Origin of the sequence: Klebsiella sp. 2-CIP_Kleb. (assembly GCF_050378715.1) — a bacterium.
Classification (GTDB): domain Bacteria; phylum Pseudomonadota; class Gammaproteobacteria; order Enterobacterales; family Enterobacteriaceae; genus Klebsiella; species Klebsiella quasipneumoniae.
In genome coordinates, this window is the sequence record NZ_JBNRLG010000006.1 from 171,058 (window position 1) to 226,298 (window position 55,241).

Consider the following 55,241-nt stretch of genomic DNA (forward strand, 5'->3'; position numbering starts at 1 on the left):
TGCGCCTCTTTCATATCGACCTTGTAGTATTTCACGAACAGATCGATGACCAGCTTCGTCAGCCAACCTGCGCGTTTGCTCGCACCCCAGCCTGCGAGGCGGGTGAGCCACAGTTTAGGCAGAATGTATTGCAGTGAAAGTTTAAGATCGTTTAACAAAGTAGCCTCCAGGCCATGATATGTCGTTCCTGACCCCGCCTGCGGGCGGGGACCTGAAAAAAGGGGACGATTCTATACGTAAAACTCGCCAAATGGCATCCGCGTAAGCCGCGCCATCACCGCTGCCCGGCAGCGCCTGACGTGACGCTCAGCTTAATGGTCAGTCATCGGTCGAGGAAAAGTTTTTACGCGTTTTTACCTGTACCTGCGCCATGCTTTCCAGGATGCGGTGGTAGTTCTCGAAACGGCTTTCGGCGATCTTGCCGCTCTCTACCGCTTCGCGAAGCGCACAGCCAGGATCGGTATCGTGTTTACAGTCGCGATATTTGCAACGGCCTAAATAATCATGGAATTCGACAAAGCCGTTGGTGATTTGTTCCGCTTCCAGATGCCACAGGCCGAACTCACGTACCCCCGGTGAATCAATCACATCGCCGCCGTGCGGGAAGTGGTAGAGGCGCGCCGCGGTGGTGGTGTGCTGGCCTAAGCCGGAAACGTCCGAGACATCATTGGTGAGGATCTGATCCTCATTCAGCCCCAGCAGGGCGTTCAGCAGGCTTGATTTACCCACCCCGGACTGCCCGGCGAAGATGCTGATGCGGTCGGTCAGGGCCGCTTCCAGCGGCTTGAGGCCGTCCTGAGTACGGCTGGAGACCAGCAGTACGCGGTAACCGATGTTGCGGTAGATGTCCATTTGCTCATTGACGAAGCGCAGGCCATCGTCATCCAGCAGATCGATTTTGTTCAGGACGATTAACGGCTCGATATCCTGCGCCTCGCAGGCCACCAGATAGCGATCGATAATATTCAGCGATAGCTCAGGCAGGATCGCGGAAACCACCACGATCTGGTCGATATTGGCGGCGATAGGCTTCACGCCGTCGTAAAAATCCGGGCGCGTCAGGACGGAGGCGCGATCGTGAACCGCTTCGACGATCCCTTTGACGCTTACGCCGTCGGCGGCGTCTTTACCCGGCCGCCAGACCACGCGGTCGCCGGTGACCAGCGAACGGATCGTCCGGCGGATATTGCAGCGATGCACGCTGCCGTCAGCGGATTCGACGTCGGCATGCATGCCAAAGCGACTGATGACAATGCCTTCCGACGGGTCGCCAAACAGGTTGTCATCGTAGTCGGCCTTCTCCGCAGTGGTTTTCAGACGGCGCTGGTGGTTGGCTTTGACGCGGCGCTGCTGGCCTTTGGAGAGTTTATTTTTACTCAATCGAACTGGCTCCTGGTCGCCCTGATGGGGCAAAACCTCTATGATACACGCTATTTTAGATGAATATAGTCACGCAAGAAGGGTGGAAAATAGCATGAGTGCAAATGAAAACAACCTCATTTGGATCGATCTTGAGATGACAGGGCTGGATCCGGAGCGCGATCGCATTATTGAAATCGCCACCCTGGTGACCGATGCCAACCTGAACATTCTGGCCGAGGGGCCGACCATCGCGGTGCATCAATCGGATGCCCAACTGGCGCTGATGGACGAGTGGAATGTGCGGACGCATACCGGCAGTGGGCTGGTGGATCGCGTGAAGGCCAGCGCCGTCAGCGAGCACGACGCCGAACTGGCGACCATTGAGTTTCTTAAGCAGTGGGTGCCGGCGGGCAAGTCGCCGATCTGCGGCAACAGCATCGGCCAGGATCGTCGCTTCCTGTTTAAGTACATGCCGCAACTGGAAGCCTATTTCCACTATCGCTATCTGGACGTTAGCACGCTGAAAGAGCTGGCGCGTCGCTGGAAGCCGGAAATTCTCGACGGCTTTAAAAAGCAGGGTACCCATCAGGCAATGGACGATATCCGCGAGTCAGTCGCCGAGCTGGCTTACTACCGCGAGCATTTCATTAAGCTGTAAACCGCGACCGGGCCCTGTGCGCGGCCCGGTACACCTTTCTGCGTTATTTAAACCACTTCTGCTGCATCTGCTGGAAGTCAGGCGTCGCCATGACCGCGGTCAGGGCATCGTTGATCGCATTCAGCAGCTCCGGATCGTCTTTGCGCACCGCAATCGCATACTGCTTACCGTAATAAGCCGGGTCGGTGGCACGTTCATCCATGATGGCGTAGTCAGGGTTCTCCTGCTGCCAGGCGTCGAGGGTGGCGAAGTCGCCCATGACGCCGGTTATTTGCCCGGCCTTCAGCGCGGCCAGGGCGCTGGCGACGTCGTCGTAAGGAACAGCCTGTACGGCTTTCTGTTTATCACGCAGATAGTGTTGATGCAGTGTGCCTTTCACCACGCCGACTTTTTTGGCTTTCAGGTCGGCAAAGGTATGGGCGACATCTTTGTTGACGATCACCACCCCGGAGAGCGCCTGGCGATAGGGACGGCTGAAGGCGACCTGCTTCTCACGCATCGGGATCACTTCCATGCCGGCAATCACCGCGTCAAATTTCTTGAAGCGTAAAGCCGGGATCAGCGTATCGAAACGCTGCGCCGTGAACTGGCACTGCGCCTGCATCTGCTGGCACAGGGCCTGGGCAAGATCGATATCGAAGCCGACAGGCTGATTTTTGCCGTTGGCGGTGACAAACGGCGGATTGGCCGTGCTGGTGCCAAAATGGAGCGTCTCGGCTGACGCGGTTCCGATGGCCAGCGTGCTCAGCAGCAGGACGGTGAGGACTTTTCTCATGCTAATTCCCTGTTTGGCGGCGTGGTGGCCTCGTTTTACGTCGCGCCACCGCGGTATGATGCGAGCGATTTTGCGTCATTCAGGCGGGCGGAAAAAGCGATTTTGCCCGAAATGACGCTTATTTATACAATTCAGCGGCGTAGGTGGCGAGAAAATATCCATTTAAACAAAAAACGCAAAAAAGTGATGAACAGGGGGTTGCAGGGGCATCGAATTCTCGTATAATGCGCCTCCCGTAACGACGCAGAAATGCAAATTACGACGCCATCGAAATATGGCAAAAAATGCAGTAACGCGGGAATAGCTCAGTTGGTAGAGCACGACCTTGCCAAGGTCGGGGTCGCGAGTTCGAGTCTCGTTTCCCGCTCCAAAATTTGAAAGCACCATCCTGATCAAAGGATTTCATCTCGCAGATGCGGGGCGAAAGCCGAAGATTAAGCGGGAATAGCTCAGTTGGTAGAGCACGACCTTGCCAAGGTCGGGGTCGCGAGTTCGAGTCTCGTTTCCCGCTCCAAAATTTGAATGACACACCACACCAGTCGCAGTTTTCAGGTTGCTACACGGTAGCTTGAATGACGATGATTAAGCGGGAATAGCTCAGTTGGTAGAGCACGACCTTGCCAAGGTCGGGGTCGCGAGTTCGAGTCTCGTTTCCCGCTCCAAATTTTCTTCTATCTCTTATTTATCCACAGTGCAATCCAGCGCCGGGGATGATTTTCGTTTGGTCTGCAGAAATACTGTAAACAGAGTTATCCACAGGTTGTCGTTTCGCTTCTGACGGCGTAAATGCTTCGCTTTGTAAATAATATCTTTATATCTAATTGAAATTTAACAATTAAATTTCATTTCGAAATGTTAATCCGATCACTTGACCTCGGTCTGCGCCTTGAAACTCAATGTGTTTTAGATTTTATTCACAGCCTGTGAATGAATCAGGCGTCGCGCGGCAGGCCTTTCTCTACCACCCTGACCAGACGTAATTTTTTCGGCAGCTGTACTTCGACGGCGTCGACGCTGCGCTTTTTCAGTTGCTGGGCAATCGCCCACTCAATGTGCTCGTCGAGAAGCGGGTGCTCGCCCAGGCGACTCTCCAGTGCGCGAAGATGGGCTTCATCCCAGGGCGCATTGCCCAGCGCGACGGCGATATTACGCAGCCAGCGCAGATGACCAATGCGACGAATCGCCGACCCTTCGGTCACCTTCAGAAACCACGCTTCGCTCCAGGCGAACAGCTCCACCAGCGGCGGGGCATGCAGCGCCTGGCGCGGGCTGAAATCCTCTTCATCGGTGAGCTGTGAGAAACGGTTCCACGGGCAGATAAGCTGGCAGTCGTCGCAGCCATAGATCCGGTTGCCGATGAGCGGACGGAACTCCTCCGGAATAGCGCCTTCCAGTTCGATGGTGAGATAGGAGATGCAGCGGCGGGCGTCGACGGTATAGGGCTCAACGATGGCCCCGGTGGGGCAGATAGTCATGCAGGCGACACAGCGTCCACACTCCTCCGCGACCGGGCTGTCGACCGGCAGGGGCAGGTCAATCAGCAGTTCGCCGAGAAAAAAGAATGATCCGGCGTCGCGGCTTAAGATAAGTGAGTGCTTACCTGTCCAGCCAAGGCCCGCTTTTTCTGCAATGGGCCGTTCCAGGATAGGCGCGGAATCGACAAAAGGTCTAAAATTGAGCGAAGCACACTGTTCCTGAATCTTCTCACCCAGTTTTTTCAGGCGATTACGTAGCAGCTTATGATAATCACGCCCGAGGGCATAACGGCTGACGTAACCCAGCGCGGGATCTTTCAGGGTGCGGGCAAAGGCGGCGTTGGCGGGCAGATAATTCATCCGCACGCTGATGACGCGTAACGTACCGGGCAGCAGTTCGTGGGGGCGGGCGCGCATCATACCGTGACGGGCCATCCACTCCATTTCGCCGTGGTATTGTTTATCCAGCCATGCCTGCAGTTTGGGTTCACTGGCGCTGAGGTCGGTATCGGCGATACCGACCTGCTGGAACCCGAGCTCTGTGCCCCATTGTTTGATTTGTTGCGCTAACTGAACGAGATCGAGGGGCTGTGACATGATGGACCATACAATGACGAAAAACCCTGACAGTATACCATACAACATTTGGCCTGCGGAGGCGCTGCGCCTGGCCGAACGAGAGGCGGCGGACAGCCTGGGACTGACGCTGTTTGAACTGATGCAGCGCGCGGGCGAGGCGGCGTTCCAGCTGGCCAGCCGCGCTTTTCCTGACAGCGCGCACTGGCTGATCCTCTGCGGGCATGGCAACAACGGCGGTGACGGATATGTCGTCGCGCGTCTGGCCCAGGCCGCCGGGCGGAGGGTGACGCTGCTGGCGGTAGAGAGTGACAGCCCGCTGCCGGAAGAGGCGCAGGCGGCGCGGGAGGCATGGCTTAACGCCGGCGGCGTGATCCATGCGGCCACTGTCCCCTGGCCAGACGATATCTCACTGATTATTGATGGCCTGCTCGGCACCGGGTTGCGCAGTGCGCCGCGTGAATCCGTCGCGGTGCTCATTCACCAGGCGAACCACCATCCTGCGCCGGTGCTGGCTCTGGATATCCCTTCCGGCCTGAACGCGCAGACCGGCGCGACGCCGGGGGCTGTCATTCAGGCCGACCATACGCTGACGTTTATCGCGCTCAAACCGGGGCTGCTGACCGGCAAGGCGCGGGATGTCGTCGGGCAGCTCCACCATCATGCGCTGGGGCTTGAGCGCTGGCTCGCCGGGCAAAGTACCCCCCTGACGCGGTTTTGCGCCGCCCACCTTGCCGACTGGCTGCCGCCGCGCCGGGCCACCTCCCATAAGGGCGATCACGGCAAGCTGGCGATCGTCGGCGGCGATCGCGGCACGGCAGGCGCGATTCGCATGTGCGGTGAAGCGGCTTTACGCGCCGGCGCAGGGCTGGTGCGAGTACTTACTCACCCGGAGAACGTGGCGCCTATTATCACCGCCCGGCCGGAATTAATGGTGGATGAGCTGACGCCGCAGACCCTGAAAGCCGCGCTGGAATGGGCGGAGGTGGTGGCGATTGGCCCAGGTCTGGGGCAGAACGAGTGGGGACGCAGCGCCCTGCGCATGGTGGAAAGGGTTAACAAACCGATGGTCTGGGACGCCGATGCGCTGAACCTGCTGGCATTCAATCCCGATAAACGTCACAATCGCGTGCTGACGCCGCACCCCGGCGAAGCGGCCCGTCTGCTGAATATCAGCGTGGCAGAAATTGAAAGCGATCGCTTACTTTCTGCGCAGCGTCTGGTAAAACGGTATGGCGGCGTGGTCGTGCTGAAAGGCGCGGGCACGGTGGTGGCCAGTGAAAGCGGGGCGATGGGCATTATCGACGCCGGCAATGCCGGGATGGCCAGCGGCGGCATGGGCGATGTGCTCACTGGCATCATCGCCGCATTGTTAGGACAGCACCTGACGCCGTATGATGCTGCCTGTGCCGGGTGCGTCGCTCATGGCGATGCCGCCGACCGACTGGCCGCCCGCGAGGGCACCCGCGGCATGCTGGCGACCGATCTCTTTTCCACGCTCAGGCGTGTTGTTAACCCGGATGTGATTGACGTAGACCATGATTAACCGAGTGATTCCTTTACCCGATGAGCAGGCCACGCTGGCCCTGGGCGACCGTATTGCGCAGGCCTGTACCGGCGCCACCGTGATTTACCTTTATGGTGACTTAGGCGCGGGAAAAACCACCTTTAGCCGCGGCTTTTTACAGGCGCTCGGTCACCGCGGCAATGTCAAAAGCCCAACTTATACCCTGGTGGAACCGTATACCCTCGACAAGCTGATGGTGTATCACTTCGATCTCTACCGCCTGGCGGATCCTGAGGAGCTGGAATTTATGGGGATCCGCGATTATTTTGCCGACGATGCCATCTGCCTGGTGGAATGGCCGCAGCAAGGCGCAGGTGTCCTGCCTGACCCGGACGTTGAAATTCACCTTGATTACCAGGCACAAGGGCGTGAGGCGCGCATTACCGCGATCTCCTCACGGGGTGAGTCTTTACTGGCACGTTTAGCCATTTAGCCTGAAGGATGACGGGATGAAGTATCGCATAACCACCTGGCTTGCCGCTGCGCTGATGCTGTCGAGTCTTCACGCCACTGCGGCGAGTTTATCCGATATCCAGGTCTCCAACGGAGACCAGCAGGCCCGTATTACTCTTAGCTTTGTCGGTGAACCGGAGTACTCTTTTACCCCCCAGGGCAAACGACTGGTGGCGCTGGATATCAAACAGACCGGCGTATTGCAGGGACTGCCGCTGAAATTTAGCGGCAGCAACCTGGTGAAGAGCATTCGTGCCGGTACGCCGCAGGATTCGCAGACGCTGCGTCTGTTGGTGGATCTGACGGAAGATGGCAAAACCCGGGCGGTGAAGCAACAGAACGGGGCGAATTACACGGTGGTCTTTACCATCAACGCCGACGCGCCGCCGCCGCCGCCGCCACCTCCTGTGGTGGTGAAACGGGCCGACCCGTCGCCGGTGATGCCTTCCCGGACGGTGACGGCGGGACGCAATCCGTTCAGCTCGTCGGGTCATGAACGGCAGACGGTGATGACCTCCTCTCAGCCGGCGATGACCAACAATCAGACCGTGACCCGTCCGGCGGCCCGCACGGTGTCGGCGGATGACAAAGTCATTATCGCCATTGATGCCGGGCACGGCGGCCAGGATCCTGGCGCGATTGGCCCGAATGGCACCAAAGAGAAGAACGTGACTATCGCCATCGCGCGCAAGCTGCGGGCGCTGCTGAACGCCGATCCGCAGTTTAAACCGGTGCTGACCCGTGACGGGGATTACTTTATTTCGGTAATGGGACGCTCGGATGTGGCGCGTAAGCAAAATGCCAACTTCCTCGTCTCAATCCATGCTGACGCCGCGCCAAACCGCGACGCCACCGGCGCCTCGGTATGGGTGCTTTCTAACCGTCGCGCCAACAGTGAAATGGCCGGCTGGCTGGAACAGCATGAGAAACAGTCTGAACTGCTCGGCGGCGCGGGCGATGTGCTGGCGAACAGCCAGGCCGATCCCTACCTGAGCCAGGCGGTGTTGGATCTGCAGTTCGGTCACTCCCAACGCGTCGGCTACGATGTCGCGACCAACGTGCTCAGCCAGCTGCAGCGGATTGGCAATCTGCATAAACGCCGTCCGGAGCATGCCAGCCTCGGCGTACTGCGCTCGCCGGACATTCCGTCGATCCTCGTGGAAACGGGCTTCATCAGTAACAACGGGGAAGAACGGCTGCTGGGCAGCGATGATTACCAGGAGCAGATTGCGGAGGCGATTTATAACGGTCTGCGCAACTACTTTATGCAGCATCCGCTGCAGTCGGCGCCTCGCGGCGAGGCGGCGCAGACCGCCAGCGCCGCCTCGCCGGGCGGGATGTTGATTAACTAAGGAGCAGGGGATGCCGATTCAGGTTCTGCCGCCGCAGCTCGCCAACCAGATTGCCGCCGGCGAGGTGGTGGAACGGCCCGCGTCGGTGGTGAAAGAGCTGGTTGAAAACAGCCTTGATGCGGGCGCCACGCGGATTGATATTGATATCGAACGCGGCGGCGCGAAGCTTATTCGCATTCGCGATAACGGCTGCGGCATCAAAAAAGACGAGCTGGCGCTGGCCCTGGCTCGCCACGCGACCAGCAAGATCGCCTCGCTCGACGATCTCGAAGCCATTATCAGCCTCGGTTTTCGCGGCGAAGCGCTGGCCAGTATCAGTTCGGTGGCGCGCCTGACGCTCACTTCGCGGACGGCGGAACAGCAGGAAGCCTGGCAGGCGTATGCCGAAGGCCGCGAGCAGGCGGTGACGGTGAAGCCGGCGGCGCACCCGGTCGGTACGACCCTTGAAGTCCTCGATCTGTTCTACAACACCCCGGCGCGGCGCAAATTTATGCGCACCGAAAAGACCGAGTTCGGCCACATTGACGAGGTGGTCCGCCGCATTGCGCTGGCGCGATTCGACGTCACCATCAACCTCAGCCATAACGGCAAGGTGATGCGCCAGTATCGGGCAGTCGCTCAGGATGGCCAGCGGGAGCGGCGGTTGGGAACCATCTGTGGCGCCGCCTTTCTTGAACATGCCCTGGCGATCGAGTGGCAGCATGGCGATTTGACCCTGCGCGGCTGGGTCGCCGATCCGCTGCATACTAACTCTGCACTGGCGGAAATTCAGTATTGCTACGTTAACGGGCGGATGATGCGGGACCGGTTGATCAACCACGCTATCCGCCAGGCCTGTGAAGACAAACTGGGGGCCGATCAGCAGCCGGCGTTTGTACTTTATCTGGAGATCGATCCCCATCAGGTGGATGTGAACGTCCATCCGGCCAAGCATGAGGTGCGTTTCCATCAGTCGCGCCTGGTGCATGACTTTATCTACCAGGGCGTCCTGAGCGTGCTGCAGCAGCAGCTTGACGCGCCGCTGGCGGAAAAAGACGACCTGCCGGCGCCCCGTGCGATGCCGGAGAACCGGATCGCGGCGGGCGGCAACCAGTTTGCGCGGCCGTCAGAAGCGCGTGAACCGGCAGCCCGTTTCAGCATCACGCCATCGCGTGAGCCTGCGGCCCCCAGCGGCAGGCCGGGCGGCGCGAGCTGGCCGCACGCGCAGCCGGGTTACCAGAAGCAGCAAGGGGCGCTTTATCGTCAGTTGCTCGACACGCCGACGGCGCCAAAGCCCGCGTTACAGACCCCGGGCGCGGCGGAACTGGCCGGGCACAGTCAGAGCTTTGGCAGAGTGCTGACGATTGTTAGCCGCGACTGCGCGCTGCTGGAGCGCGAGGGCGGCCTGGCGCTGCTGTCGTTGACCGTTGCCGAACGCTGGCTGCGCCAGGCGCAGTTGACCCCGGGAGCAGAGGCCGTCTGTGCCCAGCCACTGTTGATCCCCCTGCGGTTAAAAGTTACGGAAGGGGAAAAGCAGGCGCTGGTCGCCGCGCAGTCGGCGCTGACGCAGTTGGGGATCGATATGCATACCGATGCCCTGCACGTGACGGTGCGCGCGGTCCCTTTACCCTTAAGACAACAAAATTTACAAATCTTGATTCCTGAACTGATAGGCTACCTGGCGCAGCAAAACGCATTCGACGTCGGCAATATCGCCCAATGGATGGCGCGTAATCTGACGAGCGAACAGACGTCATGGAATATGGCGCAGGCGATTGCGCTGCTGGCGGACGTTGAGCGTCTTTGCCCGCAGCTGGTGAGAACGCCGCCGGGTGGCCTGTTACAACCTGTAGATCTCCATTCGGCGATGAATGCCCTGAAAGATGAATGATGTAACCGAGGCGAGCCTGCCCAAGGCAATTTTTTTAATGGGCCCGACGGCCTCCGGCAAAACCGCGCTGGCGATAGCCTTACGTAAAGTTTTGCCAGTAGAGTTGATTAGCGTTGATTCCGCCCTCATTTATCGGGGAATGGATATTGGCACCGCCAAACCGGATGCCGCAGAGCTTAGCGCTGCGCCACACCGACTGCTGGATATTTTGGATCCGGCAGAGGCCTATTCCGCGGCGGATTTTCGCCGCGATGCGCTGGCGGCGATGGCGGAAATTGTCGCCGCCGGGCGAATTCCGCTGTTAGTCGGCGGGACGATGTTGTATTTCAAAGCGTTGTTGGAAGGATTGTCGCCCTTACCGTCCGCTGACCCTGAGGTCAGAGCGCGGATTGAGCAGCAGGCCGCAGAGCAAGGGTGGAGCGCGTTACATCAGCAGTTGCAGGAGATCGATCCCGTGGCGGCTGCGCGTATTCATCCAAATGATCCGCAAAGGCTTTCCCGGGCACTGGAAGTTTTTTTCATTTCGGGTAAAACTTTAACGGAACTGACGCAAACGTCAGGAGACGCTCTGCCATATCAGGTGCATCAGTTCGCCATCGCCCCGGCGAGCCGTGAACTGCTCCATCAACGCATAGAACAGCGTTTTCATCAGATGTTAGCTTCAGGTTTTGAAGCAGAAGTACGGGCGCTTTTTGCCCGCGGAGATTTGCATACGGATATGCCTTCCATCCGTTGTGTCGGATACCGCCAGATGTGGTCATATCTCAATGGCGAGATCCCATATGATGAGATGGTTTATCGAGGTGTTTGCGCCACGAGACAGTTAGCCAAACGTCAGGTCACCTGGCTGCGCGGTTGGGAAGGTGTGCATTGGTTAGACAGTGAACAACCTGAACAAGCGCTCAACAAAGTATTACAGGTTGTTGGTGCGAGCCAGAACTGAACGTGTACAATTAAACGGTATCGTGCGTAATTTTTTTTGAGAATCGTAAGGTTCTGAGTACAAAACAAGCATACATATAAGGAAAAGAGAGAATGGCTAAGGGGCAATCTTTACAAGATCCGTTCCTGAACGCTTTGCGTCGGGAACGCGTTCCGGTTTCTATTTATTTGGTGAATGGTATCAAGCTGCAAGGGCAAATTGAGTCTTTCGATCAGTTCGTGATCCTGTTGAAGAACACGGTCAGCCAGATGGTCTATAAGCACGCAATTTCTACTGTTGTCCCGTCTCGCCCGGTGTCTCACCACAGCAACAATGCTGGCGGCGGTTCCAGTAACTATCACCACGGTGGTAGCGCGCAGGGCTCTTCTGCGCCACAACAAGACAGCGACGACGCCGAATAAGGCTAGTGCTGTTTTTCCACGCCGGGGAGCCAGGTTTTCTGCGTTCCCCGCTGGTATTTTATAAGGGGTTTACGCTTGTTTGACCGTTATGACGCCGGTGAGCAGGCGGTACTGGTACACATCTATTTTTCGCAAGACAAAGATATGGAAGACCTCCAGGAGTTTGAAACTCTGGCCTCTTCCGCCGGTGTCGAAGCAATGCAGGTGATTACCGGTAGCCGTAAAGCACCGCACCCGAAGTATTTTGTTGGTGAAGGTAAGGCAGTCGAAATTGCGGAAGCCGTTAAAGCGACCGGCGCTTCGGTCGTGCTCTTCGATCATGCCCTGAGTCCGGCGCAAGAACGCAACCTGGAACGCCTGTGCGAATGCCGGGTTATCGATCGTACCGGTCTTATTTTAGATATTTTCGCTCAGCGCGCGCGCACCCATGAAGGGAAACTGCAGGTCGAGCTGGCGCAGCTGCGCCATATGGCGACCCGCCTTGTCCGCGGCTGGACCCACCTTGAAAGACAAAAGGGCGGGATCGGTTTGCGTGGCCCGGGTGAAACCCAGCTCGAAACTGACCGTCGTTTATTGCGTAACCGCATCATGCAGATCCTGTCGCGGCTGGAAAAAGTCGAAAAACAGCGTGAGCAGGGGCGGCGGTCGCGCGCGAAAGCCGATATTCCAACCGTGTCGCTGGTGGGCTACACCAACGCCGGAAAATCAACGCTCTTTAACCAGATCACCGCCGCCGAGGTCTATGCCGCGAACCAGCTGTTCGCGACCCTGGACCCGACGCTGCGCCGCATTGACGTCCCTGACGTCGGCGAAACGGTGCTGGCCGATACCGTCGGCTTTATTCGCCACCTGCCGCACGATCTGGTGGCCGCGTTTAAAGCGACGTTGCAGGAGACGCGTCAGGCGACGCTGCTGCTGCATGTGATTGACGCTGCGGATGTCCGCGTGCAGGAAAACATTGATGCGGTAAATACGGTTCTCGCTGAAATTGAGGCCGATGAGATCCCGGCGCTGCTGGTGATGAACAAAATCGACATGCTGGACGATTTTGAACCGCGCATCGATCGCGACGATGAAAATAAACCGATTCGGGTCTGGCTTTCCGCTCAGACCGGGGTTGGCGTACCACTGCTTTTTCAGGCGTTAACGGAGCGCCTTTCCGGTGAAGTGGCCCAGCATACGCTGCGCTTACCGCCGAAAGAAGGGCGACTGAGAAGCCGTTTCTATCAGCTTCAGGCGATAGAAAAAGAGTGGATGGAGGATGACGGCAGCGTGAGTCTGCAGGTGCGCATGCCGATCGTTGACTGGCGGCGCCTCTGTAAGCAAGAGCCAACGCTTGTTGACTATGTGGTTTGACCTTGCAGCTTGCCTGAAGATATTGACCCCTGTGGGGATATCAAAAACAAATATGGAGCATATACATGGCGTGGAATCAGCCCGGTAATAACGGACAGGACCGCGACCCGTGGGGGAGCAGCAAACCTGGCGGCAACTCTGAGGGAAATGGCAATAAAGGCGGTCGCGAGCAGGGGCCGCCGGATCTGGATGATATCTTCCGCAAGTTAAGTAAAAAACTTGGCGGGCTCGGCGGCGGCAAGGGCGGACTGGGCGGCGGCAATAGCGCGCAGGGACCTCGCGGACCGATGGGCGGGCGTATTGTCGGCATCGTTGCCGCGGCGGCAGTGATTATCTGGGCGGCCAGCGGTTTCTATACTATTAAAGAAGCCGAACGCGGCGTGGTCACCCGTTTTGGTAAGTTCAGCCATCTGGTTGAGCCGGGCCTGAACTGGAAGCCGACCTTTATCGATAACGTGCAGGCAGTAAACGTGGAGTCGGTACGTGAACTGGCGGCGTCCGGCGTCATGTTGACCTCTGACGAAAACGTGGTGCGCGTTGAGATGAACGTGCAGTACCGCGTCACCGATCCGGAGCGCTATCTGTTTAGCGTCACCAGCGCGGACGACAGCCTGCGTCAGGCCACCGACAGCGCGCTGCGCGGGGTGATCGGTAAATACACTATGGATCGCATTCTGACCGAAGGTCGTACCGTGATCCGTAGCGATACTCAGCGTGAGCTGGAAGAGACGATTCGCCCGTACAACATGGGCATCACTCTGCTGGACGTCAACTTCCAGACGGCACGTCCGCCGGAAGAGGTGAAAGCCGCGTTTGACGATGCCATTGCCGCGCGTGAGAACGAACAGCAGTACATTCGTGAAGCGGAGGCTTACACCAACGAAGTCCAGCCGCGCGCGAATGGTCAGGCGCAGCGTATCCTCGAAGAGGCACGCGCCTATAAGACCCAGACCGTTCTGGAAGCCCAGGGTGAAGTGGCTCGCTTTGCGAAGATCCTGCCGGAATACAAAGCCGCGCCGGAAATTACCCGCGAGCGTCTGTATATCGAAACCATGGAAAAAGTGCTGAGCCACACCCGTAAAGTGCTGGTCAATGACAGCAAAAACGGCAATCTGATGGTTCTGCCGCTGGACCAGATGCTGAAAGGCGCCGCTGCGCCGGCTGCAAAGAGCGATAGCAGTGACGCCAGCGATCTGCTGCGCCTGCCGCCTGCATCCAGCACTGGCAGCGCCAGCACCTCATCAACCTCGAGCTCAACCGGGGGTAGCATTATGGACCAACGCCGCGCTAACGCGCAGCGTAACGACTACCAGCGTCAGGGGGAATAACGATGCGTAAATCTGTTATCGCGATCATTGTCATCGTGCTGGTAGTGCTCTACATGTCAGTCTTTGTCGTGAAGGAAGGCGAGCGCGGTATCACGCTGCGTTTCGGTAAAGTTCTGCGCGACGACGAAAATAAGCCGCTGGTGTATGCGCCAGGCCTGCACTTCAAGATCCCGTTTATCGAATCGGTGAAGATGCTGGATGCGCGTATTCAGACCATGGACAACCAGGCTGACCGTTTCGTCACCAAAGAGAAGAAAGACCTGATCGTCGACTCCTACATCAAATGGCGTATCAGCGACTTCAGCCGTTACTACCTGGCCACCGGCGGCGGCGACGTCTCCCAGGCCGAGGTGCTGCTGAAGCGTAAATTCTCGGACCGTCTGCGTTCTGAAATTGGTCGTCTGGATGTGAAAGACATCGTCACCGATTCCCGTGGCCGCCTGACGCTGGAAGTGCGTGATGCGCTGAACTCAGGGTCGGCCGGTACGGAAGACGAGGTTAGCACGCCGGCGGCTGACGATGCGATTGCCAAAGCGGCAGAGCGCGTGGAAGCGGAAACCAACGGCAAAGTGCAGGTGATCAACCCGAACAGTATGGCGGCGCTGGGTATTGAAGTGGTCGACGTGCGTATCAAACAGATCAACCTGCCGGCGGAAGTGTCGGAAGCGATCTATAACCGTATGCGCGCGGAGCGTGAAGCGGTTGCCCGTCGTCACCGTTCACAGGGCCAGGAAGAGGCAGAAAAACTGCGCGCGACCGCGGACTATGAAGTCACCAAGACGCTGGCGGAAGCCGAGCGACAGGGTCGTATCCTGCGTGGTGAAGGCGATGCGGAATCGGCAAAACTGTTTGCCGACGCGTTCAGTCAGGATCCAGGCTTCTATTCCTTTATTCGTAGCCTGCGCGCCTATGAGAAGAGCTTCCAGAGCAATCAGGATGTCATGGTCCTGAGCCCGGATAGCGATTTCTTCCGCTATATGCGTTCACCGGATTCGGCGCGTAAATAAGCCGGAGAGGGTGTAAACCTGAAGTGTCAACGCGAAAAGGCGCCTGAAACAGGCGCCTTTTTCATACTCTGAGGGCGGAATTAATTGCCGAGCAGCTTGTTTAGCAGGCCACCGATCACCGGCAGGCTCGCCAGCGTACTCTCGATGGTGCCGCCGATAGATGAGCCAACGCTTTCGCCCAGGGTTTTGCCCAGGTCCGGCGCCAGATCGGCCAGATTAATGGTGCCAATCAGCGGCAGGTTGATGCTCAGGGCATCGGTGCCCATCGTCCATACGGCGGCACCAACCTTACTGCCTAAGGTTGCCAGGCCATCCTGTAACCAGCCAGCGCCGCTCACATTTTCGATTTCAACTGCGGTTAATTCTCTCATGATAATCTTCCTGATTATGTAGACGTACCGGGTTGTAGTACGCGACGGCATAGTTGCAATTTAAAAAATAGACAGCAATACAACTGGTTATGAATTTTGTTTCACCTTTCCGGTTCATAATGAAGAGGAAATACGGGACAATGTGAATTGAGTGAATGCATTCACTATGCTGGCCGATGACACCTGCGAAGGCGGCGATAATAATTTTCAATTAGGGTTGACGATGAACTCCACCATTTGGCTGGCGCTGGCGCTGGTTTTAGTACTCGAAGGGCTTGGCCCGCTACTTTATCCGCGCGCCTGGCGCAAGATGGTCGCCAGCCTGAGCCAGCTCCCGGATAATTTATTGCGGCGCTTTGGCGGCGGACTTGTGGTTGCCGGGATTGTGATCTACTACATGTTGAGGAAATCGATTGGCTGATCAAAAAGTGGTCGGATTTGCCTTATTTTGGATGCAAAAAGTGCTGTAACTCTGAAAAAGCGATGGTAGAATCCATTTTTAAGCAAACGGTGATTTTGAAAAATGGGTAACAACGTCGTCGTACTGGGCACCCAATGGGGTGACGAAGGTAAAGGGAAGATCGTCGATCTCCTGACAGAACGGGCTAAATATGTTGTGCGCTACCAGGGTGGTCACAACGCCGGCCATACTCTCGTAATCAACGGTGAAAAAACCGTTCTCCATCTTATTCCATCAGGCATTCTGCGTGAAAACGTCACCAGCATCATCGGTAACGGCGTCGTGCTGTCTCCGGCTGCGCTGATGAAAGAGATGAAGGGCCTGGAAGACCGTGGTATCCCGGTTCGCGAGCGTCTGCTGCTCTCTGAAGCCTGCCCGCTTATCCTTGACTATCACGTGGCGCTGGACGTGGCGCGTGAAAAAGCGCGCGGCGCGAAGGCTATCGGCACCACCGGTCGCGGCATCGGCCCGGCTTACGAAGATAAAGTCGCTCGTCGCGGTTTGCGCGTTGGCGATCTGTTCGATAAAGCAACCTTCGCCGATAAACTGAAAGAAGTGATGGAATATCACAACTTCCAGCTGGTGAATTTCTACAAAGCAGAAGCGGTTGACTACCAGAAAGTGCTGGACGATGTGATGGCGATTGCCGACATCCTGACCGGCATGGTGGTGGACGTTTCCGACCTGCTGGATCAGGCGCGTAAACGTGGCGACTTCGTAATGTTCGAAGGCGCACAGGGCACGCTGCTGGATATCGACCACGGTACCTATCCGTACGTAACCTCTTCCAATACCACCGCGGGTGGCGTGGCGACCGGCTCCGGCCTGGGCCCGCGTTATGTGGATTACGTTCTGGGTATCATCAAAGCTTACTCGACTCGCGTCGGCGCGGGTCCGTTCCCGACCGAGCTGTTTGATGAGACCGGCGAGTTCCTCTGCAAGCAGGGTAACGAATTCGGCGCCACCACCGGTCGTCGTCGTCGTACCGGCTGGCTGGACGCTGTCGCGGTTCGTCGCGCGGTGCAGATTAACTCCCTGTCCGGCTTCTGCCTGACTAAACTGGACGTCCTCGACGGCCTGAAAGAAGTGAAAATCTGCGTCGGCTACCGTATGCCGGATGGCCGCGAAGTGACCACCACTCCGCTGGCAGCCGACAACTGGGAAGGTATCGAGCCTATCTACGAAACCATGCCGGGCTGGTCTGAAACCACCTTCGGCGTGAAAGAGCGCAGCGGCCTGCCGCAGGCAGCGCTGAACTACATCCAGCGTATTGAAGAGCTGACCGGCGTACCGGTTGATATCATCTCTACTGGTCCAGACCGTTCCGAGACCATGATTCTGCGCGACCCGTTCGACGCATAATCACTCGCAAGGGGCGCCGTTCAGGCGCCCTTGTTTTTGCTGTTCGCCCGCCCCATTTTAAATAAATTAGCGGCCTGAGCGCTGGCTGGTTTATCATCAATAATAATGATGTCGCTCGACATACCCTGTTTTCTTTTCCCTGAGGTTTATGTGCAGTTAACGAGTTTCACCGATTACGGACTACGGGCGCTGATTTATATGGCGTCGCTGCCGGAAGGACGGATGACCAGTATCTCGGAAGTAACCGAGGTCTATGGCGTCTCCCGTAATCATATGGTTAAAATAATCAATCAGTTAAGTCGCATGGGCTATGTGACTGCCGTGCGGGGGAAGAACGGGGGCATTCGCCTCGGCAAACCAGCTGGACAGATCCGCGTCGGTGACGTGGTACGCGACCTGGAACCCTTATCGCTGGTCAACTGCAGCAGCGAGTTTTGCCACATTACACCAGCCTGTCGTCTGAAACAGGCACTAGCTGAAGCCGCGCAGAGTTTTCTCAAGGAACTGGATAACTATACGCTGGCTGATTTGGTTGAGAAGAATCAACCGCTTTATAAATTATTGCTGGTGGAGTGACGCCACTCTGCCGGAGATGACAACGGAGGAACCGATATGTCACAAGATCCATTCCAGGAACGCGAAGCTGAGAAGTACGCGAACCCAATCCCGAGCCGGGAATTTATCCTCGAACATTTAACCAAACGGGAAAAGCCCGCCAGCCGCGATGAGCTGGCCATCGAGTTAAATATCGAGGGCGAAGAGCAAACCGAAGCGCTGCGCCGCCGCCTGCGCGCGATGGAACGCGACGGTCAGCTGGTCTTCACCCGCCGTCAGTGCTATGCGCTGCCGGAGCGCCTTGATCTCCTCAAAGGAACCGTTATTGGTCACCGTGATGGCTATGGTTTCCTGCGTGTTGAAGGGCGCAAAGACGATCTGTACCTGTCGTCAGAGCAGATGAAAACCTGTATTCATGGCGACCAGGTGCTGGCCCAACCGCTGGGCGCGGACCGCAAGGGCCGCCGCGAAGCGCGCATCGTCCGCGTCCTGGTGCCGAAAACCAGCCAGATTGTTGGCCGCTACTTTACCGACGCTGGCGTCGGTTTCGTCGTCCCGGACGACAGTCGCCTCAGCTTCGATATCCTGATCCCGCCGGAAGAGATTATGGGCGCGCGGATGGGCTACGTGGTGGTGGTCGAGCTGACCCAGCGCCCGACCCGCCGCACCAAAGCCGTGGGGAAAATCGTCGAAGTGCTGGGCGACAACATGGGTACCGGCATGGCTGTCGATATGGCGCTGCGCACCCATGAAATTCCGTACGTCTGGCCGCCGGCGGTAGAAAATCAGGTTTCCGGCCTGAAAGAGCAGGTGCCGGAAGAGGCGAAAGCCGGGCGCGTCGATCTGCGCTCCCTGCCGCTGGTCACTATTGACGGTGAAGATGCCCGCGACTTCGATGACGCAGTGTACTGCGAGAAGAAACGCGGCGGCGGCTGGCGCCTGTGGGTAGCCATTGCCGACGTCAGCTACTACGTGCGTCCGGGGACGCCGCTGGACGCGGAAGCGCGCAGCCGTGGAACCTCGGTCTACTTCCCGTCGCAGGTGGTACCGATGCTGCCGGAAGTGTTGTCTAACGGTCTGTGCTCGCTGAACCCGCAGGTCGATCGCCTGTGCATGGTGTGCGAGATGACGATTTCGTCAAAAGGCCGTCTGACCGGTTATAAATTCTATGAAGCGGTGATGAGTTCACATGCTCGCCTGACCTATACCAAGGTGTGGCATATACTGCAGGGCGACCAGGAGCTGCGCGAGCACTACGCGCCGCTGGTGAAGCATATTGAAGAACTGCATAACCTCTACAAGGTGCTGGATGGCGCCCGCGAAGAGCGCGGCGGTATCTCATTTGAAAGTGAAGAAGCTAAATTCATCTTCAACGCCGAGCGCCGTATCGAGCGTATCGAACAGACCCAGCGGAACGATGCGCACAAGCTGATTGAAGAGTGCATGATCCTGGCGAACATCTCCGCCGCGCGCTTCGTTGAGAAGGCGCAGGAGCCGGCGCTGTTCCGTATTCACGATAAGCCGAGCACCGAGGCGATTACCGCGTTCCGCAGCGTGCTGGCGGAGCTGGGGCTGGAACTGCCTGGCGGCAACAAGCCGGAGCCGCGCGATTACGCCGAACTGCTGACCTCCATCGCCGATCGCCCGGATGCGGAAATGCTTCAGACGATGCTCCTGCGGTCGATGAAGCAGGCGGTCTACGATCCGGAAAACCGCGGGCACTTTGGCCTCGCGCTGCAGTCCTATGCCCACTTCACCTCGCCGATCCGTCGTTACCCGGATCTGTCGCTGCACCGCGCCATCAAATATCTGCTGGCCAAAGAGCAGGGGCATAAAGGCAACAGCACGGAGACCGGCGGCTGGCACTACAGCATGGAAGAGATGCTGCAGCTGGGCGAGCACTGCTCGATGACCGAACGCCGCGCTGATGAAGCGACGCGCGAAGTCTCCGACTGGCTGAAGTGCGACTTCATGCAGGATCAGGTAGGCAACATCTTCTCCGGGGTTATCGCCAGCGTGACCGGCTTTGGCTTCTTCGTCCGTCTCAACGATCTGTTTATCGACGGCCTGGTGCATGTTTCCTCTCTGGATAACGACTACTATCGTTTCGACCAGGTGGGGCAGCGTCTGATCGGCGAGTCCGGCGGGCAGACTTATCGCCTGGGCGACCGCGTGGAAGTCCGTGTGGAAGCGGTCAACATGGACGAGCGTAAAATCGACTTTACCCTAATCTCCAGCGAGCGCGCGCCGCGTAATGTCGGCAAAACCGCCCGTGAGAAAGCGAAAAAGAGCACCTCCGGCAAACCGGGCGGCCGTCGTCGTCAGGTCGGTAAGCAGGTGAACTTCGAGCCGGACAGCGCGTTCCGCAAAGAAAAAGACCAGGCGAAAGCGAAGCCGAAAGGCGAGAAGAAAGCGAAAAAACCGTCGGCGAAAACGCAGAAAATCGCCGCCGCCACCAAAGCCAAGCGCGCGGCAAAGAAGAAGAGCGCCGAGTGATTGACCACCCTTCATCCTGAAGTCTGCTGACGCAGGACGGGGTGAAGGGCGGATAACAGAACCTAAAACGAGTACATCAATGAGTGAAATGATTTACGGCATCCATGCGGTGCAGGCACTGCTGGAGCGCGCACCTGAGCGTTTTCAGGAAGTTTATATTCTGAAAGGCCGTGAGGATAAGCGCCTGCTGCCGCTGATCCACGCTCTGGAAGCGCAGGGCGTGGTGATTCAGCTGGCCAACCGCCAGTTTCTCGATGAGAAGAGCGAAGGCGCGGTACACCAGGGGATCATTGCCCGCGTGAAGCCGGGGCGTCAGTATCAAGAGAATGATCTGCCGGATCTGCTGGCGCAGCTCGATCAGCCGTTCCTGTTGATCCTTGACGGTGTGACCGATCCGCATAACCTCGGCGCCTGCCTGCGCAGCGCCGATGCTGCCGGCGTGCACGCGGTGATTGTGCCAAAAGATCGTTCCGCGCAGCTGAATGCGACGGCGAAGAAAGTGGCCTGCGGCGCGGCGGAGAACGTCCCGCTGATCCGTGTCACCAACCTGGCGCGCACCATGCGTCTGTTGCAGGAGGAGAACGTCTGGATCGTTGGAACCGCAGGTGAAGCCGACCATACGCTGTTCCAGAGCAAAATGACCGGGCCGATGGCGCTGGTGATGGGCGCGGAAGGCGAAGGCATGCGCCGCCTGACCCGCGAGCACTGCGATGAGCTGATCAGCATTCCGATGGCGGGCAGCGTCTCCTCGCTGAACGTCTCGGTGGCCACCGGCATCTGCCTGTTTGAGGCGGTACGCCAGCGCAGCTAAGCTGACCCGCTGACGAAACTGAAAAGCCATCCTTCGGGATGGCTTTTTTGTGACCGCTCTCGCGGGCGAGTATCCCCCCGGATAACCATACTTAGGCTTATCGCCATTGATGGAGGGAGACACGATGCACTGGCAAACCCACACCGTTTTTAATCAACCGACCCCGCTGAATAACAGCAATCTGTTCCTGTCCGATACCGCCCTACGTGAAGCGGTGGTCCGCGAAGGTGCCGGCTGGGATGGCGATCTGCTCGCCAGCATTGGCCAGCAGCTGGGGACCGCAGAATCGCTGGAGCTGGGACGCCTGGCCAACAGCAACCCGCCGGAGCTGCTGCGCTATGACGCCACCGGCGCCCGACTGGACGACGTTCGCTTCCACCCCGCCTGGCATCTGCTGATGCAGGGGCTGTGCGCGAACCGGGTGCATAATCTCGCCTGGCAGGAGGATGCCCGTGAAGGCGCGTTTGTCGCGCGCGCCGCTCGCTTTCTGCTTCACGCCCAGGTAGAGGCCGGAACGCTGTGCCCGATAACCATGACCTTCGCCGCGACGCCCCTGCTGCAGCGCGCCCTGCCCGCGCCTTTTGGCGACTGGCTGTCGCCGCTGCTGAGCGACCGTTACGATCCCCACCTCGCCCCGGGCGACCAGAAGCGCGGTCTGCTGATTGGCATGGGGATGACCGAGAAGCAAGGGGGCTCCGATGTGCTGAGCAATACCACCCGCGCGGAGAAAACAGCGGAAGGGTTTTACCGGCTGGTGGGACACAAATGGTTTTTTTCGGTGCCGCAGAGCGATGCGCACCTGGTGCTGGCCCAGGCGCCTGCGGGTCTGTCGTGCTTCTTTGTGCCGCGCCTGCTGCCCGACGGGCAGCGCAACGGGGTGCGTCTGGAGCGCTTAAAAGAGAAGCTCGGCAACCGCTCCAACGCCAGTAGCGAAGTGGAGTTTTATGACGCCTGCGGCTGGCTGGTGGGCGACGAGGGCGACGGCGTGCGGCAGATCCTCAGGATGGGCGGTCTCACCCGCTTTGACTGCGCGCTGGGCAGCCATGCCCTGATGCGCCGGGCCTTCTCCGTAGCGCTGTATCATGCGCTACAGCGTCAGGCGTTCGGTAAAAATCTGGTCGATCAGCCGATGATGCGCCAGCTGCTGGGGCAAATGGCGCTCCGTCTTGAAGGACAGACCGCGTTTCTGTTTCGTCTGGCGCGAGCCTGGGACCGTCGGGATGATGCCCGGGAAAGCGCCTGGGCGCGTCTGTTTACGCCTGCGGCCAAGTTTGCCATCTGCAAGGCCGGTATCCCGTTTGTCGCTGAGGCGATGGAAGTCCTGGGAGGGATCGGCTATTGCGAGGAGAGTGAGTTGCCGCGGTTGTATCGCGAGATGCCGGTCAATAGCATCTGGGAAGGCTCCGGCAATATTATGTGCCTCGATGTGATGCGGGTGCTGAGCAAGCAGCCGGCGGCGATGGAGCTGCTGGCCGCGGAGTGTGCGGAGGTGAAAGGACAGAACCGCCATCTCGACCGCGCATGGCGTCAGCTGCAGCAATTGCTGAAACGACCCGCCGAAGAGCAGGGCAGAGAGATTGCCCGGCTGGTCTATCGTCTGGGGGCGGGGGCGCAGATGCTGCGTTTCGCTTCGCCGCCGCTGGCCGAAGCCTGGTGCCGGATGATGCTCGACACGCGCGGCGGCATACGTCTTGACGCGCCGACCCTCGACGACCTGCTGCTGCGGGCCATGGGGCGGGGGCGCCAGGCGCCTCAGGCGTAGAGAATGGCCTGCACGCGCCAGCTGTCCGGCTGTTGTTCCTCGTACATCTGAATAATGCGATACCAGGAGGCGCCTTGCTCGTCCGCTTTGCGGGCAATGGCGTGCTCCACATCCTGTTGGCTGCCGGAAAGATTAGCGACGGAGATCAGACCGATTTCATTCAGGCCGGTAACGCAATCCGCGCTGGCGAATTCGGCTGACTGCGCGGACGTGTTGGCCGTCGCAGTGGTTAACAGCAGGCTGGATAGGGTAAAAGATCGTTTCATCGTCAGCTCCATTTCACGTAGTCCCAAGGGCAGTCCGTTGCTAACGTCCTGCCAGGTGGCTGGCCGAACGTTATTATGCACAGGAGAACGTGAATGGACGCAAAGCTGTGTAAAGCAGATTTAAAGACGCCGCCTCGTCATCGACGATAGAGGATCGCCTGCGAATACCACTGGCCGGGTACCATGGTGTCATCGATCATGATGATGACGTAGTAATCGGCTTTGGCCGCTTCTGCTTTGGCCTTCAGCGCCGCTTCGACATCCATCGGCGAACCGTACATCAGTACGCTCACCGTGGCCATTTTCTGCAGGCCAGCCGTCTGGTTGCGCTGGATCTCCTGCGGATGGTCGGTGGCGGGCGGCGGGGCTTCCGGCGTTCCCTGCAGAGCACTACACCCGCTGAGGACGATAGCCAGTAACCACGGAGACAACCTGCGCATAACCATATCTCGTTTCCTGATAGTGATAGTGTAGTGGTAGCCTTAACAGGATTTCCGGGGAATGTTCCCGAACTGTTATCTCTGACGCGATTTTCGAATGAAAATGTTGTGAAAGCGTAACCGGGTTCTCAACATTATGAATCGTAGCAAACTGGGTTGCCTGGTGAATGCATTTTCCCATGCCGCCTAACCACAATAGAGAAGGGAGACGATAAATGATTGCACTAGAAATGCGCAACCTCGGCGGTGGCGAAATTTTGCATGCCTGCCCGCAGGAGAGTCTGGACAAACCACTGCCCTGTATCGTCTTTTATCATGGCTTTACCTCGTCGAAACTGGTTTACAGCTACTTTGCGGTGGCGCTGGCCCAGGCGGGTTTCCGGGTGATTATGCCGGACGCGCCGGAGCATGGCGCGCGCTATCACGGTGATGAGACCGGGCGGATGCAGCGCTTCTGGCCGATCCTGCAGCAGAATTTCAGCGAGTTTCCCGCGCTGCGCGAGGCGATTATCGCCGAAGGCTGGCTGGAAGGAGAGCGACTGGCGGTGGCGGGGGCGTCGATGGGGGGAATGACGGCCCTGGGTATCATGACGCACCATCCCGAGCTGAACAGCGTCGCCTGCCTGATGGGATCAGGCTATTTTCGTTCGCTGTCGCAAACCCTGTTTCCCTCGCCTGGCTTTGATGGCGACAGCCTCAGCGAATGGGATGTCAGCCATCAGCTGGCGTCGCTCGCCCGGCGGCCGCTGTTGCTCTGGCATGGCGATGCCGACGACGTGGTGCCGCCGGAAGAGACCTTCCGCCTTGAGCAAGCGCTCAGGCAGAGCGACCTTGCAGCCAGGCTGACCTGCGTCTGGCAGAAAGGCGTCCGCCATCGCATCACCCCGGAGGCGCTGGCCACGACGGTCGCCTTTTTTCAGCAGCATCTTTAAACGCGGATCACGCTGACGCCCTGGTCCTCAAGCTGCTTGAGGATCGCGGCATCGGCCTGTTTGCCGGTGATCACCACGTCAATTTGCCCGGCCTGGCTGAATAGCATTCCGGCGCGCTCGCCGATCTTGCTGCTGTCGACCAGCACCGCCAGCTTGCCGACCACGCTGAGCATTTTCTGCTCGGCCATGGCGGTCAACATATCTGTTTTGTATAACCCCTCGGCGGTTAACCCTTTGCCGCTGGTGAACATCCAGTGCCCGGCATAGAGGCTGTTTTCACTGCCGTGGGGGCTGAGGGTGATGGCGTGGCTGCGGTTGTACTGCCCGCCCATGATAATCACGCTGTCGTGTTCCTGGTCGATCAGGTAGTTGGCCAGCGGCAGATAGTTAGTGATGATCTGCACCGGTTTGCCGCACAGTTCACGCCCCAGCAGAAAGGCGGTGGAGCCGCAGTTGATGACGATGCTCTCACCCGGCGCGATCAGTTGCGAAGCGGCGCGCGCAATACGCACTTTTTCATCCAGATTCTGCGCCTGGTGGATATTCATCGGCGTCCAGCGGGGGCGCTGCTCGCTAATGGCTTCCGCGCCATTGCGTACCTTTTTCAGTTTGCCGCTTTCATCCAGCTTGTTGATATCACGTCGGGCCGTTGCGGGTGAGATCCCGAGCCGCGACATCACCTGCTCTACGGTAACAAACCCCGTTTGGGCGAGCAGATCCAGCAGAATTTGGTGCCTTTGCGCTTCCGTCATGAGCGAATCCGATTAAAAGTGAACGGCAAAGATGATATTTGAAATCATGTGAAAATACTAACCCTCAGGCGGGGTATTTCCGGCAGGCAGGGCCTGCCGGAGGCGGTTTACAGGAAGGATTTGAACGGCAGATCTGGCTCGATGGTGAAGCAGTCGTCGAAGCCGCGCGGGTAGTGATATTCGAAATTGTCTTTATCCAGCGGCCAGGTAAATTTGCCGCCGACCTGCCAGATAAACGGCTTGAAGCCGTACTTCAGACGATCTTTTTTCATCTCCCACAGGACGCGGATCTCCTGCGGATCGGCCTGAAAGTTCGACCAAATATCATGGTGGAACGGGATCACCACCTTCGCGTTGAGCGACTCTGCCATGCGCAGGATATCGGCGCTGGTCATTTTGTCGGTGATCCCGCGCGGGTTCTCGCCATACGAGCCGAGGGCGACGTCAATCTGATGCTCGTTGCCATGCTTCGCGTAATAGTTGGAGTAGTGGGAATCGCCGCTGTGGTACAGGTTGCCGCCCGGTGTTTTAAACAGATAGTTGACCGCGCGCTGGTCCATCCCGTCCGGCAGCACGCCGGCGGCTATTTGATCCGCCGGGAGGGTGATCAGCGCGGTACGGTCGAACGCGTCGAGCGCGTGGATCTCAATGTCCTTAATCTTCACGACATCGCCGGGCTTCATGACGATACAGCGCGCTTTCGGCACGCCCCAGCCGATCCACATATCGACGCAGGTTTTCGGGCCGATAAACGGCACATCGGCCGAGCAGTTCTGCATGACGGCGGCGGCGACGTTGACGTCAATATGATCGTTGTGATCGTGTGTCGCGAGGACCGCGTCAATCTGGCGAATGGCGAATGGATCGAGCACGAACGGGGTGGTGCGCAGATTGGGCTGGAGCTTCTTCACCCCTGCCATCCGCTGCATCTGATGGCCGGTTTTCATCAATGGATTGCCGTGGCTCTGCTTGCCGGTGCCGCACCAGAAATCGACGCAGACGTTGGCGCCGCCTTCGGATTTCAACCAGATGCCGGTACAGCCCAGCCACCACATGGCGAAGGTGCCGGGCGCAACCTGCTCCTGCTCAATCTCTTCATTCAGCCAGCTACCCCATTCCGGAAAGGTGTTCAGGATCCATGATTCACGGGTGATGGTCTGTACTTTACTCATCGCGGTCTTCCTCGTGTATTTTCAAAAGTAATCATTATTTGATTGGTTTTGATTTATGTTGTCACTGTGCTTCCAGGATTGCAATCATGTTTTCCATCCCTTTTGCGATCTGATACGTATGATCTCCCGTCTTTTTCACAGCTTACGTGCCTTGGTTTTTGTTTTATCTATATGATTTAAAATGTTTATTTTTGTTGCATTATAAATGAATGGAAATAACCTGAATGAAGGAAAGGATTATTGCGGTGTGCGTCACATTTAATCAAATTTAATCTTGTTGTGATTATTTTTGATTATTAGAGTGAGCAACGAGAAATGCTGAGCGTAAGGCGCGTTCAGCGCCTTCACCATCGGGAGTGTGTTATGGCAATCCTCTACAACATCTTTACCGTTTTCTTTAATCAGGTGATGACTAATGCCCCGCTGCTGCTGGGTATCGTGACCTGCCTGGGCTATATCCTGCTGCGTAAAAGCGTCAGCGTGATTATCAAAGGCACCATCAAAACCATTATCGGTTTCATGCTGTTACAAGCCGGCTCCGGTATCCTCACCAGCACCTTTAAACCGGTGGTGGCGAAAATGTCAGAGGTGTACGGCATTAACGGCGCCATCTCTGACACCTATGCCTCGATGATGGCGACCATCGACCGGATGGGCGAGGCGTATAGCTGGGTGGGCTACGCGGTGCTGCTGGCGCTGGCGCTGAATATCTGTTACGTCCTGCTGCGCCGGATTACCGGCATCCGCACCATCATGCTGACGGGCCATATCATGTTTCAGCAGGCGGGGCTGATTGCGGTCTCGTTCTTTATTTTCGGCTACTCCATGTGGACCACCATCATCTGCACCGCGGTGTTGGTGTCACTCTACTGGGGCATTACCTCCAATATGATGTACAAGCCTACTCAGCTGGTCACCGACGGCTGCGGTTTTTCTATCGGGCACCAGCAGCAGTTCGCCTCGTGGATTGCCTACAAAGTGGCGCCCTGGCTGGGGAAAAAAGAGGAGAGCGTCGAAGACCTCAAGCTGCCCGGCTGGCTGAACATCTTCCACGACAACATTGTTTCCACCGCGATTGTGATGACTATCTTCTTCGGTGCGATCCTGCTCTCTTTCGGCATTGACGTGGTGCAGGCGATGGCGGGTAAAACCCACTGGACGGTCTATATCCTGCAGACCGGTTTCTCCTTCGCGGTGGCGATTTTCATCATCACTCAGGGCGTGCGGATGTTCGTCGCCGAGCTGTCCGAAGCCTTCAACGGTATCTCGCTGCGTCTGATCCCCGGGGCGGTGCTGGCGATCGACTGCGCCGCTATCTATAGCTTCGCGCCGAATGCGGTGGTCTGGGGCTTTATGTGGGGCACCATCGGTCAGCTGATTGCCGTCGGCATTCTGGTCGGCGTCGGCTCCCCGATTCTGATTATTCCAGGTTTTATCCCTATGTTCTTCTCCAACGCGACGATTGGCGTTTTTGCCAACCACTTTGGCGGCTGGCGCGCGGCGCTCAAAATCTGCCTGGTGATGGGCATGATTGAAATATTCGGTTGCGTATGGGCGGTGAAACTCACCGGCATGAGCGCCTGGATGGGGATGGCGGACTGGTCGATTCTGGCGCCGCCGATGATGCAGGGCTTCGCCTCCGTCGGGCTGGCGTTTATGGCCGTCATCATCCTGATTGCACTGGCTTATATGTTCTTCGCCGGCCGCGCGCTGCGCGCCGAGGAGGACGCGGAAAAAAAACTGGCAGAGGCCTCTGCCCAATAAGGAGTTCTGATTATGACCGTACGTATTCTGGCTGTGTGTGGTAACGGGCAAGGCAGTTCCATGATCATGAAAATGAAGGTGGACCAGTTTCTGACGCAATCCAACATCGACCACACGGTAAACAGCTGCGCGGTAGGTGAATACAAAAGCGAGCTGAACGGCGCGGATATCATCATCGCTTCAACCCATATCGCGGGGGAGATTACCGTCTCCGGTAATAAACATGTGGTGGGCGTGCGTAACATGCTTTCGCCAGCGGATTTCGGTCCCAAGCTGCTGGAGGTGATTAAAGCTCACTTCCCGCAGGACGTGAAATAAGGAGCGGCCATGAAACTTCATGAATCGCTGGCGCAGAACCACTCCATCCGCCTGCAGGCGGAAGCGGAAACCTGGCAGGAGGCGGTAAAAATCGGCGTCGATCTGCTGGTGGCCGCCGACGTCGTGGAACCGCGCTATTACCAGGCCATTCTCGACGGCGTGGCCGAGCACGGCCCCTATTTTGTGATTGCCCCCGGGCTGGCGATGCCGCACGGGCGGCCGGAAGAGGGCGTCAGGAAAACCGGGTTTGCGCTGGTGACCCTGAAAAAACCGCTGATTTTCAACCACGAAGATAATGACCCGGTCGACATTCTGATCACCATGGCGGCGGTTGACGCCACCACTCACCAGGAGGTGGGGATTATGCAGATCGTTAATCTGTTTGATGATGAAGCCAATTTCGACCGTTTACGCGCCTGCCGCAGCGAGCAGGAAGTGCTGGATTTAATTAAAAACGCCACCGCGGCGGCTGTTTAAAAGGAACACTATCATGTCATTACCTATGTTACAGGTCGCACTGGACAACCAAACGCTGGCCAGCGCCTACGAGACCACCCGCCTGATCGCCGAAGAGGTGGATATCATTGAAGTCGGCACCATCCTTTGCGTCGGGGAAGGGGTGCGTGCGGTGCGCGATCTGAAAGCGCTGTACCCGCATAAAATTGTGCTGGCGGACGCCAAAATCGCCGACGCCGGCAAGATTCTGTCGCGGATGTGCTTTGAAGCCAACGCCGACTGGGTCACGGTGATCTGCTGCGCCGATATCAATACCGCCAAAGGGGCGCTGGATGTCGCCAAAGAGTTCAACGGCGACGTTCAGATCGAGCTAACCGGCTTCTGGACCTGGGAGCAGGCGCAGGCATGGCGCGAGGCGGGCATCCAGCAGGTGGTCTATCACCGCAGCCGCGACGCGCAGGCGGCGGGCGTGGCGTGGAGCGAGGCGGATATCAGCGCAATTAAGCGTCTGTCCGATATGGGCTTCAAAGTGACCGTCACCGGCGGCCTGGCGCTGGAGGACCTGCCGCTGTTCGCCGGCATCCCCATCCACGTCTTTATTGCCGGGCGCAGCATCCGCGATGCCGCTTCGCCGGTGGAAGCGGCGCGCCAGTTTAAACGCTCTATCGCCCAGCTGTGGGGTTAAGGAGCGGCTATGTTGGCGAAACAAATTCCGCTCGGCATCTATGAAAAAGCGCTCCCCGCCGGGGAGTGCTGGCTGGAGCGGCTAAAGCTGGCGAAAGCGCTGGGCTTTGATTTTGTGGAAATGTCCCTCGATGAAACGGACGCTCGCCTTGCACGGCTGGACTGGAGCCCGGAGCAGCGTCTGGCGCTGGTCAAGGCGGTGGCCGAAACCGGCGTCCGGGTGCCATCGATGTGCCTGAGCGCCCATCGCCGTTTTCCACTGGGCAGCGAAGATGACGCGGTGCGTCTTCAGGGGCTGGAAATCATGCGCAAAGCCATCCAACTGGCGCAGGATGTCGGGATCCGGGTGATCCAGCTGGCAGGTTACGACGTCTATTACCAGCAGGCGAACGATGAGACGCGGCGCCGCTTTCGCGATGGCCTGAAAGAGAGCGTCGAGATGGCCAGCCGGGCCCAGGTAACCCTGGCGATGGAGATTATGGACTACCCGTTGATGAACTCGATCAGCAAAGCGCTGGGCTACGCCCATTACCTGAATAATCCGTGGTTCCAGCTTTATCCCGATATCGGCAATCTGTCGGCGTGGGATAACGACGTCCAGATGGAGCTGCAGGCCGGCATGGGGCACATCGTGGCGGTGCACGTCAAAGATACCCGGCCCGGCGTCTTTAAAAACGTGCCGTTCGGCGAAGGGGTCGTCGATTTTGAACGCTGCTTCGCAACCCTCAAACAGACCGGCTACTGCGGCCCGTATCTGATTGAGATGTGGAGTGAAAGCAGCGCGGATCCGCTAGCGGAAGTGGCGAAGGCGCGCGACTGGGTGAAAGCGCGGATGGCCCGCGCCGGGCTGATGGAGGCGGCGTAATGCAACAACTGAAACAGCAGGTGTTCGAGGCCAATATGGATCTGCCGCGCTACGGCCTGGTGACCTTCACCTGGGGCAATGTCAGCGCGATTGACCGGCAGCGCGGGCTGGTGGCGATCAAACCCAGCGGCGTGGCCTACGACGCCATGACCGTCGATGACATGACGGTGGTCGATCTGCAGGGCAACGTGGTGGAAGGACGCTGGCGTCCCTCCTCTGATACCGCTACCCATCTGGCGCTCTATCGCCGTTATCCCGGCCTTGGCGGGGTGGTGCATACCCACTCGACGCACGCTACCGCCTGGGCGCAGGCGGGGCTGGCGATCCCGGCGCTCGGCACCACTCATGCGGACTACTTCTTCGGTGATATCCCTTGCACCCGGGCGCTTAGCGCGCAGGAGGTGGATGAGGCCTACGAGCTGAACACCGGGAAGGTGATTATCGAAACGCTGGGCGAGACAAACCCGTTGCATACGCCGGGGATCGTCGTCTATCAGCATGGGCCGTTCTCCTGGGGGAAAGACGCCCACGAGGCGGTGCACAACGCGGTAGTGATGGAAGAGGTGGCGCGCATGGCGTGGATTGCCCGCGGCATTAATCCGCAGCTGCAGCCGATTGATAGCTGGCTGATGGAAAAACATTTTCTGCGTAAACACGGGCCGAACGCCTACTACGGGCAGAAGTAAACGACGCGCTCCGGGGCTTTCACCGTCACGGTGAAACAACTGGTCTGGCCCCGGAGCTGTTTTTTAGCCCTGACGATAAGCTGACGGCATAGCGCGCATGCCGATGAGCGTGACCACGCAAATTATCGCGCCAGCGTAAAACGTCGAAGCGGCGCCGAAGGTTTCCCACAGCACTCCGGCGCAGGTACTGGCCAGCAACAGCGCCAGGCCGCTCATCAGGTTGAACATACCGAACGCCGTGCCGCGTAGCTCCGGCGGCGCCGTATGGGCGACCATCGCCGCCAACAGCCCTTGGGTCATCCCCATGTGAATTCCCCATAGCGCGACCCCGACCAGCAGCGTGCTCCAGTGGCCGCTGAGGGCCAGCACGATATCGGCGAGGATCAGCACCAGCAGTCCCCACTGCAGCAGTTTGCTGTGGCTCATGCTGTCAGAGAGCTTGCCGAACGGGTAGGCCGTAACGCTGTAGACGAGGTTCATCGCCACCATCACCAGCGGAATAGTAAACAGCGGGATCTCCATCTGCTGGGCGCGCAGCACCAGAAAGGCTTCGCTGAAGCGGGCAAGGGTGAAGATGCTACCGATGGCGACCACCCACCAGTAGGCGGCGGAGAGCTTTTGCAGATTTTCGCGCTTCAGCGGATTACTGCGTTTATGACCGATGGCGGATTTTGGCTCCTGCAGACCAAAACCCAGCAGGAGAATGGAGAGCACGGCGGGAATAACCGCCACCCAGAATATGGCGTGAAAATCGTTGGCCCAGAGAAACATCAGCAGCACAGCCAGCAGCGGGCCGAGAAAGGCGCCAATGGTATCCAGCGCCTGACGCAGCCCGTAGGCAGCGCCGCGGATCTCCGGTGGGGTGACGTCGGCGACCAGCGCGTCTCGCGGCGCGCCGCGAATGCCTTTGCCTACGCGGTCTATCATGCGGGCGCTAAACACCACGCCGGCGGTCGGGGCGATGGCAAACAGCGGCTTGCTGAGCGCGCCCAGGCCGTAGCCCAGCAGCGCCAGCCCTTTGCGCTTGCCGACGTAGTCGCTGATCGCGCCGGAGAAGACTTTCAGGATCAGGGCGGTGGCTTCCGCCAGCCCCTCGATAAGACCGATAATGATCACGCTGGCGCCGAGGGTGGTGGCCATAAACAGCGGTAAGAGACTGTGGATCATCTCGGACGACACATCCATCAGCAGGCTGACGCCGCCGAGCACCCAAACGCCTTTGGGAATACGGCCTAAGGTGGCGAAACGCGGAACCATCCATTACTCCTGATTATCAAAAAACAGACTGATGATTAAATCAGGTTGCAATGACGCTGATAAGTCGGTTTATAAAATAATTCTCAATTGCGTTTAGGTGAGGGTTTCGCTTCGCCCCTCGCGAGGAGAGGCGAAGAATGGGCCCGGCGTTAGCGGTATATCACCGCGCTGGCGCGAAGCGGGCCGTTGGTTTCTGGTTCATGCATCAGGATGGGCTGGAAGTATTTCGCCCCCTGCGCATCGCTCAGCTGGCTAAGGGCCTGTTCAGCCTCGTGCTCAGTGGCCATATTATGATTGATATAGATAACGCCGAGGCTCTGCACGTCGTCCATGTTGCGGGCCTGTCGTTCGGTGATTTGGATAGCTGCCAGCGCGTTGGCGCTGAAGAAAAGCGCAGCCATCATGGCGATGATTTTCAGTTTCATATACTACGCTCCTGACTGACAGTCCTGACGCTGACTCGGGGGCTCTCCTGTGGTCGTTGGGCTTTGATATAAGTGTAATCGCTGCGCGTTCGTCGCATGGCGACCTTTTCTGATGCAGTTGTTCAAAAAAATGCCGCTTCCTTTGCTGGTTAATTTTAAATCACCCACTTAGCGCAACTTGACGCATAGTGCGAATTATTTGTGCAAATGCGCTTGTGTTCCTGGGGGGCCGCCATTAGAATGACGCGTCAATTTTTCAGCCGCCCTTTAACACGTTCCTTGCCTCCATGGGCCGCGGCTGACCCAGACAGGAGGCTGAATAATCCGTAAGGAGCAATTCGATGCGTCATTACGAAATCGTTTTTATGGTCCATCCTGACCAGAGCGAACAGGTTCCGGGCATGATCGAACGTTACACTGGTGCAATCACTGCAGCAGCAGGTACGATCCACCGTCTGGAAGACTGGGGCCGCCGTCAGCTGGCTTATCCGATCAACAAACTGCACAAAGCTCACTACGTTCTGATGAACGTTGAAGCGCCGCAGGAAGCGATCGATGAGCTGGAAACTAACTTCCGCTTCAACGACGCCGTTATCCGCAGCATGGTAATGCGTACTAAGCACGCTGTTACCGAAGCATCTCCGATGGTTAAAGCGAAAGACGAGCGCCGTGAGCGTCGCGAAGATTTCGCCAACGAAACCGCAGATGATTCTGAAGCTGGGGATTCTGAAGAGTAATCCTGATGACCAACCGTCTGGAGCTGTCCGGCATTATTTGCAGGACTCCACTTCGTAAGGTCAGCCCGTCAGGAATTCCTCACTGCCAGTTCGTGCTTGAGCATCGTTCAGTGCAGGAGGAAGCCGGTTTTCACCGGCAGGCATGGTGTCAGATGCCCGTTATTATTAGCGGTCACGAGAACCAGGCCATTACTCACAGTATAACGGTCGGTAGCGCAGTAACCGTTCGAGGGTTCATCTCTTGCCATAAGGCAAAGAACGGCTTGAGCAAAATGGTTCTGCATGCCGAGCAGATTGAATTGATAGATTCTGGAGACTAGCCATATGGCACGTTATTTCCGTCGTCGCAAGTTCTGCCGTTTCACCGCGGAAGGCGTTCAAGAGATCGACTATAAAGATATCGCTACGCTGAAAAACTACATCACCGAAAGCGGTAAGATTGTCCCGAGCCGTATCACCGGTACCCGTGCAAAATATCAGCGTCAGCTGGCACGCGCTATCAAACGCGCTCGCTACCTGTCCCTGCTGCCGTACACTGATCGTCATCAGTAATCGGTCACGGTCCATTAATACGACTTTGAGAGGATAAGGTAATGCAAGTTATTCTGCTTGATAAAGTAGCAAACCTGGGTAGCCTGGGTGATCAGGTTAACGTTAAAGCGGGCTATGCTCGTAACTTCCTGGTCCCGCAGGGTAAAGCTGTTCCTGCTACCAAGAAAAACGTTGAATTCTTCGAAGCGCGTCGCGCTGAACTGGAAGCCAAACTGGCTGACGTTCTGGCAGCTGCTGAAGCTCGTGCTGCGCAGATCAACGCCCTGGAATCCGTAACCATCGCGTCTAAAGCTGGCGACGAAGGTAAACTGTTCGGTTCCATCGGTACTCGCGACATCGCTGACGCTGTCACTGCAGCAGGCGTTAAAGTTGCTAAGAGCGAAGTTCGCCTGCCGAACGGCGTTCTGCGTAACGTTGGCGAGCACGAAGTGGACTTCCAGGTTCACAGCGAAGTATTCGCTAAAGTTATCATCAACGTGGTTGCTGAGTAATCGGCATCTGACGTTCTGGTAACAACAAACCGCCGGCCTTGTGCCGGCGTTTTGCTTTCCAGAGCCCTTCATTTTGCGGCGGCGTAACGCTCGCTGTCGTCTTCTCTGCTAGCGCGCACGCACAAAACTGCCATTCGACTGGCGGGTAAACAGCACCTGCTGACCATTGCCGGTATCAATAGTGAGCCCGGTGACCACGCCGTTGGCGTTCTGCCGAATCTGCACCGTCTGTCCGCTCTGCAACGTGCTTAATGGTTTACCAGCGCCTTCAACCTGCGCCATGGCGTAGACGTCGGTGGCCGGCAGCCCATGATCGCGGAACAGCTGGGCCAGGGTTTTGCCCGACTCGATGCGATAGGTTCGCCACTGTTGCTCAATGCCCGGCGCGGACTGCTGCGATGAGGATTGATAGGGCTGGGAGGCAGCGGGCTGTTGCGTTTGCGCCTGGTCCGGTTGCTCATCCTGAATCGGCTCCGGGGCGACCGGTGCCATCTGGTCGGCATCGCTCACGGTAGGCGTATTGGTGATCGGCGGCAGGGGAACGGCCTGATTGCCGCCAGCTTGCGGCTGGGACTGCGACTGCAGATTCAGATTTGCTTCACGGCTGGTGGTCGCCGGGTTTTGGCTATCGTCAGAGGGAAGCAGAATGCCGATGATAACCAACAGGAAGCCAGCGATAATTCCCCGGCGGTGCATCGGGGGCAGTGGGTCCAGGAGGCGAAAATGATCCGGGGCGTGCCAGATTTTCGCCAGGGTAGATGTCAGTTCAAAGCGCCCGGGCATGGCTTTCCTCCTGCTCCGCATATTTTTATCCTGCATATGAGTATAGATGGCTAACGTCCTGATGACCGGAACAAAGTGAAGTTAACCTGATGCCGCCTATTGTTTCTTTTTCGCTGAGATTTGTCATCATCCGCCGACAAAGTTTTACCCATTTCGCTATGGCTGTTATGCTTCCGGACGCTTTTCTCTTGATGTTTATCACCCAAAAAAGGAACAAAGATGGCAACCCCAACTTTTGACACTATCGAAGCGCAGGCAAGTTACGGTATCGGCTTGCAGGTTGGACAACAGCTGAGCGAATCCGGCCTGCAGGGGCTGCTGCCGGAAGCGTTGGTGGCGGGTATCGCCGATGCGCTGGAAGGTAACCAGCCGCAGGTGCCGGTAGAAGCCGTCCACCGTGCGCTGCGTGAAATCCACGAGCGCGCCGACGCCGTGCGTCGCGAGCGTTTCCAGGCGATGGCCGCTGACGGCCAGAAGTACCTTGATGAAAACCGCGAGAAAGAGGGTGTGAACAGCACCGAGTCCGGCCTGCAGTTCCGCGTGCTGACCCAGGGCGAAGGCCCGATCCCGGCCCGTACCGACCGCGTACGCGTGCACTACACCGGCAAACTGATCGACGGCACCGTCTTCGACAGCTCCGTCGCCCGCGGCGAACCGGCAGAGTTCCCGGTGACCGGCGTAATCGGCGGCTGGATTGAAGCGCTGACCCTGATGCCGGTAGGTTCCAAATGGGAACTGACCATCCCGCACAACCTGGCCTACGGCGAGCGCGGCGCTGGCGCGTCGATCCCTCCGTTCAGCACCCTGATCTTCGAAGTTGAACTGCTGGATATTATCTAAACAGCAGAGGCTTCCTCTTCCCCAGCGGCGGGGGAAGCCACAAAAATAGCGTAAAATCCTTAAGTTAAAAATTAATTGGAATTATGTTTTGCATTCATCGCATATGGGTGTATTTTTGTGAGCTATTTCGCGTTAGATGAGTGATATAACACTCACTTTAAACATAAAATTAACATTATATCTAAATCATAGTATTCATCCCTCCGATTCTTACCTAATATCGACTAGCCCTTGCTGGGGTTAATGACAGACGACAGGCCATCAGAGCCTGAACAACACAGACAGGTACAACAGGAAGAAATCACATGGTAGATCAGGTTAAAGTCGCTGCTATCGAGCAGGAGCCGACTGAACAATCGCTACGGCGAAATCTCACAAACCGACATATTCAGCTGATTGCAATTGGCGGGGCGATCGGCACTGGATTATTTATGGGTTCTGGCAAAACCATCAGCCTTGCCGGGCCATCCATTATTTTTGTTTATATGATTATCGGTTTTATGCTGTTTTTCGTTATGCGAGCCATGGGCGAATTACTGCTGTCGAACCTCGAATATAAATCCTTCAGCGACTTCGCGGCCGATCTGCTGGGCCCCTGGGCGGGCTACTTTACCGGCTGGACCTATTGGTTCTGCTGGGTGGTGACGGGGATGGCGGACGTGGTGGCGATCACCGCCTACGCGCAGTTCTGGTTTCCCGGACTCTCCGACTGGGTCGCGTCGCTGGCGGTGATCCTGCTGCTGCTGGGCCTGAACCTTGCCACCGTCAAAATGTTTGGCGAAATGGAGTTCTGGTTCGCGATGATCAAAATCGTCGCCATCGTGGCGCTGATCGTGGTCGGCCTGGTGATGGTCATGATGCATTTTAAATCGCCGACCGGCGTCGAAGCCTCTTTCGCGCATCTGTGGAATGACGGCGGCTGGTTCCCTAAAGGGCTGAGCGGCTTCTTCGCCGGCTTCCAGATTGCGGTATTCGCCTTCGTGGGGATTGAGCTGGTCGGTACCACTGCGGCTGAGACCAAAGACCCGGAAAAATCCCTGCCGCGGGCGATTAACTCCATCCCGCTGCGTATCATTATGTTCTACGTCTTCGCATTGATTGTGATTATGTCGGTGACGCCGTGGAGCTCCGTGGTGCCGAGCAAGAGCCCGTTCGTTGAGCTGTTCGTGCTGGTCGGTCTGCCGGCGGCGGCGAGCCTGATTAACTTCGTGGTGCTGACTTCCGCAGCCTCCTCAGCCAACAGCGGCGTCTTCTCCACCAGCCGTATGTTGTTCGGTCTGGCGCAGGATGGTCAGGCGCCGAAGATGTTCGCCAAGCTGTCGAAGCGTGCGGTGCCGGCGAAGGGCTTAACCTTCTCCTGCATGTGCCTGCTGGGCGGTGTGGTGATGCTGATGGTCAACCCGAGCGTGATCGCCGCGTTCACCATGATCACCACGGTGTCGGCGATCCTGTTCATGTTCGTCTGGACGATTATCCTTTGCTCTTACCTGGTCTATCGTAAAAAGCGTCCGCAGCTGCACGAGAAGTCCAAGTATAAGATGCCGCTGGGCAAATTAATGTGCTGGGTGTGCATGGCCTTCTTCGTCTTCGTACTGGTGCTGTTGACCCTCGAAGATGATACCCGTGAAGCGCTGATGGTCACCCCGCTGTGGTTTGTTCTGCTGGGTGCGGGCTGGCTGTTTGCCGGCAAAAAACGTCTGGCGAAATAAACGAAAATTTTAACGTTGCTTGCAACGGATCGTCATAAAAAAGGCCACTCAAAGTGGCCAAATAAGACGGACAATGTCGAGGGCGCCTGCGGGCGCCTTTTTCTTTACTTACCGGCGAGCGCACGCGGGAACAGCACGTTATTTTCCAGACTGATGTGCTCCATCAGATCGTCGATCATCTCGTTGATACCGTTATACATTGCCTTCCAGGTGGTGCAGGCTTCCGGCGGCGGCGTCACGTTATGGGTGATATGTTTGATTACCTCGAGCAGTTCGCCCGCTTCATCATGCTCGCTTTCCATTACGCCGATCGGGCCCCCGGCCTGGGCGCCCATCCCCTGTTTGATCATCGGAAACAGGATCTGCTCCTCTTTCATCATGTGGCTGGAGAGCTCCTGCTGCAGCATGGTCAGGTACTTCGTCAGCCCTTTCGGCACATTCGGTTTATCGGCGTGGACCCGTTCAACCTTGGTGGCTTGCAGGATCAGCTCCGGCAGCTGTTCGCGGTGCCGGTCATGATAGCGAACGATGATACGGTCGATGATCTCCGCCAGAGGCGCCGCGCGCCAGTCGCGGGTGATAGGCTCCCCGGCCAGTTTCTCCAGCTCGGCCTCAATCACCGCGACATCCAGCGCTTTGCGCGATGCGGCGCGCGCCAGCGTCTGTTTGCCGCCGCAGCAGTAATCCATATCGTATTGACGGAACAGGGCGGAGGCGCGCGGGATGGTCAGCGCCAGCTCGCCTAAAGGTTGGTCACGGAAAGCCATAGCAGTTACCTCGTCATCAGGAATATAAGATGTATTTTAAATGCATCTTTTTGGCGAGGGAATACCCCTTAATAGGGCCCGGCTACTTTTTTTCGTTCGTCAGCGGTTGCAACGTTGGTTTTTCCGGCCTGGCGCGGACGGCGGAGACCACGCCGAGCACCAGCAGCAGGATACCGCTCAGGGTCAGCAGCGGCGGTAAACTTTGCCGCAACAGAAAGGTATACAGAAGCCCGGCCAGGGTTTCGAAAACGATAAGCGGCCCGAGGATCACCGTCGGTAATCGTTGACTGGCAATATTCCAGCACAGCGCGCCGACCCATGAGCAGAGCACCGCGATGGCCAGCATCAGCGTAATAAACACCGCCGGGCGCGGGCCGAAGGGCAGGGGGAACCCGGCCTGCTGACCGTGCAGCCAGGCGCAGGCGGCGAGATAGCCGGCCAGCGAAACCGGAAGCGTCACCAGCGCCTGAGCGGTAGCCCACATCATCGGCGGTTGATGCGGGTTCTCCCGAAGCCAGCGGGCGTTGCGCAGGGCATACCAGGCCCAGCAGACCACCGACCCCAGCGCCAGCGCAATGCCGGAGCCGTAGCGCCACGGGCTAAAATCAGGCAGCCCCTGGCGCAGTTCCGCGACGTTAACGCAGATCAGGCCGACGGCGATGCAGACCAGCGCCGGAAACAAGCGCCGCCATGGCAGCTTTCCGTCGCGCTGGCTGTAAAGCAGATTGGCGAAGACCGGCAATACCACCGGCAGCGTGCCGATAATCATGGTGGAGACCGGCGCCCCGGTACGCTGAATGGCGCTGGCCAGGCAGACGTAATAGATAAGATTTCCCATCATCGTCAGACCCAGCGCGGTCCACCAGTCGTTCCGGCTCAGCTGGCGCAAACGCGCGCGCCCGAGCCATGCCAGCGGCAGGGCGATCAGACCCAGCGCCAGATAGCGTCCCATCGACTGCAGCATCGCCGGATACTCTGGCACCAGCAAAGGCCCGACGAAAATTAAACCCCACATCAGCCCCGCCAGCAGGGCATACAACACACCACTAATCATCATTGCATCCATTGTCATCACTGTTGTCTGCAGTGTAGAAGGAGGCCGGGCGGGAATATTGTATGAGATTGCGCATCAGCGCCTGGCGACCTGCTTCTGATAGCGTACCGGCGTAATGCCGTAACGCTGGGTGAAGGCGCGGGTCAGGTGAGACTGGTCGGTGAGGCCGACGGCTATCGCCACTTCGGCGGCGGGCATGCCGTGGGTGAGAAACGCTTTGGCGCGCCACAGGCGGATGGCCATCAGCATCTGATGGGGCGTTACGTGATAGTGGGCTTTAAACTGGCGCTGAAAGTGGTACGGGCTCAGCGCCGCCACCTGCGCCAGCTCGTCGAGGGTGATGGGGCGCATATAGTTATCATGCAGGTAGTCGCGCACGCGGTCGAAGCGATGCCCGGCCTCACCCTGCGCCGAGGCATGGTGGGCCAGAGGGCGGAAGGCGTCGATGAGGTCGAGTAGCATTCCCTGCTGGGCCAGCGCATCTTCGCTGTGCCACAGACCGTAAATCAGCTGGCCAATCCGCCGGGACCGCAGGGGATCCTCGCGAACCACCTCGCTGAACCACCAGTCGCGCACCCCGGTGATGGCTTCCAGACGGTCGGGCTCCAGATAAATCATCCGGTAGCGCCAGCCGTCGGCGGTTTCCGCTTCGCCGGTGTGCAGCTCGTCGGGATTCATGGTGACAATGGCGTTGGCGGCGGCAATGTGCTGACTGCCGCGGTAGCGAAAGCGCTCGGCGCCCTGCTCAATCACGCCAATGCCGAAAGCTTCGTGGGTATGGGGTTCAAAGGCGTAGCGGGAGATATGGGCGTGGTAAAGCTCTACCCCGGGCAGCTGTTCGAGATGGCGAAAGCGCGCGCGATCTTTTTCATCACTAAATTGGGGTGGTACGCCCTGCATGCCTGCCTCCCGACGATTAATCTCTTCAATATGAGAGAGGAACCGCCGGGACGCAACCGCAAAAGCTGAGAGGGGCGGTTACAGAATGCCTTTCACGCTTTCGGCAAGGGAGGTGGTCGGACGGCCGATCAACGTACTCAGGGTGCGGCTGTCGTCAAACAGCCCGCCTTTCGAGGCGCCGACGTCGGAGTCTGCCAGCATATCGGCCAGACCCGCCGGCAGGCCGACGCTTTTCAGCGCGGCGGCAAAGTCGGCTTCGCTGAGGTTTTGGTAGACCACGTTTTTACCGCTTTGCTTGCTCAGCTCAGCAGCCAGGTCGCTCAGCGTCCAGGCGTTATCACCCGCCAGTTCATAAACTTTCCCTGCATGGCCTTCACCGGCGATAACGCGGGCGGCCGCGGCGGCATAATCTGCGCGGGTAGCGGAGGCAATTTTACCTTCGCCGGCGGCGCCGATAAACACGCCGTGCTCCAGCGCCGGCGGCGCGCTGGCCAGATAGTTTTCAGTATACCAGCCGTTACGCAGCAGGGCGTAAACGATACCCGAGTCGGCCAGCATCTGCTCAGTTGCAATATGCTCTGCGGCCAGGCCCAGCGGCGAAGTGTCGGCGTGCAGCAGGCTGGTGTAGGCGATGAACTTCACCCCAGCGGCTTTGGCGGCGTTGATGACGTTGCGGTGCTGTACGGCGCGCTGGCCGACTTCGCTGGAGGAGATTAACAGCAGTTTATCCACTCCCTGCAGCGCGGCGGTCAGCGCCGCTTCGTCGCTATAGTCGGCCTGGCGGACGACAACGCCCTGCTGGCTGAGAGTCTGGGCTTTGGCCGGGTTGCGGACAATCGCCACAATCTGGCCGGCAGGGACGGTTTTAAGCAGGTCTTGCAGAACGTAGTGGCCAAGCTGGCCGGTAGCACCGGTAAGAGCGATCATTAGTCTTCTCCTTCGTGTTTAGTGGCAGTTGTGGTAAGCTAACACCTTAACTAACTTTTAGTAAGTACGTACAAAAAGGTAAGTGTGAAAATGGCCGAACCGACGCTGAGCGAGAAACTGCGCAATGGCAATTTGTTTGCGGAACAGTGCCCGTCGCGCGATGTGCTTAAACATGTCACCAGCCGCTGGGGCGTGTTGATTCTGGTGGCGCTGCGCGAAGGAACCCATCGCTTCAGCGATTTGCGGCGCAAAATGGGCGGAGTCAGCGAAAAAATGCTGGCGCAGTCGCTGCAGGCCCTGGAGCAGGATGGTTTTATCGACCGCGTCTCTTATCCGGTGGTGCCGCCGCACGTTGAATATAGCCTGACGCCGCTCGGCCTGCAGGTGAGCGAGAAGGTGGCGGCCCTGGCGGACTGGATCGAGGTTAATCTGCCGGCGGTGCTGGCTAGCCACGAGGAGTGAAAATGTATCACTCCCTGTAGCCCCGGTAAGCGCAGCGCCACCGGGGAGATGTTCCCGGATAGCGGCTGGCGCCTTATCCGGGCTACCCGTCAGCTCCGGTTTGTAGCCCCGGTAAGCGCAGCGCCACCGGGGAGATGTTCCCGGATAGCGGCTGGCGCCTTATCCGGGCTACCCATCAGCTCCGGTTTGTAGCCCCGGTAAGCGCAGCGCCACCGGGGAGATATTTCCGGATAGCGGCTGGCGCCTTATCCGGGCTACTCGTCAGCTCCGGTTTGTAACCCCGGTAAGCGCAGCGCCACCGGGGAACAGGGATTACTGACTCAAATCCAGCTGATAAATGGCGAAGCCGATATCATCGGTGGCCACCTGACGCATCGGATACTGGGCTTTCTCTTTGATAAACGCCGCGGCTTTGTCGCCAGGCGAGGTCTCAAAACGGATATCCAGCGGCGTCTTACTGTGGATCGGCGCCAGACGCCAGTTGTTATCCGCCGCCGGATGGATCGCGCCATCCTTCTTCGATTGCGCGCCAATCCACGCCGCCAGCACTGAACGGTTTTCATCCGGTGAGGCGAAGGCGATATGGCTTTCGCCGGTGCCAGCGAATTTACCGCCGTACGCGCGATAGTTATTGGTGGCGACCAGGAAAGTGGCCTGCGGATCGACCGGTTTGCCGTTGAAGGTCAGGTGCTTAATACGCTCTGCCTGCGGATGGATCATCTGACATTCGCCGTCGTAGCGGGCCGGCTGAGTGACGTCGATCTGGTAGTTCACCCCGTCAATCACGTCGAAGTTATAGGTGCGGAAGCCGTCCCAGTTGATCAGCGACTGCGGCTTGCTGCTGGCGGGATCGATCTGATTAAACTGCCCGGCGGAGCACTCCAGCCACTCCTTGACCTCCTTCCCGCTGACCTTCATCACCACCAGGGTGTTCGGGTAGAGATAGAGGTCGGCGGCGTTGCGGAAGGTAAGCTGGCCTTTTTCCACTTCCACGAAGCTCGCCGGATCGTTTTTACGCCCGCCGACTTTAAACGGCGCGGCAGCGGAGAGTACCGGTAGTTTCGCCAGATCCGGGTCGCCCTGAATGTAGTGTTCAACGTAGGCTTTCTGCGCCATGTTGACTACCTGCACCGTCGGGTCGTCCTGCACCAGCGCCAGATAGCTGTACATGTTGTCGGCGGACTTGCCGATCGGCTTACTGACGAACTCGCGAGTAGCGTCGTGATCGGCTTTCAGCACCGCCACCAGCTTACCGTCTTCGTCCGCCAGCGATTTCTTCGCCACCGCGTCGTAGATTGGCCGTGCTTCCGCTTTACTCTGAGTCACCTGCCATTTGCCGCTGTCGTTGTTCAGCACCAGATCGACCACCCCGAGATGATCGCCCCACATTCCCGGCATCACCGCCGGTACGCCGTTCAGCGTCCCTCTGGCGATATCCGCGCCTTTAATGTTGGCGAAGTCTTTGCCTGGGAATACCGCGTGGGCGTGGCCGAACATGATGGCGTCAACGCCGGGCACCTGGCTTAAGTAGTAGACTGAGTTCTCGGCCATCGCCTGATACGGGTCGGCGGAGAGGCCGGAGTGAGCGACCACTACCACCACATCAGCCCCTTTCGCCCGCATCTCCGGGATATATTTGCGCGCGGTTTCGGTAATGTCGTTGACCGTCACTTTGCCGCTAAGATTGGCTTTATCCCAGGTCATGATCTGCGGCGGCACAAAGCCGATATAGCCGATGCGCAGGGTGTGGGATTGACCTGCGCTGTCCTGAACCGGGGTATCCTTGATCAGGTACGGGGTGAACAGCGGTTTGCCGGTTTTGGCATCGATGATATTGGCGTTCACGTAGGGGAATTTCGCCCCGGCTAGCGCCTTGTGCAGGAAGTCGAGGCCGTAGTTGAATTCATGGTTGCCCAGGTTGCCGACGGCATAATTCAGGGTATTCATCGCCTTATACACCGGATGAACATCGCCCTCTTTCAGTCCCTTGGCGGCCATGTAGTCGCCCAGCGGGCTCCCCTGGATGACATCCCCGTTATCCACCAGTACGCTGTTTTTCGCTTCTGCCCGCGCCTGTTCAATCAGGGTGGCGGTACGCACCAGGCCGAATTTCTCCGTGGCGGCATCTTTGTAATAGTCAAAGTCCATCATATTGCTGTGCAGATCGGTGGTTTCCATGATCCGCAGGTCGACCGTTGCGGCGTTGACGCTGGCGGCGATCAGCGTGGCCAGGAGCGTTGCGCTAAACTTAATCATCAGAGGCGTCCTTTTTTATGAGCGATAGCACAGAAGAAAATGTATTTATATTCTGTTGCTTACAGAAATGTGAATCTTGCCAGAAAAGCGGGCAGAGAAACCGCCATCGTTATCACAGATAGCGGAACTTGCGGTGATGCGATATAAATAAAACAACAAGTTAACGCCACTGTAACCAGACGAGGTGGAGAATGTTAGAACAAGTATGTCAGCTTGCACGGAACGCGGGCGATGCCATCATGGAAGTTTACGATGGAAACCAGCCGATCAACGTCGCCAGCAAGAAAGATGATTCTCCGGTCACGGCGGCGGATATCGCGGCGCATAAAGTCATTGTCAGCGGCCTGCAGGCGCTGGATGCCACCATTCCCATTCTGTCGGAAGAGGACCCGCCGGCCTGGGAAGTGCGCCAGCACTGGCAGCGCTACTGGCTGGTCGACCCGTTGGACGGCACCAAAGAATTTATTAAGCGTAACGGCGAGTTCACCGTTAATATCGCGCTGATTGAAAACGGCAAGCCGACGCTGGGCGTGGTCTATGCGCCGGTGATGAAGGTGATGTACAGCGCGGAAAAAGGCAAAGCCTGGAAAGAAGAGTGCGGCGTGCGCAAGCAGATCCAGGTCCGCGATGCCCGTCCACCGCTGGTGGTGATCAGCCGCTCCCATGGCAACGATCCGGAGCTGCAGGAGTACCTTGAGCAGCTGGGCGAGCACCAGACCACTTCCATCGGCTCCTCGCTGAAGTTCTGCCTGGTGGCGGAAGGCCAGGCCCAGCTCTATCCGCGCTTCGGGCCGACCAGCACCTGGGACACCGCCGCCGGCCATGCCGTCGCGGTCGCCGCCGGGGCGCATGTTCACGACTGGCAGGGCAAAACCCTCGACTACACGCCGCGTGAATCCTTCCTCAATCCCGGCTTCCGGGTCTCTATTTATTAAGCAATTTATGCAGCAGGTCGATCACCTGCTGCACCTCTTGCTGAGTGAGCGCGCCGTCTTTGGCCCACTGGATGCGCCCGCTCTTATCCAGCACCACAATCGCCGAGCTCTTCTCGTCCAGCTGCCAGGCTTTTCGCACCAATCCATTGCTGTCGACGATAAATTGCGACCATGGGAAGAGCTTTTTATTGCTTTCGATACTGTTGCGCACAAACATACCGGTGCCCGGGATGGCATCGTCGGTATTGACGATGGTGGTGGTCTGATAGCGATCGTGCGGGAAGCCCGCCGCTTTAATCGCCTCGATCAGATTGGCATTTTTCTCTTTTGCTGACGAGCGTCCGGCGATGTGCTGGACGACGCGCACTTTTCCCGCCAGCTGCGAGCTATTCCAGTTTTTATAGCTAAACTTATCATTATCCAGAATTAATTCGCCCCGATCCGCGACGCCGACCGGCGCCACGCGCTGGCCATCGACAAAGTTATGCGCTGAGGCCAGCAGCGGCACGAGGAGTAACGAGGCGGCCAGTATGCTACGTAGGGTCATACGGTTTCCTTAATCATTTTTTGTGCAGGTGATCCGACCACTTGGTCTCGTTTAATCATAAGTGCGATTGGTGGTGATTACCCGCAATGAGGATGCCAGTTTGCGTGTTGACGCACAAATTAGTCGAAAAACGGCGACTTATACTTACTTCATCGTATGTCTGAAACGAAAATTCTGAATTATTGTCATCAAAGGGTAAATAAACTTATACATACTGGGTCCCTCTGAGATTCTGGACTATAGTTTTAGGGCATTAAAATTTGCGCTCCCGATACGTGGGCTAACTGTGGCACCACAGGAGCGTAACCCTGGCAGGAGAGAAGAATGAAAATTTTCCAACGCTACAATCCGCTGCAAGTGGCGAAGTACGTGAAGATCCTGTTTCGTGGACGGTTGTACATCAAGGACGTTGGCGCATTTGAATTTGATAAGGGCAAAATCCTTATCCCGAAGGTCAAGGACAAGCTGCATCTGTCAGTGATGTCCGAAGTCAATCGTCAGGTGTTGCGTCTGCAAACTGAGATGGCATAACCTGAAACGTAGCAGTACGTAGTAGGTAAAAGACGGCTCCCGATGGGAGCCGTTGATGTTTTTAGCCCTTCATTTCCGCATAGCGTTTGCGATATTCGCCCGGTGGAATACCGTTATGTTTACGAAACAAGCGGGTGAAATAGACCGGATCGCTGTAGCCTACCGATAAAGCAATTTTGTTAAGCGGGAGCGAGGTGCTCTGAATAAGCCACCTGGCGCGGTTGATGCGTTGCGTTTCCCGCCATGCATAAACCGTTTGCCCCAGTTCATTTTTGAAAAGGTGCGCCAGACGTGAAGGGGAGATAAATACCATCGCCGCCAGGGTCTCGATTTTTACCTCCTGCGCAATATGGGCGTTGAGGTAGTCGCAGACGGCGTTAATCCGTGGGTCGTGGGCGTGACGGTTGCTGATGGGCTGTCGCTGAAAACAGTGAAGGATCAATCTTTCCAGGGCGTTCATCGCCAGCGCTTCCGACAGCGGCGCGGATGCCGAGTGATGGCGTATCACTTCGTAGAACAGATCGCGCAGCTGCTGGAGCTGTTCGGGATCGTTAATGGTTGTTTTGCCGATACCGTGAGTAGTTTGGTCCCACTTTAGCCAGTCTATCCAGTAGGGGCGGGGGATAAAGTAGATCCACAGATGGTCCCAATACTCGCTGTGCTCGTCCCTGCCGTAGTGATGGGGCACCCCGGGAGGAAACAGCAGCAGATCGTTTTCCCGGCACAGAAGGAAGCCATCGCCCGCCTTCGCCCGCGCCTGGCCGCGCAGGGTCAGATTAATGATGTAACCTTTCATCCCCTGCGGGCGGTTAATGTAGTAGTCCAGCGTGGAGCCGCGGGTAATCGGCGTGAAGCCTGCGACGACCCAGGCATTGAAGGTAAAGGTCTTCATCAATGGCGAGAAATTGAGTAGCTCATTGATATCCAGTTCCATTCTCTCTCCCACCTGAGCGCCGCCGCGTCGTTAGCTTTCGATGATAGTAAATTCCCAGGCCCTGAGGCGCAACGGCTGGCCGACGTATACTGTCTCCCCGCTCAGCAGCGCGCTACCCGCGGTCTCGCTGACAAATTCCAGCGTCTCGCCGGAGTAATTGAACAGGAAGTGGGTGGTTTTCCCGGCGCGATTACGCATTTTTTTGACCACTAATGGGAAGCGATAGGCGGAAGTGCGCGAGCGCAATGCGATATCGGCGGTTAGTACATCAAACAGCTGGCTAATCAATCCCTTCTGCGGCAGGAAGCCAACATACATCGCTCGTCCCCGGCCATAATCCGCTTCGGTGGCGGCGGCGTATTCGCCCCATGCCGGATGCTGATAGCGCAGCAAGGTGCGGGTCCCATCATCGGGCGTCAGCAATTCCATCCACAGCTCAGCCTGATTGTCATTGCGGCAATCAATCTCTGCACAGCAAGAGCTTACCGTCGCCCCTTCCGGCAGGGTGAACTGGCTGTAGCTGACGCCGCAGCTCTGCCGCAGGATCCCAGGCTGCGCGCTGCGGCGTACCTTGACGTTTTCATCGCTAAAGCCCGATTTAAAGCCGATAAGCGCTCTGCCGCCCTCGGCGATATAGTGATTGATCCGCGCCAGCAGGCCATCATCGGCAGCGTACAGGCCGGGAACGATCAGCACTCGGTAGCGCGAGGTTTCCTCGTTTACATCGTGGATGATGTCGAGGCTGATATTGTGGTCATACAGCGCATCGTGGAAGCGGCGAAAGATATCGTTATAAATGTTGCCCTCGGCATCGCCAGGACGGAAGTGATTGAGGGCGTCCATTGCCTCATTGCTTATCAGCAGCGCAACGTCGTTTTCGGCCTTCAGCTCCGCCAGCTGCGGCGACAGGCGGGCAAAGTCAGCCCCGATAGTGGTGGCCTCCTGCCAGGTCGGGTTACGCGAGAAGTCGTGGCTGAGCAGCCCCTTCCAGTAGGTTTCGAAGGCGTTATGAATCGAATGCCAGTGCCAGTAGGAGACCATGGCGGCGCCGGAGGCGATATGGCTGAACGCCTGCAGGCGCAGCTGGCCCGGGTAGGGAGTCCACTGGGCGAAGCCCTGCGCCTGGGTTTCCAGCACGAAGTAGTTCTGGCCCGGCTTAAGCGAGCGGGTGATGGCGCCGCCAAAGGCGATTTCCCGCCCGGTCAGGTGTGCCTGGCTCGGGTGATAGATATCGACGCCGGCGATATCCAGCGCCTGCGCCGCCGCAAAATGGTCGACCCGCGGCTGCACGCCGTAAGAGTAACCGCGCCATTCAAAATCGAAGTTGTGGGTGACGAACTGGTGCGGTTGGGCGTACTCGCGCACAATCTCCGCCTGCCAGGCCAGATACTCGGTGACCTGCTGGCGCTGATAGCGGGAGAAGGCGCAGGCGAGGCTGGCGTTGATGGTGTTTTCCACCGGCGGAAAATCCTGCCAGCGGTCAATGCGGTTGCTCCAGTAATCCAGACCGAAATCGTGATTCAGTTGTCGGAGGTCTGGATATTTCTCCTGCAGGCTGCGCACGAAGCCCTCCTGCATATAGCGGCCAATATTGTCGTAATGCTTGGTTTCGTTATCCAGTTGCCAGCCGATAATCGCCGGATGGTGTTGCACATGGGCCATCAGCGTGCGGATAATTTTTTCGGCATAGCGGCGAAAGGTCGGGTTGACGATATCCATGATCTGCCGCGGACCATATTTTTGCTGCCCCGCGACGGTGGTGACCAGAATATCGGGATGTTTCGCCGCCAGCCAGGCCGGTACCGCGTAGGTGGGCGTCCCGACGATGACCGCAATGCCGGCCTCATGCATCGCCTCGAGCACCCGGTCGATATGGTAGAAATTGTACTGGCCCTCTTCAGGCTCCAGCGTACTCCAGGTGGACTCGGCGATACGCACCACGTTAATGCCGGTTTCGCGCATTAAGGCGATATCGCTGGCCAGCCGATCTTCCGGCATATATTCATCGTAATACGCCACGCCATAAAATAACTGAGACATGCAGACTACCTCCTGACATTAATTCGCGGGCACGGGTTGTGGAGAGAAGACACGCGCTTTATCCAGCGTGATAAACGAAATGAGCGTGAAGCACAGGGCGATACTGCCGAGCACAATATAGCTGCTGGTAAAGCCCATGCTCTGGTACATATGGCCGATGCCGGTGGAGAGAAAAATAGAGCTAAAGCTTTTTGAAAACTGGAAGCCAATTAAGTAAACCGTCGCGGAAAGCAGGGGGTTAAAGTTAGCGGTAATATATTTAAGCGCCGCGACGAGTAACACCGAGCTTTCAAATCCATGGAGTAGTTTAATCAGGCTGATGGATACCGGGCCAATAGCCCACGCGGAACCGATAATGCGCAAGCTCATAATCAGCCCGCAGTATAACAGCGCATTTTTCGGGCCGATTTTATTCACAAACCATGGCGCAAAGAACATCACGATGGCATCAAGGAAAATCTGACCCGTGGTTAAATAACCGAAGACTTCTGCACCCCGGGCTTTACTCTCAAAGAAATGGCTGTAGTAGATAGCGAACTGCTGGTCATAGGTTTCATAGACCGCCCCGACGCCAATGACATAGAGGGCGAAGAACCAGAATTTTTTAATTTTTAACAACGAGACGGCATCGCGGAGGGTAACCGGCGACGTTTTGCCGGACAGCAGCCCCTGCTTTTGATGGGTGCTGATCTGCATTTTCCAGACAATCACCAGCAGGCAGACGCCTGCTGCGCTGGCCAGCCAGAAAATCATGTTCTGATCGATGCCGTAGAGCTTTCCTGCCGCAAAGGTGCCGATCGCGGCGCCGATGCCGCCGAACATCCGCGCCCGACCAAATTCGAAGCCGGAGGCGCGGCTGACCTTATCGATGTAGGCTTCGCAAATACCGCAGCCTGCGCCGTAGGCCATGCCAATATAGAGGCCGCCAGCCAGCGCGCCGAGGAACACATTTATTTTTAACAGAGGCGCGAAGACATAGATCCAGTATGGAGCGAATAAGGTGATAATGATCGCCAGCATCCACATCAGATTCTTACGATACACCAGCTTATCCGATATAAAACCGAATAATGGCTGAACGCAGACGGCCACAATGGCAGTGAAAGAATAAACCAGACCGACGTCCGTGTAGTTAATACCGATGGTTTCCGTTAACCACAGTGATAAATAGGGGTAGCAGCATCCCCAGCCTATAAAGAAAAACAGGAAAAACAGACAGCTGACAAAGTAATTTTTATTCGACGTTATCATGGTAACCCTCGCTTCCTTTATTCAGGAATATGATCGTGTAGACGCGAGCAACGTTACCTTTTTGCGCACGGGGGAGTCATAAACGTTTCGCTATCGAGCAGTAATAATCTGCTATCGGCAGAGGGGCGTGAGCCGCTTCACATTCGGGCAATAAAAAGGGCGGATGATCATCCGCCCTTAAGAGAGAGAAAGGATTACGCTCAGGCGTTCTGGCTTTCCGCCGCTTCCGCCTGCTTGGGCACCAGCACTGTGGGCTTGTTATCGATGCGGGTCACCAGCAACTGGTCAATACGGTAGTTATCGATATCCACGACCTCGAACTTATAGCCGGAGAACTTCACCGCGTCGGTGCGTTTGGGGATTTTACGCAGCATAAACATCATAAAGCCGCCGATGGTCTCGTAGTTCCCGGACTGCGGAAACTCGTCGATATCCAGCACGCGCATCACGTCATCAATCGGCGTACCGCCATCGATTAGCCACGAGTTTTCATCGCGGGCGACGATCTGCTCTTCCAGCCCCTGGCCGACGAGGTCGCCCATCAGAGTTGTCATCACGTCGTTAAGGGTGATGATCCCGACCACCAGCGCATATTCATTCATGATCACCGCAAAGTCTTCCCCGGCGGTTTTGAAGCTTTCCAGCGCTTCGGACAGGGTCAGGGTATCCGGGACGATCAACGTGTTGCGGATCTGCACGCCGCCGGTCAGCACCAGGCTCTGGTTCGCCAGCACGCGGTTCAGCAGATCTTTTGAATCGACGTAGCCGATAATGTGGTCGATATCTTCATTACAGACGAGGAACTTCGAGTGCGGGTGTTCGGCCACTTTATTCTTCAGGCTCTGCTCGTCTTCATGCAAATCAAACCAAATGACGCTTTCACGCGGGGTCATGGAGGAAGGAACGGTGCGGGACTCCAGCTCAAAGACGTTCTCAATCAGCTCATGCTCCTGCTTGCGCAGCACCCCGGCCAGCGCGCCGGCTTCGACCACGGCATAGATATCGTCGGAGGTGATATCGTCTTTCCGCACCATCGGCAGTTTAAAGATGCGGAAGATCATGTTGGCCATGCCGTTAAACAACCACACCAGCGGGCGGAAGACTAACAGGCAGAAGCGCATCGGGTTGATGATGCGCAGGGCCACAGTTTCGGGCGCAATCATACCGATGCGTTTCGGAGTCAGGTCAGCAAACAGGATGAACAAGCTGGTGACCAGGGTAAAAGAGATGATGAAGCTCAGTTGCTCGGAGAGCTCCGGTGACAAATACCCGCTGAGCAGGCTATGAAACGCCGGTGAGAAAGCCGCGTCGCCCACAATACCGCCAAGAATGGCGACGGCGTTGAGGCCAATCTGCACGACGGTAAAGAAGGTGCCCGGGTTCTCCTGCATCTTCAGCACCCGCTGTGCGTTGACGTTGCCTTCATCGGCCAGCAGTTTCAGTTTGATTTTACGTGAGGCGGCCAGTGAGATTTCCGATATCGAAAAAAACGCACTGACGGCTATCAGACAGAGTATTACTAAAATACTGTTTAACATATCTTTTCTGACCGTTGAGGTCAGATCCTCGGAAGGGAAGTTGATAACTTAAATGTGGAATACATAAAAAACCGGTCCGAAGGCGCTGGACCGGCTGTCACACTGGGTAGTATAGCGTAAGGGAATGTAAAGCCGCCAGAGCGTTCATTAACCGCCTCGCTGTTGAGGCGGAAATCAGAATTACGCCTGAGGCGGCAGGCAGACGCCAATGCCGCCAATGCCGCAATAGCCATGCGGGTTCTTATACAGATACTGCTGGTGATCGTCCTCGGCATAGTAGAACGGTTTGGCGGTGGCGATCTCGGTGGTGATGTGACGGGTATCGTGCGCGTCGTTCATCGCCGCCTGGAAGCGCGCGAGGCTGGCCTTTGCCGCTTCCGTCTGTTCCGGCGTCAACGGATAGATCGCCGAACGGTACTGGGTGCCGAGGTCGTTACCCTGTCGCATGCCCTGCGCGGGGTCGTGATTTTCCCAGAACACCTGCAATAACTGCTCATAGCTGATGACCTGCGGATCGTAGACCACGCGCACCGCTTCCGCGTGACCGGTCTGGCCGCTGCACACTTCGCGATAGGTCGGATTGGGCGTATAGCCGCCAGTGTAGCCGGCGGCAGTGCTGTAAACCCCCGGCAATTGCCAGAACAGACGTTCAACTCCCCAGAAGCAGCCCATGGCGAACAGTGCCACTTCCATCCCCGCCGGGACGTTGGTCATCGAGTGGCCGTTAACTGCGTGGAGCGTCGCCACTGGCATCGGGGTATTGCGTCCAGGCAGCGCATCCGCCTGGGCGACAAGATGCGTTTTATCAAATAGACTCACGGTGGGCCTCTCAATACAGAAATCGTCGTTAAGGTTGTAACGAAGCGTGTCTTTTAACAAAATAAATACGCGTAATACGTCTAGATTAATACATAAGAATTATTTGGGTTATTGCCACTTTTTCAACCCTAAGTTGTTAGGGTTTTGTTAAGCCGTGGAGCGGCGCCAGTGTTTCCTGTAGGGGGAAACAGGGATATTCAGGAGAAAATGTGCTAAAAATCCGCCAGTTATGTGTCACCAGCCTTTTGCTGGTCAGCGGGGTCGCCAGCGCAGCGAATGTGCGTTTGCAGGTTGAGGGATTATCCGGAGAGCTGGAGAAAAACGTTCGCGCCCAGCTTTCCACCATCCAGAGTGATGAGGTCACGCCGGATCGTCGCTTTCGCGCGCGCGTCGATGACGCCATTCGCGAAGGTCTGAAAGCGCTGGGGTATTACGAGCCGACGATTGAATTTGATCTGCGTCCGCCGCCGAAAAGGGGCCGTCAGGTGCTGATCGCCAAAGTGACCCCGGGTGAGCCGGTGCGCATTGGCGGAACCGAGGTGATTCTGCGCGGCGGCGCCCGCACCGACAGCGATTACCTGGCGCTGTTGAAAACCCGCCCGGCCATTGGGACGGTGCTCAACCACGGCGATTACGACGGTTTCAAGAGCTCGTTGACCCGCGTCGCCCTGCGCAAAGGCTACTTTGACAGCGAGTTCAATAAAAGCCAGCTGGGGGTCTCCCTCGACCGCCATCAGGCGTTCTGGGATATCGATTACGACAGCGGCGAACGCTATCGCTTTGGCCACGTCACCTTCTCCGGATCGCAAATTCGCGATGAATACCTGCAAAACCTCGTGCCGTTTAAAGAGGGCGACTACTACACCTCGCAGGACCTGGCCGAGCTAAACCGCCGCCTGGCGGCGACCGGGTGGTTCAGTTCGGTGGTGGTGGCGCCTGATTTTGCTAAGTCACGGAAAACCAAGGTGCTGCCTCTGCAGGGCGTTGTCTCGCCACGCAAAGAGAACACCGTGGAAACCGGGGTAGGGTACTCCACAGACGTCGGTCCGCGGGTGAAAGCCACGTGGAAAAAACCGTGGATGAACTCCTATGGCCACAGCCTGACCTCCAGCGTCAGCCTCTCCGCCCCGGAGCAGCAGTTTGACTTCACCTATAAAGTCCCGCTGCTCAAGAGCCCGCTCGAGCAGTACTATCTGATGCAGGGCGGCTTTAAGCGTACCGATCTCAATGACACCCAGGCCGACTCCACCACCCTGGGGGTGTCGCGTTTCTGGGAGATGTCGAGCGGCTGGCAGCGGGCGATTAACCTGCGCTGGAGCCTGGACCACTTTACCCAGGCGAACGTCACCAACACCACCATGCTGATTTACCCCGGGGTCTCGGTGAACCGCACTCGCTCCCGCGGCGGCCTGATGCCTACCTGGGGCGATTCGCAGCGCTACTCGGTGGACTACTCCAACACCATGTGGGGCTCGGACATCAACTTTATCGTGATGCAGGCTCAGGACGTCTGGATCCGTACCCTCTATGACCGCCACCGCTTTGTGGTGCGTGGCAACCTGGGCTGGATCGAAGCGGACAACTTTGACAAGGTGCCGCCGGACCTGCGTTTTTTCGCCGGGGGCGATCGCAGTATTCGCGGCTATAAATACAAATCCATCTCGCCGAAGGACGATGACGGCAAGCTGATCGGGGCCTCGAAGCTGGCCACCGGCTCGCTGGAATATCAGTACAACGTCAGTGGCAAGTGGTGGGGCGCCGTGTTTGTCGATAGCGGCGAAGCGGTCAGCGATATTCGCGAGAGTGATTTCAAAACCGGCGCCGGGGTAGGCGTGCGCTGGCAGTCGCCGGTGGGGCCGATCAAGCTGGATATCGCCCGGCCAATCGGCGACAAAGAAGAGCATGGTTTACAGTTTTACATCGGTCTGGGGCCTGAATTATGAGTTTATGGAAGAAGATAAGCCTCGGCGTATTAATCGTGTTGGTTCTCCTGCTGGGCACCGTCGGGTTCCTGGTGGGCACCACCACCGGCTTGCATCTGGTGTTCAAAGCGGCGGATCGCTGGGTGCCGGGGCTGGAAATCGGCAAAGTGACCGGCGGCTGGCGTGATTTAACCCTCGATAATGTCCGCTATGAGCAGCCCGGCGTGGCGGTGACCGCCGGCCAGTTTCATCTCAGCGTCAGGCTGCGCTGTCTGTGGGACAGCAGTCT

General features: G+C 57.6%; 57 protein-coding genes and 3 tRNA genes (2 of these 60 only partly in view). 37 read left to right on the forward strand and 23 right to left on the reverse strand.

The window, feature by feature from the left end; translation table 11 throughout:
• A protein-coding gene (asd, locus tag ACQUTP_RS19360; RefSeq protein ID WP_004206431.1) for an archaetidylserine decarboxylase crosses the window boundary here: on the reverse strand, positions 1-158 show its 5' portion. It extends 805 nt beyond the left edge of the window; the window shows 158 of its 963 coding nt (coding positions 1-158); the start codon lies at positions 156-158; its stop codon lies beyond the left edge, outside the window.
• Between the two features lie 160 nt (positions 159-318).
• Positions 319-1,380: a small ribosomal subunit biogenesis GTPase RsgA gene (rsgA, locus tag ACQUTP_RS19365; protein ID WP_004206432.1), complete on the reverse strand. Its 1,062-nt coding sequence runs from the start codon at positions 1,378-1,380 to the stop codon at positions 319-321.
• A 94-nt stretch (positions 1,381-1,474) separates the two neighbouring features.
• Between rsgA and orn the strand changes: the two genes are divergently transcribed.
• Positions 1,475-2,020: an oligoribonuclease gene (gene orn, locus ACQUTP_RS19370; protein ID WP_004206435.1), complete on the forward strand. Its 546-nt coding sequence runs from the start codon at positions 1,475-1,477 to the stop codon at positions 2,018-2,020.
• 43 nt (positions 2,021-2,063) lie between these two features.
• On the opposite strand, the gene ACQUTP_RS19375 is transcribed toward orn, so the two are convergent.
• The gene (locus ACQUTP_RS19375; RefSeq protein ID WP_004206436.1) at positions 2,064-2,795 is read right to left on the reverse strand and encodes a transporter substrate-binding domain-containing protein; all 732 of its coding nucleotides are present in this window, start codon (positions 2,793-2,795) and stop codon (positions 2,064-2,066) included.
• Positions 2,796-3,089: 294 nt separating this feature from the next.
• Here ACQUTP_RS19375 and ACQUTP_RS19380 point away from each other — a divergent pair.
• From ACQUTP_RS19380 to ACQUTP_RS19390, 3 genes are all read left to right on the forward strand, one after another.
• A tRNA-Gly gene (locus tag ACQUTP_RS19380) sits at positions 3,090-3,165 on the forward strand.
• Positions 3,166-3,233: 68 nt separating this feature from the next.
• A tRNA-Gly gene (locus tag ACQUTP_RS19385) sits at positions 3,234-3,309 on the forward strand.
• A gap of 72 nt (positions 3,310-3,381) precedes the next feature.
• Positions 3,382-3,457, forward strand: a tRNA-Gly gene (locus ACQUTP_RS19390).
• Positions 3,458-3,727: 270 nt separating this feature from the next.
• On the opposite strand, the gene queG is transcribed toward ACQUTP_RS19390, so the two are convergent.
• The gene (gene queG, locus ACQUTP_RS19395) at positions 3,728-4,867 is read right to left on the reverse strand and encodes a tRNA epoxyqueuosine(34) reductase QueG (protein ID WP_017900602.1); all 1,140 of its coding nucleotides are present in this window, start codon (positions 4,865-4,867) and stop codon (positions 3,728-3,730) included.
• A 13-nt stretch (positions 4,868-4,880) separates the two neighbouring features.
• On the opposite strand from queG, the gene nnr reads away from it, so the two are divergent.
• The 9 genes from nnr to hflC all read left to right on the forward strand — a co-directional run bounded on the left by nnr (position 4,881) and on the right by hflC (position 15,123).
• On the forward strand, positions 4,881-6,392 hold the full coding sequence (gene nnr / locus ACQUTP_RS19400; protein ID WP_285755480.1) for a bifunctional ADP-dependent NAD(P)H-hydrate dehydratase/NAD(P)H-hydrate epimerase: 1,512 nt from the start codon (positions 4,881-4,883) through the stop codon (positions 6,390-6,392).
• Positions 6,385-6,846: a tRNA (adenosine(37)-N6)-threonylcarbamoyltransferase complex ATPase subunit type 1 TsaE gene (gene tsaE / locus ACQUTP_RS19405; RefSeq protein ID WP_004206439.1), complete on the forward strand. Its 462-nt coding sequence runs from the start codon at positions 6,385-6,387 to the stop codon at positions 6,844-6,846. Before nnr ends, tsaE begins: the two co-directional genes overlap by 8 nt.
• Before the next feature lie 16 nt (positions 6,847-6,862).
• Positions 6,863-8,218: an N-acetylmuramoyl-L-alanine amidase AmiB gene (gene amiB, locus ACQUTP_RS19410; RefSeq protein ID WP_218811821.1), complete on the forward strand. Its 1,356-nt coding sequence runs from the start codon at positions 6,863-6,865 to the stop codon at positions 8,216-8,218.
• Positions 8,219-8,228: 10 nt separating this feature from the next.
• On the forward strand, positions 8,229-10,088 hold the full coding sequence (mutL, locus tag ACQUTP_RS19415; RefSeq protein ID WP_049114993.1) for a DNA mismatch repair endonuclease MutL: 1,860 nt from the start codon (positions 8,229-8,231) through the stop codon (positions 10,086-10,088).
• Positions 10,081-11,031, forward strand: a complete 951-nt coding sequence (miaA, locus tag ACQUTP_RS19420) for a tRNA (adenosine(37)-N6)-dimethylallyltransferase MiaA (RefSeq protein ID WP_049114992.1) — start codon at positions 10,081-10,083, stop codon at positions 11,029-11,031. Before mutL ends, miaA begins: the two co-directional genes overlap by 8 nt.
• A 92-nt stretch (positions 11,032-11,123) precedes the next feature.
• Positions 11,124-11,432, forward strand: coding sequence for an RNA chaperone Hfq (gene hfq, locus ACQUTP_RS19425; RefSeq protein WP_002885659.1), 309 nt, complete (start codon positions 11,124-11,126; stop codon positions 11,430-11,432).
• Positions 11,433-11,507: 75 nt separating this feature from the next.
• The gene (hflX, locus tag ACQUTP_RS19430; RefSeq protein ID WP_004146725.1) at positions 11,508-12,788 is read left to right on the forward strand and encodes a ribosome rescue GTPase HflX; all 1,281 of its coding nucleotides are present in this window, start codon (positions 11,508-11,510) and stop codon (positions 12,786-12,788) included.
• A gap of 65 nt (positions 12,789-12,853) precedes the next feature.
• Positions 12,854-14,116, forward strand: a complete 1,263-nt coding sequence (gene hflK / locus ACQUTP_RS19435) for an FtsH protease activity modulator HflK (RefSeq protein ID WP_004206443.1) — start codon at positions 12,854-12,856, stop codon at positions 14,114-14,116.
• A 2-nt stretch (positions 14,117-14,118) separates the two neighbouring features.
• The gene (gene hflC / locus ACQUTP_RS19440) at positions 14,119-15,123 is read left to right on the forward strand and encodes a protease modulator HflC (RefSeq protein ID WP_002885662.1); all 1,005 of its coding nucleotides are present in this window, start codon (positions 14,119-14,121) and stop codon (positions 15,121-15,123) included.
• Positions 15,124-15,203: 80 nt separating this feature from the next.
• Here hflC and ACQUTP_RS19445 read toward each other — a convergent pair whose 3' ends face one another.
• A complete protein-coding gene (locus tag ACQUTP_RS19445) occupies positions 15,204-15,494 on the reverse strand; it encodes a hypothetical protein (RefSeq protein ID WP_004206444.1) in 291 nt (96 codons plus the stop codon).
• A gap of 223 nt (positions 15,495-15,717) precedes the next feature.
• Between ACQUTP_RS19445 and ACQUTP_RS19450 the strand changes: the two genes are divergently transcribed.
• The 6 genes from ACQUTP_RS19450 (at position 15,718) to ACQUTP_RS19475 (ending at position 22,940) form a co-directional block, all read left to right on the forward strand.
• The gene (locus ACQUTP_RS19450) at positions 15,718-15,915 is read left to right on the forward strand and encodes a DUF2065 domain-containing protein (protein ID WP_002885664.1); all 198 of its coding nucleotides are present in this window, start codon (positions 15,718-15,720) and stop codon (positions 15,913-15,915) included.
• Between the two features lie 102 nt (positions 15,916-16,017).
• Positions 16,018-17,316, forward strand: coding sequence for an adenylosuccinate synthase (locus tag ACQUTP_RS19455; RefSeq protein WP_004206445.1), 1,299 nt, complete (start codon positions 16,018-16,020; stop codon positions 17,314-17,316).
• A gap of 150 nt (positions 17,317-17,466) precedes the next feature.
• Entirely contained in the window at positions 17,467-17,892 is a 426-nt protein-coding gene (gene nsrR / locus ACQUTP_RS19460) for a nitric oxide-sensing transcriptional repressor NsrR (protein WP_002885667.1), read from the forward strand.
• A gap of 36 nt (positions 17,893-17,928) precedes the next feature.
• A complete protein-coding gene (gene rnr / locus ACQUTP_RS19465) occupies positions 17,929-20,367 on the forward strand; it encodes a ribonuclease R (protein WP_004206447.1) in 2,439 nt (812 codons plus the stop codon).
• A 79-nt stretch (positions 20,368-20,446) separates the two neighbouring features.
• Complete coding sequence (gene rlmB, locus ACQUTP_RS19470) at positions 20,447-21,178, forward strand: 23S rRNA (guanosine(2251)-2'-O)-methyltransferase RlmB (protein WP_002885669.1); 732 nt, start codon at positions 20,447-20,449, stop codon at positions 21,176-21,178.
• Positions 21,179-21,302: 124 nt separating this feature from the next.
• Positions 21,303-22,940, forward strand: coding sequence for an isovaleryl-CoA dehydrogenase (locus ACQUTP_RS19475; protein ID WP_023319565.1), 1,638 nt, complete (start codon positions 21,303-21,305; stop codon positions 22,938-22,940).
• On the opposite strand, the gene yjfN is transcribed toward ACQUTP_RS19475, so the two are convergent.
• Positions 22,931-23,206: a DUF1471 family protease activator YjfN gene (gene yjfN / locus ACQUTP_RS19480; RefSeq protein ID WP_004206450.1), complete on the reverse strand. Its 276-nt coding sequence runs from the start codon at positions 23,204-23,206 to the stop codon at positions 22,931-22,933. The two genes, ACQUTP_RS19475 and yjfN, sit on opposite strands and share 10 nt — an antisense overlap.
• A gap of 137 nt (positions 23,207-23,343) precedes the next feature.
• Positions 23,344-23,652 (reverse strand): biofilm peroxide resistance protein BsmA, encoded by a 309-nt coding sequence (bsmA, locus tag ACQUTP_RS19485; RefSeq protein ID WP_004206451.1) that lies wholly within the window; start codon positions 23,650-23,652, stop codon positions 23,344-23,346.
• A 209-nt stretch (positions 23,653-23,861) separates the two neighbouring features.
• Here bsmA and yjfP point away from each other — a divergent pair, with 209 nt between their 5' ends.
• Positions 23,862-24,578 carry an esterase gene (yjfP, locus tag ACQUTP_RS19490; protein ID WP_004206452.1) on the forward strand — a complete coding sequence of 239 codons (717 nt, stop codon included), beginning with the start codon at positions 23,862-23,864 and terminating at the stop codon, positions 24,576-24,578.
• Here the strand turns inward: yjfP and ulaR are convergent.
• Positions 24,575-25,330, reverse strand: a complete 756-nt coding sequence (ulaR, locus tag ACQUTP_RS19495) for an HTH-type transcriptional regulator UlaR (RefSeq protein WP_004206453.1) — start codon at positions 25,328-25,330, stop codon at positions 24,575-24,577. The genes yjfP and ulaR overlap by 4 nt on opposite strands.
• 107 nt (positions 25,331-25,437) lie before the next feature.
• Positions 25,438-26,502: an L-ascorbate 6-phosphate lactonase gene (ulaG, locus tag ACQUTP_RS19500; protein ID WP_080847904.1), complete on the reverse strand. Its 1,065-nt coding sequence runs from the start codon at positions 26,500-26,502 to the stop codon at positions 25,438-25,440.
• 363 nt (positions 26,503-26,865) lie between these two features.
• Between ulaG and ulaA the strand changes: the two genes are divergently transcribed.
• From ulaA to ACQUTP_RS19530, 6 genes are read left to right on the forward strand one after another with little or no spacing between them, the layout of a single operon-like run.
• Positions 26,866-28,266: a PTS ascorbate transporter subunit IIC gene (gene ulaA, locus ACQUTP_RS19505; RefSeq protein ID WP_017900593.1), complete on the forward strand. Its 1,401-nt coding sequence runs from the start codon at positions 26,866-26,868 to the stop codon at positions 28,264-28,266.
• Between the two features lie 12 nt (positions 28,267-28,278).
• The gene (gene ulaB / locus ACQUTP_RS19510) at positions 28,279-28,584 is read left to right on the forward strand and encodes a PTS ascorbate transporter subunit IIB (protein WP_002885682.1); all 306 of its coding nucleotides are present in this window, start codon (positions 28,279-28,281) and stop codon (positions 28,582-28,584) included.
• Positions 28,585-28,593: 9 nt separating this feature from the next.
• Positions 28,594-29,061: a PTS ascorbate transporter subunit IIA gene (gene ulaC, locus ACQUTP_RS19515; protein WP_023319570.1), complete on the forward strand. Its 468-nt coding sequence runs from the start codon at positions 28,594-28,596 to the stop codon at positions 29,059-29,061.
• Positions 29,062-29,074: 13 nt separating this feature from the next.
• Positions 29,075-29,725, forward strand: coding sequence for a 3-keto-L-gulonate-6-phosphate decarboxylase UlaD (gene ulaD / locus ACQUTP_RS19520; protein WP_008807179.1), 651 nt, complete (start codon positions 29,075-29,077; stop codon positions 29,723-29,725).
• A 9-nt stretch (positions 29,726-29,734) separates the two neighbouring features.
• Positions 29,735-30,589 carry an L-ribulose-5-phosphate 3-epimerase gene (locus tag ACQUTP_RS19525; protein WP_017900591.1) on the forward strand — a complete coding sequence of 285 codons (855 nt, stop codon included), beginning with the start codon at positions 29,735-29,737 and terminating at the stop codon, positions 30,587-30,589.
• Entirely contained in the window at positions 30,589-31,275 is a 687-nt protein-coding gene (locus ACQUTP_RS19530) for an L-ribulose-5-phosphate 4-epimerase (protein ID WP_043519299.1), read from the forward strand. Before ACQUTP_RS19525 ends, ACQUTP_RS19530 begins: the two co-directional genes overlap by 1 nt.
• Positions 31,276-31,338: 63 nt before the next feature.
• Here the strand turns inward: ACQUTP_RS19530 and ACQUTP_RS19535 are convergent, their stop codons facing one another.
• Both ACQUTP_RS19535 and ACQUTP_RS19540 read right to left on the reverse strand, forming a co-directional pair.
• Positions 31,339-32,532, reverse strand: a complete 1,194-nt coding sequence (locus ACQUTP_RS19535; RefSeq protein ID WP_032456882.1) for an MFS transporter — start codon at positions 32,530-32,532, stop codon at positions 31,339-31,341.
• Positions 32,533-32,681: 149 nt separating this feature from the next.
• Positions 32,682-32,957, reverse strand: coding sequence for a DUF1471 domain-containing protein (locus ACQUTP_RS19540; RefSeq protein WP_004206463.1), 276 nt, complete (start codon positions 32,955-32,957; stop codon positions 32,682-32,684).
• Between the two features lie 341 nt (positions 32,958-33,298).
• Between ACQUTP_RS19540 and rpsF the strand changes: the two genes are divergently transcribed.
• The 4 genes from rpsF to rplI are packed head-to-tail and all read left to right on the forward strand — an operon-like array spanning position 33,299 to position 34,737.
• Positions 33,299-33,694: a 30S ribosomal protein S6 gene (gene rpsF / locus ACQUTP_RS19545; protein ID WP_002885691.1), complete on the forward strand. Its 396-nt coding sequence runs from the start codon at positions 33,299-33,301 to the stop codon at positions 33,692-33,694.
• 5 nt (positions 33,695-33,699) lie between these two features.
• Complete coding sequence (priB, locus tag ACQUTP_RS19550) at positions 33,700-34,014, forward strand: primosomal replication protein N (RefSeq protein ID WP_002885722.1); 315 nt, start codon at positions 33,700-33,702, stop codon at positions 34,012-34,014.
• Positions 34,015-34,018: 4 nt separating this feature from the next.
• Complete coding sequence (rpsR, locus tag ACQUTP_RS19555) at positions 34,019-34,246, forward strand: 30S ribosomal protein S18 (protein WP_000135199.1); 228 nt, start codon at positions 34,019-34,021, stop codon at positions 34,244-34,246.
• A 41-nt stretch (positions 34,247-34,287) separates the two neighbouring features.
• A complete protein-coding gene (gene rplI, locus ACQUTP_RS19560) occupies positions 34,288-34,737 on the forward strand; it encodes a 50S ribosomal protein L9 (protein ID WP_004206464.1) in 450 nt (149 codons plus the stop codon).
• A gap of 108 nt (positions 34,738-34,845) precedes the next feature.
• On the opposite strand, the gene ACQUTP_RS19565 is transcribed toward rplI, so the two are convergent.
• Positions 34,846-35,520, reverse strand: coding sequence for a LysM-like peptidoglycan-binding domain-containing protein (locus tag ACQUTP_RS19565; protein WP_023319573.1), 675 nt, complete (start codon positions 35,518-35,520; stop codon positions 34,846-34,848).
• A 219-nt stretch (positions 35,521-35,739) separates the two neighbouring features.
• On the opposite strand from ACQUTP_RS19565, the gene fklB reads away from it, so the two are divergent.
• Both fklB and cycA read left to right on the forward strand, forming a co-directional pair.
• Entirely contained in the window at positions 35,740-36,360 is a 621-nt protein-coding gene (fklB, locus tag ACQUTP_RS19570) for an FKBP-type peptidyl-prolyl cis-trans isomerase (protein ID WP_002886687.1), read from the forward strand.
• Between the two features lie 305 nt (positions 36,361-36,665).
• A complete protein-coding gene (gene cycA / locus ACQUTP_RS19575) occupies positions 36,666-38,069 on the forward strand; it encodes a D-serine/D-alanine/glycine transporter (protein WP_004206470.1) in 1,404 nt (467 codons plus the stop codon).
• A 104-nt stretch (positions 38,070-38,173) separates the two neighbouring features.
• Here the strand turns inward: cycA and ytfE are convergent, their stop codons facing one another.
• The 4 genes from ytfE to ACQUTP_RS19595 all read right to left on the reverse strand — a co-directional run bounded on the left by ytfE (position 38,174) and on the right by ACQUTP_RS19595 (position 41,717).
• Positions 38,174-38,836, reverse strand: coding sequence for an iron-sulfur cluster repair protein YtfE (ytfE, locus tag ACQUTP_RS19580; protein ID WP_069734326.1), 663 nt, complete (start codon positions 38,834-38,836; stop codon positions 38,174-38,176).
• 82 nt (positions 38,837-38,918) lie between these two features.
• Positions 38,919-39,890, reverse strand: a complete 972-nt coding sequence (locus tag ACQUTP_RS19585; RefSeq protein ID WP_004206472.1) for a DMT family transporter — start codon at positions 39,888-39,890, stop codon at positions 38,919-38,921.
• Between the two features lie 75 nt (positions 39,891-39,965).
• The gene (locus tag ACQUTP_RS19590; protein WP_004206473.1) at positions 39,966-40,790 is read right to left on the reverse strand and encodes an AraC family transcriptional regulator; all 825 of its coding nucleotides are present in this window, start codon (positions 40,788-40,790) and stop codon (positions 39,966-39,968) included.
• A gap of 78 nt (positions 40,791-40,868) precedes the next feature.
• Positions 40,869-41,717: an SDR family oxidoreductase gene (locus ACQUTP_RS19595; protein WP_285755476.1), complete on the reverse strand. Its 849-nt coding sequence runs from the start codon at positions 41,715-41,717 to the stop codon at positions 40,869-40,871.
• 90 nt (positions 41,718-41,807) lie between these two features.
• Here ACQUTP_RS19595 and ACQUTP_RS19600 point away from each other — a divergent pair, with 90 nt between their 5' ends.
• Entirely contained in the window at positions 41,808-42,179 is a 372-nt protein-coding gene (locus ACQUTP_RS19600; protein ID WP_004206475.1) for a winged helix-turn-helix transcriptional regulator, read from the forward strand.
• Positions 42,180-42,491: 312 nt separating this feature from the next.
• On the opposite strand, the gene cpdB is transcribed toward ACQUTP_RS19600, so the two are convergent.
• A complete protein-coding gene (gene cpdB, locus ACQUTP_RS19605) occupies positions 42,492-44,435 on the reverse strand; it encodes a 2',3'-cyclic-nucleotide 2'-phosphodiesterase (RefSeq protein WP_135716059.1) in 1,944 nt (647 codons plus the stop codon).
• 191 nt (positions 44,436-44,626) lie between these two features.
• Here cpdB and cysQ point away from each other — a divergent pair, with 191 nt between their 5' ends.
• A complete protein-coding gene (gene cysQ, locus ACQUTP_RS19610; RefSeq protein WP_017900585.1) occupies positions 44,627-45,370 on the forward strand; it encodes a 3'(2'),5'-bisphosphate nucleotidase CysQ in 744 nt (247 codons plus the stop codon).
• On the opposite strand, the gene ACQUTP_RS19615 is transcribed toward cysQ, so the two are convergent.
• Positions 45,360-45,917, reverse strand: a complete 558-nt coding sequence (locus ACQUTP_RS19615) for a YtfJ family protein (protein WP_004206478.1) — start codon at positions 45,915-45,917, stop codon at positions 45,360-45,362. The two genes, cysQ and ACQUTP_RS19615, sit on opposite strands and share 11 nt — an antisense overlap.
• Positions 45,918-46,241: 324 nt before the next feature.
• Between ACQUTP_RS19615 and ACQUTP_RS19620 the strand changes: the two genes are divergently transcribed.
• Entirely contained in the window at positions 46,242-46,448 is a 207-nt protein-coding gene (locus tag ACQUTP_RS19620) for a DUF1107 domain-containing protein (RefSeq protein WP_002886707.1), read from the forward strand.
• 61 nt (positions 46,449-46,509) lie between these two features.
• Here ACQUTP_RS19620 and araC read toward each other — a convergent pair whose 3' ends face one another.
• The 5 genes from araC to msrA form a co-directional block, all read right to left on the reverse strand.
• Positions 46,510-47,382, reverse strand: a complete 873-nt coding sequence (araC, locus tag ACQUTP_RS19625; RefSeq protein WP_004206480.1) for an arabinose operon transcriptional regulator AraC — start codon at positions 47,380-47,382, stop codon at positions 46,510-46,512.
• Positions 47,383-47,412: 30 nt separating this feature from the next.
• On the reverse strand, positions 47,413-49,422 hold the full coding sequence (locus ACQUTP_RS19630) for a beta-galactosidase (protein WP_080847912.1): 2,010 nt from the start codon (positions 49,420-49,422) through the stop codon (positions 47,413-47,415).
• 18 nt (positions 49,423-49,440) lie between these two features.
• The gene (locus tag ACQUTP_RS19635; protein WP_080847913.1) at positions 49,441-50,673 is read right to left on the reverse strand and encodes an oligosaccharide MFS transporter; all 1,233 of its coding nucleotides are present in this window, start codon (positions 50,671-50,673) and stop codon (positions 49,441-49,443) included.
• A 200-nt stretch (positions 50,674-50,873) separates the two neighbouring features.
• Positions 50,874-52,211 (reverse strand): hemolysin family protein, encoded by a 1,338-nt coding sequence (locus tag ACQUTP_RS19640; RefSeq protein WP_004206485.1) that lies wholly within the window; start codon positions 52,209-52,211, stop codon positions 50,874-50,876.
• 180 nt (positions 52,212-52,391) lie between these two features.
• The gene (gene msrA, locus ACQUTP_RS19645) at positions 52,392-53,030 is read right to left on the reverse strand and encodes a peptide-methionine (S)-S-oxide reductase MsrA (protein ID WP_032456893.1); all 639 of its coding nucleotides are present in this window, start codon (positions 53,028-53,030) and stop codon (positions 52,392-52,394) included.
• A gap of 209 nt (positions 53,031-53,239) precedes the next feature.
• Between msrA and tamA the strand changes: the two genes are divergently transcribed.
• Both tamA and tamB read left to right on the forward strand, forming a co-directional pair.
• A complete protein-coding gene (gene tamA / locus ACQUTP_RS19650) occupies positions 53,240-54,973 on the forward strand; it encodes an autotransporter assembly complex protein TamA (protein ID WP_023319583.1) in 1,734 nt (577 codons plus the stop codon).
• Positions 54,970-55,241 carry the 5' end (the start) of an autotransporter assembly complex protein TamB gene (gene tamB, locus ACQUTP_RS19655; RefSeq protein WP_182971532.1) on the forward strand. Its footprint extends 3,505 nt past the window's final position, so only the first 272 of its 3,777 coding nucleotides appear in the window; its start codon is at positions 54,970-54,972; the stop codon falls past the right edge of the window. The genes tamA and tamB overlap by 4 nt, the downstream gene beginning before the upstream one ends.

What these genes read in the sequence shown, in the direction of transcription:
- orn (WP_004206435.1), top strand. Translation starts at nt 1,475, where the DNA reads ATGAGTGCAAATGAAAACAACCTCATTTGGATCGATCTTGAGATGACA.
- ACQUTP_RS19375 (WP_004206436.1), bottom strand. Translation starts at nt 2,795, where the DNA reads ATGAGAAAAGTCCTCACCGTCCTGCTGCTGAGCACGCTGGCCATCGGA.
- queG (WP_017900602.1), bottom strand. Translation starts at nt 4,867, where the DNA reads ATGTCACAGCCCCTCGATCTCGTTCAGTTAGCGCAACAAATCAAACAA.
- nnr (WP_285755480.1), top strand. Translation starts at nt 4,881, where the DNA reads ATGACGAAAAACCCTGACAGTATACCATACAACATTTGGCCTGCGGAG.
- tsaE (WP_004206439.1), top strand. Translation starts at nt 6,385, where the DNA reads ATGATTAACCGAGTGATTCCTTTACCCGATGAGCAGGCCACGCTGGCC.
- amiB (WP_218811821.1), top strand. Translation starts at nt 6,863, where the DNA reads ATGAAGTATCGCATAACCACCTGGCTTGCCGCTGCGCTGATGCTGTCG.
- mutL (WP_049114993.1), top strand. Translation starts at nt 8,229, where the DNA reads ATGCCGATTCAGGTTCTGCCGCCGCAGCTCGCCAACCAGATTGCCGCC.
- miaA (WP_049114992.1), top strand. Translation starts at nt 10,081, where the DNA reads ATGAATGATGTAACCGAGGCGAGCCTGCCCAAGGCAATTTTTTTAATG.
- hfq (WP_002885659.1), top strand. Translation starts at nt 11,124, where the DNA reads ATGGCTAAGGGGCAATCTTTACAAGATCCGTTCCTGAACGCTTTGCGT.
- hflK (WP_004206443.1), top strand. Translation starts at nt 12,854, where the DNA reads ATGGCGTGGAATCAGCCCGGTAATAACGGACAGGACCGCGACCCGTGG.
- hflC (WP_002885662.1), top strand. Translation starts at nt 14,119, where the DNA reads ATGCGTAAATCTGTTATCGCGATCATTGTCATCGTGCTGGTAGTGCTC.
- ACQUTP_RS19445 (WP_004206444.1), bottom strand. Translation starts at nt 15,494, where the DNA reads ATGAGAGAATTAACCGCAGTTGAAATCGAAAATGTGAGCGGCGCTGGC.
- ACQUTP_RS19450 (WP_002885664.1), top strand. Translation starts at nt 15,718, where the DNA reads ATGAACTCCACCATTTGGCTGGCGCTGGCGCTGGTTTTAGTACTCGAA.
- ACQUTP_RS19455 (WP_004206445.1), top strand. Translation starts at nt 16,018, where the DNA reads ATGGGTAACAACGTCGTCGTACTGGGCACCCAATGGGGTGACGAAGGT.
- rnr (WP_004206447.1), top strand. Translation starts at nt 17,929, where the DNA reads ATGTCACAAGATCCATTCCAGGAACGCGAAGCTGAGAAGTACGCGAAC.
- rlmB (WP_002885669.1), top strand. Translation starts at nt 20,447, where the DNA reads ATGAGTGAAATGATTTACGGCATCCATGCGGTGCAGGCACTGCTGGAG.
- ACQUTP_RS19475 (WP_023319565.1), top strand. Translation starts at nt 21,303, where the DNA reads ATGCACTGGCAAACCCACACCGTTTTTAATCAACCGACCCCGCTGAAT.
- yjfN (WP_004206450.1), bottom strand. Translation starts at nt 23,206, where the DNA reads ATGAAACGATCTTTTACCCTATCCAGCCTGCTGTTAACCACTGCGACG.
- bsmA (WP_004206451.1), bottom strand. Translation starts at nt 23,652, where the DNA reads ATGGTTATGCGCAGGTTGTCTCCGTGGTTACTGGCTATCGTCCTCAGC.
- yjfP (WP_004206452.1), top strand. Translation starts at nt 23,862, where the DNA reads ATGATTGCACTAGAAATGCGCAACCTCGGCGGTGGCGAAATTTTGCAT.
- ulaR (WP_004206453.1), bottom strand. Translation starts at nt 25,330, where the DNA reads ATGACGGAAGCGCAAAGGCACCAAATTCTGCTGGATCTGCTCGCCCAA.
- ulaG (WP_080847904.1), bottom strand. Translation starts at nt 26,502, where the DNA reads ATGAGTAAAGTACAGACCATCACCCGTGAATCATGGATCCTGAACACC.
- ulaA (WP_017900593.1), top strand. Translation starts at nt 26,866, where the DNA reads ATGGCAATCCTCTACAACATCTTTACCGTTTTCTTTAATCAGGTGATG.
- ulaB (WP_002885682.1), top strand. Translation starts at nt 28,279, where the DNA reads ATGACCGTACGTATTCTGGCTGTGTGTGGTAACGGGCAAGGCAGTTCC.
- ulaC (WP_023319570.1), top strand. Translation starts at nt 28,594, where the DNA reads ATGAAACTTCATGAATCGCTGGCGCAGAACCACTCCATCCGCCTGCAG.
- ulaD (WP_008807179.1), top strand. Translation starts at nt 29,075, where the DNA reads ATGTCATTACCTATGTTACAGGTCGCACTGGACAACCAAACGCTGGCC.
- ACQUTP_RS19525 (WP_017900591.1), top strand. Translation starts at nt 29,735, where the DNA reads ATGTTGGCGAAACAAATTCCGCTCGGCATCTATGAAAAAGCGCTCCCC.
- ACQUTP_RS19530 (WP_043519299.1), top strand. Translation starts at nt 30,589, where the DNA reads ATGCAACAACTGAAACAGCAGGTGTTCGAGGCCAATATGGATCTGCCG.
- ACQUTP_RS19535 (WP_032456882.1), bottom strand. Translation starts at nt 32,532, where the DNA reads ATGGTTCCGCGTTTCGCCACCTTAGGCCGTATTCCCAAAGGCGTTTGG.
- ACQUTP_RS19540 (WP_004206463.1), bottom strand. Translation starts at nt 32,957, where the DNA reads ATGAAACTGAAAATCATCGCCATGATGGCTGCGCTTTTCTTCAGCGCC.
- rpsF (WP_002885691.1), top strand. Translation starts at nt 33,299, where the DNA reads ATGCGTCATTACGAAATCGTTTTTATGGTCCATCCTGACCAGAGCGAA.
- priB (WP_002885722.1), top strand. Translation starts at nt 33,700, where the DNA reads ATGACCAACCGTCTGGAGCTGTCCGGCATTATTTGCAGGACTCCACTT.
- rpsR (WP_000135199.1), top strand. Translation starts at nt 34,019, where the DNA reads ATGGCACGTTATTTCCGTCGTCGCAAGTTCTGCCGTTTCACCGCGGAA.
- rplI (WP_004206464.1), top strand. Translation starts at nt 34,288, where the DNA reads ATGCAAGTTATTCTGCTTGATAAAGTAGCAAACCTGGGTAGCCTGGGT.
- ACQUTP_RS19565 (WP_023319573.1), bottom strand. Translation starts at nt 35,520, where the DNA reads ATGCCCGGGCGCTTTGAACTGACATCTACCCTGGCGAAAATCTGGCAC.
- fklB (WP_002886687.1), top strand. Translation starts at nt 35,740, where the DNA reads ATGGCAACCCCAACTTTTGACACTATCGAAGCGCAGGCAAGTTACGGT.
- cycA (WP_004206470.1), top strand. Translation starts at nt 36,666, where the DNA reads ATGGTAGATCAGGTTAAAGTCGCTGCTATCGAGCAGGAGCCGACTGAA.
- ytfE (WP_069734326.1), bottom strand. Translation starts at nt 38,836, where the DNA reads ATGGCTTTCCGTGACCAACCTTTAGGCGAGCTGGCGCTGACCATCCCG.
- ACQUTP_RS19585 (WP_004206472.1), bottom strand. Translation starts at nt 39,890, where the DNA reads ATGATTAGTGGTGTGTTGTATGCCCTGCTGGCGGGGCTGATGTGGGGT.
- ACQUTP_RS19590 (WP_004206473.1), bottom strand. Translation starts at nt 40,790, where the DNA reads ATGCAGGGCGTACCACCCCAATTTAGTGATGAAAAAGATCGCGCGCGC.
- ACQUTP_RS19595 (WP_285755476.1), bottom strand. Translation starts at nt 41,717, where the DNA reads ATGATCGCTCTTACCGGTGCTACCGGCCAGCTTGGCCACTACGTTCTG.
- ACQUTP_RS19600 (WP_004206475.1), top strand. Translation starts at nt 41,808, where the DNA reads ATGGCCGAACCGACGCTGAGCGAGAAACTGCGCAATGGCAATTTGTTT.
- cpdB (WP_135716059.1), bottom strand. Translation starts at nt 44,435, where the DNA reads ATGATTAAGTTTAGCGCAACGCTCCTGGCCACGCTGATCGCCGCCAGC.
- cysQ (WP_017900585.1), top strand. Translation starts at nt 44,627, where the DNA reads ATGTTAGAACAAGTATGTCAGCTTGCACGGAACGCGGGCGATGCCATC.
- ACQUTP_RS19615 (WP_004206478.1), bottom strand. Translation starts at nt 45,917, where the DNA reads ATGACCCTACGTAGCATACTGGCCGCCTCGTTACTCCTCGTGCCGCTG.
- ACQUTP_RS19620 (WP_002886707.1), top strand. Translation starts at nt 46,242, where the DNA reads ATGAAAATTTTCCAACGCTACAATCCGCTGCAAGTGGCGAAGTACGTG.
- araC (WP_004206480.1), bottom strand. Translation starts at nt 47,382, where the DNA reads ATGGAACTGGATATCAATGAGCTACTCAATTTCTCGCCATTGATGAAG.
- ACQUTP_RS19630 (WP_080847912.1), bottom strand. Translation starts at nt 49,422, where the DNA reads ATGTCTCAGTTATTTTATGGCGTGGCGTATTACGATGAATATATGCCG.
- ACQUTP_RS19635 (WP_080847913.1), bottom strand. Translation starts at nt 50,673, where the DNA reads ATGATAACGTCGAATAAAAATTACTTTGTCAGCTGTCTGTTTTTCCTG.
- ACQUTP_RS19640 (WP_004206485.1), bottom strand. Translation starts at nt 52,211, where the DNA reads ATGTTAAACAGTATTTTAGTAATACTCTGTCTGATAGCCGTCAGTGCG.